51 protein-coding genes (1 of these 51 cut by a window edge) are annotated in these 56,560 nt (G+C 69.5%); 24 read left to right on the forward strand and 27 right to left on the reverse strand.

Annotated features, from left to right (window positions below):
* Nucleotides 1–63 precede the first annotated feature (63 nt).
* The 3 genes from ACWDX6_RS10105 to ACWDX6_RS10115 form a co-directional block, all read right to left on the reverse strand.
* A complete protein-coding gene (locus tag ACWDX6_RS10105; protein WP_451484479.1) occupies nt 64–1,332 on the reverse strand; it encodes an MFS transporter in 1,269 nt (422 codons plus the stop codon).
* 73 nt (nt 1,333–1,405) lie between these two features.
* The gene (locus ACWDX6_RS10110) at nt 1,406–2,488 is read right to left on the reverse strand and encodes an inositol-3-phosphate synthase (RefSeq protein ID WP_451484480.1); all 1,083 of its coding nucleotides are present in this window, start codon (nt 2,486–2,488) and stop codon (nt 1,406–1,408) included.
* 49 nt (nt 2,489–2,537) lie between these two features.
* Nucleotides 2,538–3,218 (reverse strand): helix-turn-helix transcriptional regulator, encoded by a 681-nt coding sequence (locus ACWDX6_RS10115; RefSeq protein ID WP_451484481.1) that lies wholly within the window; start codon nt 3,216–3,218, stop codon nt 2,538–2,540.
* Nucleotides 3,219–3,587: 369 nt separating this feature from the next.
* Here ACWDX6_RS10115 and ACWDX6_RS10120 point away from each other — a divergent pair, with 369 nt between their 5' ends.
* Together ACWDX6_RS10120 and ACWDX6_RS10125 are read left to right on the forward strand one after the other, a co-directional pair.
* On the forward strand, nt 3,588–6,311 hold the full coding sequence (locus ACWDX6_RS10120; protein ID WP_451484482.1) for a transglycosylase domain-containing protein: 2,724 nt from the start codon (nt 3,588–3,590) through the stop codon (nt 6,309–6,311).
* 120 nt (nt 6,312–6,431) lie between these two features.
* Entirely contained in the window at nt 6,432–7,925 is a 1,494-nt protein-coding gene (locus ACWDX6_RS10125) for a glycosyltransferase family 87 protein (RefSeq protein WP_451484483.1), read from the forward strand.
* A gap of 20 nt (nt 7,926–7,945) precedes the next feature.
* Here the strand turns inward: ACWDX6_RS10125 and ACWDX6_RS10130 are convergent, their stop codons facing one another.
* From ACWDX6_RS10130 to ACWDX6_RS10140, 3 genes are all read right to left on the reverse strand, one after another.
* The gene (locus ACWDX6_RS10130) at nt 7,946–8,977 is read right to left on the reverse strand and encodes an alanine racemase (protein WP_403292710.1); all 1,032 of its coding nucleotides are present in this window, start codon (nt 8,975–8,977) and stop codon (nt 7,946–7,948) included.
* A 97-nt stretch (nt 8,978–9,074) separates the two neighbouring features.
* Nucleotides 9,075–10,193: a lipid II:glycine glycyltransferase FemX gene (locus ACWDX6_RS10135; protein ID WP_451484484.1), complete on the reverse strand. Its 1,119-nt coding sequence runs from the start codon at nt 10,191–10,193 to the stop codon at nt 9,075–9,077.
* A 111-nt stretch (nt 10,194–10,304) separates the two neighbouring features.
* The gene (locus tag ACWDX6_RS10140) at nt 10,305–10,619 is read right to left on the reverse strand and encodes a hypothetical protein (RefSeq protein ID WP_451484485.1); all 315 of its coding nucleotides are present in this window, start codon (nt 10,617–10,619) and stop codon (nt 10,305–10,307) included.
* A 284-nt stretch (nt 10,620–10,903) separates the two neighbouring features.
* On the opposite strand from ACWDX6_RS10140, the gene rpsF reads away from it, so the two are divergent.
* The 4 genes from rpsF to rplI all read left to right on the forward strand — a co-directional run bounded on the left by rpsF (nt 10,904) and on the right by rplI (nt 12,592).
* Nucleotides 10,904–11,194, forward strand: a complete 291-nt coding sequence (rpsF, locus tag ACWDX6_RS10145) for a 30S ribosomal protein S6 (RefSeq protein WP_015609864.1) — start codon at nt 10,904–10,906, stop codon at nt 11,192–11,194.
* 74 nt (nt 11,195–11,268) lie between these two features.
* On the forward strand, nt 11,269–11,847 hold the full coding sequence (locus ACWDX6_RS10150; RefSeq protein WP_451484486.1) for a single-stranded DNA-binding protein: 579 nt from the start codon (nt 11,269–11,271) through the stop codon (nt 11,845–11,847).
* Nucleotides 11,848–11,890: 43 nt separating this feature from the next.
* Nucleotides 11,891–12,127: a 30S ribosomal protein S18 gene (gene rpsR / locus ACWDX6_RS10155; RefSeq protein ID WP_005315025.1), complete on the forward strand. Its 237-nt coding sequence runs from the start codon at nt 11,891–11,893 to the stop codon at nt 12,125–12,127.
* An 18-nt stretch (nt 12,128–12,145) separates the two neighbouring features.
* The gene (rplI, locus tag ACWDX6_RS10160) at nt 12,146–12,592 is read left to right on the forward strand and encodes a 50S ribosomal protein L9 (protein WP_451484487.1); all 447 of its coding nucleotides are present in this window, start codon (nt 12,146–12,148) and stop codon (nt 12,590–12,592) included.
* A 164-nt stretch (nt 12,593–12,756) separates the two neighbouring features.
* Here the strand turns inward: rplI and ACWDX6_RS10165 are convergent, their stop codons facing one another.
* Complete coding sequence (locus tag ACWDX6_RS10165) at nt 12,757–14,094, reverse strand: MATE family efflux transporter (protein ID WP_451484488.1); 1,338 nt, start codon at nt 14,092–14,094, stop codon at nt 12,757–12,759.
* A gap of 425 nt (nt 14,095–14,519) precedes the next feature.
* Here ACWDX6_RS10165 and dnaB point away from each other — a divergent pair, with 425 nt between their 5' ends.
* Complete coding sequence (gene dnaB / locus ACWDX6_RS10170; protein ID WP_403292698.1) at nt 14,520–16,007, forward strand: replicative DNA helicase; 1,488 nt, start codon at nt 14,520–14,522, stop codon at nt 16,005–16,007.
* 205 nt (nt 16,008–16,212) lie between these two features.
* On the opposite strand, the gene ACWDX6_RS10175 is transcribed toward dnaB, so the two are convergent.
* The gene (locus tag ACWDX6_RS10175) at nt 16,213–16,779 is read right to left on the reverse strand and encodes a dihydrofolate reductase family protein (protein ID WP_451484489.1); all 567 of its coding nucleotides are present in this window, start codon (nt 16,777–16,779) and stop codon (nt 16,213–16,215) included.
* A 311-nt stretch (nt 16,780–17,090) separates the two neighbouring features.
* Here ACWDX6_RS10175 and ACWDX6_RS10180 point away from each other — a divergent pair, with 311 nt between their 5' ends.
* Nucleotides 17,091–18,485: a serine hydrolase domain-containing protein gene (locus tag ACWDX6_RS10180; protein ID WP_451484490.1), complete on the forward strand. Its 1,395-nt coding sequence runs from the start codon at nt 17,091–17,093 to the stop codon at nt 18,483–18,485.
* Nucleotides 18,486–18,563: 78 nt separating this feature from the next.
* On the opposite strand, the gene ACWDX6_RS10185 is transcribed toward ACWDX6_RS10180, so the two are convergent.
* The 3 genes from ACWDX6_RS10185 to ACWDX6_RS10195 form a co-directional block, all read right to left on the reverse strand.
* Nucleotides 18,564–19,016, reverse strand: a complete 453-nt coding sequence (locus tag ACWDX6_RS10185; protein ID WP_451484491.1) for an N-acetyltransferase family protein — start codon at nt 19,014–19,016, stop codon at nt 18,564–18,566.
* Between the two features lie 30 nt (nt 19,017–19,046).
* Nucleotides 19,047–19,505, reverse strand: coding sequence for a MarR family winged helix-turn-helix transcriptional regulator (locus tag ACWDX6_RS10190; protein ID WP_451484492.1), 459 nt, complete (start codon nt 19,503–19,505; stop codon nt 19,047–19,049).
* Between the two features lie 81 nt (nt 19,506–19,586).
* A complete protein-coding gene (locus ACWDX6_RS10195) occupies nt 19,587–20,450 on the reverse strand; it encodes a GNAT family N-acetyltransferase (RefSeq protein WP_451484493.1) in 864 nt (287 codons plus the stop codon).
* A 201-nt stretch (nt 20,451–20,651) separates the two neighbouring features.
* Between ACWDX6_RS10195 and ACWDX6_RS10200 the strand changes: the two genes are divergently transcribed.
* Nucleotides 20,652–21,290: an HAD family hydrolase gene (locus ACWDX6_RS10200; RefSeq protein WP_451484494.1), complete on the forward strand. Its 639-nt coding sequence runs from the start codon at nt 20,652–20,654 to the stop codon at nt 21,288–21,290.
* A gap of 108 nt (nt 21,291–21,398) precedes the next feature.
* The gene (locus tag ACWDX6_RS10205; RefSeq protein WP_451484495.1) at nt 21,399–22,586 is read left to right on the forward strand and encodes a globin domain-containing protein; all 1,188 of its coding nucleotides are present in this window, start codon (nt 21,399–21,401) and stop codon (nt 22,584–22,586) included.
* 8 nt (nt 22,587–22,594) lie between these two features.
* Here ACWDX6_RS10205 and ACWDX6_RS10210 read toward each other — a convergent pair whose 3' ends face one another.
* The 4 genes from ACWDX6_RS10210 to ACWDX6_RS10225 all read right to left on the reverse strand — a co-directional run bounded on the left by ACWDX6_RS10210 (nt 22,595) and on the right by ACWDX6_RS10225 (nt 25,818).
* A complete protein-coding gene (locus ACWDX6_RS10210) occupies nt 22,595–23,074 on the reverse strand; it encodes an NUDIX domain-containing protein (protein ID WP_451484496.1) in 480 nt (159 codons plus the stop codon).
* Nucleotides 23,075–23,109: 35 nt separating this feature from the next.
* Nucleotides 23,110–24,006, reverse strand: coding sequence for a LysR family transcriptional regulator (locus tag ACWDX6_RS10215; protein ID WP_451484497.1), 897 nt, complete (start codon nt 24,004–24,006; stop codon nt 23,110–23,112).
* Between the two features lie 223 nt (nt 24,007–24,229).
* Nucleotides 24,230–25,381 carry a cystathionine gamma-lyase gene (locus ACWDX6_RS10220; protein ID WP_451484498.1) on the reverse strand — a complete coding sequence of 384 codons (1,152 nt, stop codon included), beginning with the start codon at nt 25,379–25,381 and terminating at the stop codon, nt 24,230–24,232.
* Between the two features lie 59 nt (nt 25,382–25,440).
* Entirely contained in the window at nt 25,441–25,818 is a 378-nt protein-coding gene (locus ACWDX6_RS10225; protein WP_451484499.1) for a phage holin family protein, read from the reverse strand.
* A 51-nt stretch (nt 25,819–25,869) separates the two neighbouring features.
* Here ACWDX6_RS10225 and ACWDX6_RS10230 point away from each other — a divergent pair, with 51 nt between their 5' ends.
* From ACWDX6_RS10230 to ACWDX6_RS10245, 4 genes are all read left to right on the forward strand, one after another.
* Complete coding sequence (locus ACWDX6_RS10230; RefSeq protein ID WP_403292950.1) at nt 25,870–26,187, forward strand: cupin domain-containing protein; 318 nt, start codon at nt 25,870–25,872, stop codon at nt 26,185–26,187.
* A gap of 164 nt (nt 26,188–26,351) precedes the next feature.
* Nucleotides 26,352–26,570, forward strand: a complete 219-nt coding sequence (locus ACWDX6_RS10235) for a DUF5326 family protein (protein WP_451484500.1) — start codon at nt 26,352–26,354, stop codon at nt 26,568–26,570.
* 278 nt (nt 26,571–26,848) lie between these two features.
* Nucleotides 26,849–27,619: an IclR family transcriptional regulator gene (locus tag ACWDX6_RS10240; protein WP_451484501.1), complete on the forward strand. Its 771-nt coding sequence runs from the start codon at nt 26,849–26,851 to the stop codon at nt 27,617–27,619.
* A gap of 137 nt (nt 27,620–27,756) precedes the next feature.
* Nucleotides 27,757–28,191 carry an SsgA family sporulation/cell division regulator gene (locus ACWDX6_RS10245; RefSeq protein WP_451484599.1) on the forward strand — a complete coding sequence of 145 codons (435 nt, stop codon included), beginning with the start codon at nt 27,757–27,759 and terminating at the stop codon, nt 28,189–28,191.
* Between the two features lie 37 nt (nt 28,192–28,228).
* Here ACWDX6_RS10245 and ACWDX6_RS10250 read toward each other — a convergent pair whose 3' ends face one another.
* A complete protein-coding gene (locus ACWDX6_RS10250; protein ID WP_451484502.1) occupies nt 28,229–29,587 on the reverse strand; it encodes a YibE/F family protein in 1,359 nt (452 codons plus the stop codon).
* A gap of 213 nt (nt 29,588–29,800) precedes the next feature.
* On the opposite strand from ACWDX6_RS10250, the gene thiC reads away from it, so the two are divergent.
* The gene (gene thiC, locus ACWDX6_RS10255) at nt 29,801–31,582 is read left to right on the forward strand and encodes a phosphomethylpyrimidine synthase ThiC (RefSeq protein ID WP_451484503.1); all 1,782 of its coding nucleotides are present in this window, start codon (nt 29,801–29,803) and stop codon (nt 31,580–31,582) included.
* Nucleotides 31,583–31,763: 181 nt separating this feature from the next.
* On the opposite strand, the gene ACWDX6_RS10260 is transcribed toward thiC, so the two are convergent.
* The 3 genes from ACWDX6_RS10260 to ACWDX6_RS10270 form a co-directional block, all read right to left on the reverse strand.
* Complete coding sequence (locus ACWDX6_RS10260) at nt 31,764–32,591, reverse strand: hypothetical protein (protein WP_451484504.1); 828 nt, start codon at nt 32,589–32,591, stop codon at nt 31,764–31,766.
* A 159-nt stretch (nt 32,592–32,750) separates the two neighbouring features.
* Nucleotides 32,751–34,076 carry a metallophosphoesterase gene (locus tag ACWDX6_RS10265; RefSeq protein ID WP_451484505.1) on the reverse strand — a complete coding sequence of 442 codons (1,326 nt, stop codon included), beginning with the start codon at nt 34,074–34,076 and terminating at the stop codon, nt 32,751–32,753.
* A gap of 239 nt (nt 34,077–34,315) precedes the next feature.
* Entirely contained in the window at nt 34,316–35,422 is a 1,107-nt protein-coding gene (locus tag ACWDX6_RS10270) for a LacI family DNA-binding transcriptional regulator (RefSeq protein ID WP_451484506.1), read from the reverse strand.
* 379 nt (nt 35,423–35,801) lie between these two features.
* Between ACWDX6_RS10270 and hisC the strand changes: the two genes are divergently transcribed.
* Nucleotides 35,802–36,929, forward strand: a complete 1,128-nt coding sequence (gene hisC, locus ACWDX6_RS10275; protein WP_451484600.1) for a histidinol-phosphate transaminase — start codon at nt 35,802–35,804, stop codon at nt 36,927–36,929.
* A gap of 26 nt (nt 36,930–36,955) precedes the next feature.
* On the opposite strand, the gene ACWDX6_RS10280 is transcribed toward hisC, so the two are convergent.
* On the reverse strand, nt 36,956–37,336 hold the full coding sequence (locus tag ACWDX6_RS10280) for a cyclophilin-like fold protein (RefSeq protein ID WP_451484507.1): 381 nt from the start codon (nt 37,334–37,336) through the stop codon (nt 36,956–36,958).
* A gap of 203 nt (nt 37,337–37,539) precedes the next feature.
* Between ACWDX6_RS10280 and ACWDX6_RS10285 the strand changes: the two genes are divergently transcribed.
* The 4 genes from ACWDX6_RS10285 (at nt 37,540) to ACWDX6_RS10300 (ending at nt 45,531) form a co-directional block, all read left to right on the forward strand.
* The gene (locus tag ACWDX6_RS10285; RefSeq protein WP_451484508.1) at nt 37,540–39,048 is read left to right on the forward strand and encodes a cytochrome ubiquinol oxidase subunit I; all 1,509 of its coding nucleotides are present in this window, start codon (nt 37,540–37,542) and stop codon (nt 39,046–39,048) included.
* 18 nt (nt 39,049–39,066) lie between these two features.
* A complete protein-coding gene (gene cydB / locus ACWDX6_RS10290; RefSeq protein ID WP_451484509.1) occupies nt 39,067–40,071 on the forward strand; it encodes a cytochrome d ubiquinol oxidase subunit II in 1,005 nt (334 codons plus the stop codon).
* Nucleotides 40,072–40,140: 69 nt separating this feature from the next.
* Complete coding sequence (gene cydD, locus ACWDX6_RS10295) at nt 40,141–43,782, forward strand: thiol reductant ABC exporter subunit CydD (RefSeq protein ID WP_451484510.1); 3,642 nt, start codon at nt 40,141–40,143, stop codon at nt 43,780–43,782.
* Nucleotides 43,783–43,803: 21 nt separating this feature from the next.
* Nucleotides 43,804–45,531 (forward strand): sensor histidine kinase, encoded by a 1,728-nt coding sequence (locus ACWDX6_RS10300; RefSeq protein WP_451484511.1) that lies wholly within the window; start codon nt 43,804–43,806, stop codon nt 45,529–45,531.
* A 101-nt stretch (nt 45,532–45,632) separates the two neighbouring features.
* Here ACWDX6_RS10300 and ACWDX6_RS10305 read toward each other — a convergent pair whose 3' ends face one another.
* The 6 genes from ACWDX6_RS10305 to ACWDX6_RS10330 form a co-directional block, all read right to left on the reverse strand.
* On the reverse strand, nt 45,633–46,490 hold the full coding sequence (locus tag ACWDX6_RS10305) for a Cof-type HAD-IIB family hydrolase (RefSeq protein WP_451484512.1): 858 nt from the start codon (nt 46,488–46,490) through the stop codon (nt 45,633–45,635).
* Between the two features lie 83 nt (nt 46,491–46,573).
* Complete coding sequence (locus ACWDX6_RS10310; RefSeq protein ID WP_451484513.1) at nt 46,574–47,476, reverse strand: LLM class flavin-dependent oxidoreductase; 903 nt, start codon at nt 47,474–47,476, stop codon at nt 46,574–46,576.
* A 131-nt stretch (nt 47,477–47,607) separates the two neighbouring features.
* Nucleotides 47,608–48,150 carry an RNA 2'-phosphotransferase gene (locus ACWDX6_RS10315; RefSeq protein WP_451484514.1) on the reverse strand — a complete coding sequence of 181 codons (543 nt, stop codon included), beginning with the start codon at nt 48,148–48,150 and terminating at the stop codon, nt 47,608–47,610.
* A 155-nt stretch (nt 48,151–48,305) separates the two neighbouring features.
* Nucleotides 48,306–49,259: a MerR family transcriptional regulator gene (locus ACWDX6_RS10320; RefSeq protein WP_451484515.1), complete on the reverse strand. Its 954-nt coding sequence runs from the start codon at nt 49,257–49,259 to the stop codon at nt 48,306–48,308.
* 228 nt (nt 49,260–49,487) lie between these two features.
* A complete protein-coding gene (locus tag ACWDX6_RS10325) occupies nt 49,488–51,263 on the reverse strand; it encodes an SDR family oxidoreductase (protein ID WP_451484601.1) in 1,776 nt (591 codons plus the stop codon).
* 2 nt (nt 51,264–51,265) lie between these two features.
* Entirely contained in the window at nt 51,266–52,120 is an 855-nt protein-coding gene (locus tag ACWDX6_RS10330) for a M24 family metallopeptidase (protein ID WP_451484516.1), read from the reverse strand.
* Between the two features lie 249 nt (nt 52,121–52,369).
* Here ACWDX6_RS10330 and ACWDX6_RS10335 point away from each other — a divergent pair, with 249 nt between their 5' ends.
* From ACWDX6_RS10335 to ACWDX6_RS10350, 4 genes are read left to right on the forward strand one after another with little or no spacing between them, the layout of a single operon-like run.
* Nucleotides 52,370–53,338, forward strand: a complete 969-nt coding sequence (locus ACWDX6_RS10335) for an ABC transporter ATP-binding protein (RefSeq protein ID WP_451484602.1) — start codon at nt 52,370–52,372, stop codon at nt 53,336–53,338.
* A complete protein-coding gene (locus tag ACWDX6_RS10340) occupies nt 53,335–54,237 on the forward strand; it encodes an ABC transporter permease (protein ID WP_451484517.1) in 903 nt (300 codons plus the stop codon). Before ACWDX6_RS10335 ends, ACWDX6_RS10340 begins: the two co-directional genes overlap by 4 nt.
* Nucleotides 54,234–55,145 carry an ABC transporter ATP-binding protein gene (locus ACWDX6_RS10345; protein ID WP_451484518.1) on the forward strand — a complete coding sequence of 304 codons (912 nt, stop codon included), beginning with the start codon at nt 54,234–54,236 and terminating at the stop codon, nt 55,143–55,145. The genes ACWDX6_RS10340 and ACWDX6_RS10345 overlap by 4 nt, the downstream gene beginning before the upstream one ends.
* A 14-nt stretch (nt 55,146–55,159) precedes the next feature.
* Nucleotides 55,160–55,879 (forward strand): ABC transporter permease, encoded by a 720-nt coding sequence (locus tag ACWDX6_RS10350; RefSeq protein WP_451484519.1) that lies wholly within the window; start codon nt 55,160–55,162, stop codon nt 55,877–55,879.
* 93 nt (nt 55,880–55,972) lie between these two features.
* On the opposite strand, the gene ACWDX6_RS10355 is transcribed toward ACWDX6_RS10350, so the two are convergent.
* Nucleotides 55,973–56,560, reverse strand: the 3' portion of a protein-coding gene (locus ACWDX6_RS10355; protein WP_451484520.1) for an MFS transporter. It continues 471 nt past the right edge of the window; only the last 588 of its 1,059 coding nucleotides appear in the window; its start codon lies beyond the right edge, outside the window; it ends in the stop codon at nt 55,973–55,975.

Below are 56,560 nucleotides of genomic sequence, written 5' to 3' on the forward strand. Positions count from 1 at the left end.
ATATTTTACACAAAAAACATCGACTGGGCGGGGCCGCCGAGGGGTGATGTTTCACGTGAAACATCACCCCTCGCTCTGTCGGGGGCGCCGCCTCAGCAGGAGGGCCGCAGTCGTGGCGTAGAGCACCGCGACCATGACCACGAGGGGAACGGACCGGCCGTCCGGCGGCAGCATCAGCGCGGCGACTCCGGCGGCACCGACGAAGGCGACGTTGAACAGCACGTCGTAGAGCGAAAAGACGCGCCCCCGGAAGCCGTCGTCCACCGATGTCTGGACCACCGTGTCCGTCGCGATCTTGGTTCCCTGGGTGATGAGTCCGAGAACGAAGGCGGCGACCAGAAGCGGGACCGGCTCGAAGGGAAGTCCCAGCGCCGGTTCCAGCAGTGCGGCCGACCCCGCGCAGACGGCCATCCAGCCGAAGGGGCCGAGCCGTCCGACCGTCCACGGCGAGATGACCGCCGCCGCGAAGAAGCCCGCCCCCGAGATCGCGAGGGCCAGGCCGAGCAGGGCGAGTCCTTCCTGCTCCGTTGAGCTCCAGGCGTACCGGCAGAGCATCAGAACGGTCACGGTCAGCGCGCCGTAGCAGAACCGCATCAGCGTCATGGCGGCCAACGCATGGGCCGCCGGCCGTCGCTCGGACAGATGCCGCAGCCCGCTCTTCAGGCCACGGGCCGTCGAAGCCAGCGCAGCGGAGAGACGTGGCTGCACCAGCTCCGGCTCGGGACCGAGAAGTTCGCGGGACATCCGAAGGGATGCGAGGGCGGCACAGAGATAGAGGAAAGCGCCGAGTGTCACCACAGCGGCGTCCGAGTCGGCGGAGACGAACCGCACGGCGAAGGCCAGACCACCGCCCGCTGTGGCCGCCAGAGTGCCGGCCGTCGGTGAGAGGGAGTTGGCCACCACAAGCCGCTCGTCGTCGACGACTCTCGGCAGCGAGGCGGAGAGGCCCGCCAGGACGAAACGGTTGACAGCAGTCACCGAGAGGGCGGAGGCGTAGAAGAGCCAGTCGGGCACGGAGGCCAGCATGAGTACCGCCGTCATGCAGGCGAGCACCGTCCGCAGCAGATTGCCGTAGAGGAAGACCTGGCGGCGTTGCCAGCGGTCGAGGAGGACCCCGGCGAAGGGGCCGATGAGCGAGTACGGGAGCAGGAGGACGGCCATGGCCGAGGCGATGGCGGTGGGGGAGGTCTGTTTCTCCGGGGAGAAGACGACGTACGTGGCCAGCGCCACCTGGTAGACCCCGTCGGCGCACTGGGAGAGCAGGCGGACGGCCAGCAGGCGGCGGAAGTTCGTCAGGCGCAGGAGTACGCGCAGATCACGTACGACGGACATGGCAGCAAGACTCACATACGAAGAGGGCCCCCGGGCGCATGCCGGGGACCCTCGATCGTCGTGCGGGTGGTGCTTAGCGCTCGACCTCGCCCTTGATGAACTTCTCGACGTTGGCGTAGGCCTCGTCGTCGAAGTACTGAACCGGCGGGGACTTCATGAAGTACGAGGACGCGGAGAGGATCGGGCCGCCGATGCCGCGGTCCTTGGCGATCTTCGCGGCGCGCAGGGCGTCGATGATGACACCCGCCGAGTTCGGGGAGTCCCACACCTCGAGCTTGTACTCCAGGTTCAGCGGAACGTCACCGAAGGCGCGACCCTCGAGGCGGACGTACGCCCACTTGCGGTCGTCCAGCCAGGCCACGTAGTCCGACGGACCGATGTGGACGTTCTTCTCGCCCATCTCGCGGTCGGGGATCTGCGAGGTGACGGCCTGGGTCTTGGAGATCTTCTTGGACTCCAGGCGGTCGCGCTCCAGCATGTTCTTGAAGTCCATGTTGCCGCCGACGTTGAGCTGCATGGTGCGCTCAAGACGGACACCGCGGTCCTCGAACAGCTTCGCCATGACGCGGTGCGTGATGGTGGCGCCGACCTGCGACTTGATGTCGTCACCGACGATCGGGACGCCGGCCTCGGTGAACTTGTCCGCCCACTCCTTGGTGCCGGCGATGAAGACCGGAAGAGCGTTGACGAAGGCGACCTTGGCGTCGATGGCGCACTGGGCGTAGAACTTCGCCGCGTCCTCGGAGCCCACGGGCAGGTAGCAGACGAGGACGTCGACCTGCCTGTCCTTGAGGACCTGGACGATGTCGACCGGCTCCTCGGCGGACTCCTCGATGGTCATGCGGTAGTACTTGCCGAGACCGTCGAGGGTGTGGCCGCGCTGGACCGTGACGCCCTTGTTCGGAACGTCGCAGATCTTGATGGTGTTGTTCTCGCTGGCGCCGATGGCGTCGGAGAGGTCGAGGCCGACCTTCTTGGCGTCGACGTCGAACGCGGCGACGAACTCGACGTCACCGACGTGGTAGTCGCCGAACTGGACGTGCATCAGGCCGGGCACCTTGGCCGCCGGGTCGGCGTCCTTGTAGTACTCGACGCCCTGCACCAGTGAGGCGGCGCAGTTGCCCACGCCAACAATGGCTACGCGAACCGAACCCATTTCCGGTTGCTCCCTGTGTGATCGTGGAAGCCCTGCATGTCGCAGGGCTTCACTTGGTGGTGTCGTCGGACGGGTCCGGCCGGGTACTGCCCCCGTGCCGGGGCAGGCCGCCCGTTTCTCCAGAATCGTTGTCCTGCTGAGCGGGGGCGTCGGGACCGGATCGCTGATCCCGCCCCGCCCGCTCGCTCTCGATGAGCTCGTTCAGCCAGCGCACTTCGCGCTCCACGGACTCCATTCCGTGGCGCTGCAGCTCAAGGGTGTAGTCGTCGAGGCGCTCGCGCGTACGGGCCAGAGAGGCGCGCATCTTCTCCAAGCGCTCCTCCAGCCGACTGCGGCGGCCTTCCAGTACCCGCATCCGTACCTCGCGCTCGGTCTGCCCGAAGAAGGCGAAGCGGGCGGCGAAGTGCTCGTCCTCCCAGGTGTCCGGGCCGGTGTGGGAGAGGAGCTCCTCGAAGTGCTCCTTACCTTCCGCCGTCAACCGGTAGACGATCTTGGCGCGGCGCCCTGCGAGTGAGGCGGCGAGCGCGTCCTCGGGGGCGCTGCCCGGCTCCTCGATCAACCAGCCGTTGGCGACCAGCGTCTTGAGGCAGGGGTAGAGGGTCCCGTAGCTGAAGGCCCGGAAGATCCCCAGCGAGGTATTGAGCCGTTTCCGCAGCTCGTACCCGTGCATGGGTGCCTCGCGGAGCAGGCCGAGGACGGCGAACTCAAGGATTCCTGAGCGCCTGCTCATCCGTCGCCTCCTCCGCCGTTCAGGACTCTTATGCCGTACTGATGTATCGACTCGATACATCCCGACGATAGAACGGCGACCTGGATGCGACAAGGGGGGGTGTGGTGACCGGCGTCACATCGTCAATTCATAGCAATCGACTTGCCTGATTTGGGGTGAACTTCGGCCCTAGGAGGGTTTTGGCCGTGCGTAGTCTGTGCGGCATGCAGACCACCGGGAACCAAGCGACGCCGCGGGGCGTCAGTGCTGCGGGTGACCGGCTGCCGCACGGAGAGGCCTCCCATGGGGCTCGTCCGTGCGTATTTCGGGGGGACCGGAACTCAACTGCCGCTTCCAGGCGTACGCGCCTGCCCGAGGAGTAGTCGTTCGATGAGCGAGCACCGTCGCAAGATGCCGCAGTCGCAGCCGCCGAGTGGCGGCCGCGCGGCGGCCCGACGCGCTGCCCAGCAGCCCATGGGCCGCAGGTCGGCCCAGGCGCGGGATGTCAATATGGGATCCCCTTCGTCCGGGTACGAGGAGGAGCGCCCCTACGGTGGACGGGCCGAGGCCCGTCGCGCCGCGCAGAGAGGGGGCGGCCGTCGGCGCGCCCCCGACGGCGGCGGCGCGGGTGGTCACGGCGGCGGCCGACGCGGCGGTGGGGGCGGCCACGAGAACGGACCGGGCCGGGGTCGCGGTGGCAGGCCCCCGGGCAGGAAAAGACTGATCGACTACCCGCGGTACGGCAAGTACGGGTGGCGGCGCTGGGTGCCCTCCTGGAAGCTCGTGACGGGCCTGTTCCTGGCGTTCCTCGGCAGCCTGATGGGCGCGGCGACGATCGGCTACGCCGTGGTGGGCGTCCCCAACGAGGACCTGGCCGCCAAGGCGCAGAACAACGTCTACTACTGGGCCGACGGCAGCCAGATGGCCGCGACCGGTGGTGAGGTCAACCGCCAGATCATCGGCATCGAACAGATCCCGAAGCATATGCAGAACGCGGTCATCTCGGCCGAGAACAAGACGTTCTGGGATGACTCGGGTATCGACCCGATGGGTATCGGCCGCGCCGTGTGGAACATGGCCAAGGGCGGAGAGACCCAGGGTGGCTCGACGATCACCCAGCAGTATGTGAAGAACAACCGGCTCAACGACCAGTCGCAGACCCTGACCCGAAAGGTCCAGGAGCTGTTCATCTCCATAAAGGTCGGAACCAAGCTGGAGAAGCGGGACATCATGGCGGGGTATCTGAATACCTCGTACTACGGACGGGGTGCCTATGGCATCCAGGCCGCGGCCCGTACGTACTTCGAGAAGGACGCCAAGCAACTCAACCCCAGCGAGTGCGCCTTCCTCGCCTCCCTGCTCAAGGGCGCGACCTACTACGACCCGGCCGGCGCGCCTGAGATCGACCCAAGGGCGAACGCGAAGGACAACACCGACCGCGCCACGAAGCGGTGGCGGTGGATCCTCGACGAAATGGTCAACGACGGCCACCTCTCGCCCGAGGAGCGCGTGAAGTACCCGGACTTCCCGAGGGTGAAGCCGCCCAAGAAGGACGCGGCGCTGACCGGCCAGATCGGCTATCTGGTGAGTACGGCCAAGGCCAACTTCATCAACAGCTACGACGGTGAGATCGACGAGAAGTCCCTCGCCGAGGGCGGCTACGAGATCCACACGACCTTCGACAAGAAGAAGGTCAACGCTCTCGAAGAGTCCGTCAAGAAGATCTACGACGAGTACATCAATCCGGCGAAGCGGCCGAAGACGGACACCCATGTCCAGTTCGGCGGCGCCTCGGTCGACCCCAGGACGGGCAAGATCGTCGCCATCTACGGCGGCACCGACGCCACCAAGCACTTCACCAACAACGCCGACCAGACCGGTGCCCAGGTCGGATCGACGTTCAAGCCGTTCGTGCTGGCCGCGGCGATGGAGCACGGCGTACGGGACCCGAACAAGGGAAAGTTCCAGGACGCCTCCACCCGCACGATCGTCGACCCCGACAAGAGCCGCTACTCCGGCAAGAACAAGCTGCGGATCAGGAACTACGACGGCACGGTCTGGCGCGACGAGAACGGCGAGGAGTGGCTCCAGGTCAATGACGACGACGCGAGCTACCCGGAGATGAGCCTCCGCGAGGCGATGATCCGCTCGGCCAACTCGCCGTACGTCCAGCTCGGCATGGACATCGGCATCGACAAGGTCCGTGAGACGGCGATCAAGGCCGGTCTGCGCGAGAGCTCGCTGGTGAAGGCCGATGTGCCGTCGTTCTCGCTCGGTATCTCCGACCCGAGCGCGATCCGTATGGCCGGCGCCTACGCGACCTTCGCCAACAACGGCGAGCGCAACGACGTCTACTCCGTCACCAAGGTGAAGCGGAAGGGGGAGGTCATCTACGAGCACAAGGCGAAGCCCGAGCGGGCCTTCTCCACGGCCATCGCGAGCAACGTCACCGACGTTCTGCGCGACGTGGTGGAGAACCCGAAGGGCACCGGCCGCAAGGCCGCCATCCCGGGCCGCGAGGTGGCCGGCAAGACGGGTACCACCGACGGCAACAACTCGGCCTGGTTCGTGGGGTACACCCCGCAGCTCTCGACGGCGATCGACATGTACCGGTTCGACGACGACGAGACGAAGGCCGGCCGCAAGTTCGAGTCCATGTTCGGCACCGGTGCCCAGCCCAAGATCCACGGTTCGTCGTTCCCCTCGCGGATCTGGAACGACTACATGACCGACGCCCTGGAGGGCATGGAGCCGGAGTCCTTCCCGGAGCCGGAGAACCTGGAGGACGCCAAGCCGGTCTACGGCGGCGGCCTCACCAGCCCGACTCCGACGCCGTCGGTCACCCCGTCCCAGACCCCGTCGGCCACCCCCTCGTCGACACCGTCCTCCACCCCGAGCAAGACGCCGGACCCGGAGAAGAGCTGCGACGTGTGGGACTGGCCGTGCAACACCGACGGCGGCCAGAACGGCGGCACGACCGAGGGCAACGAGAACGGCGGGACCACCGAGGGCGGCGCGACCGGCGGTACGCCGACGACACCCACGCCCACGGCCACCGACGACACAGGCGGCACCGGCAGACCCAGTGGCGGCACCGGCTGGCTCGGCGGCTGATCCGTCGCGGCGAGCACCGGCAGCGCCCTGAGGGCCGCCGCACCCGATCCGTACCTTCGTACGCGTCCGGGTGCGGCGGCCCTCGCCGTTTCCCCAGGTACGTACGGCAGGATGTCCCCCATGCCGAGCCTCCAGAAGACGAGTCCGCCGCAGGACCGGTCGCGGGACCGGGCAGTGGTGTGCCCCACCCACCGGGACGAAGTGGCCGCGGCGGGCAGCGAACTGATCGGGGGACCGGTCGGCCGCCGGGCCCTGCTCGGCACCAGCGCCCTCACGCCGGTGCGGGTGATCGCACTGGTGGCCATCGGGATGTTTGCGCTCGGCATGGTGCAGAAGATCCCGTGCTACGACTGGGCCTGGTTCCGCGGCTCCACCTCGCAGTACACCCACGCCTGCTACTCCGACATCCCGCATCTCTTCGTCGGCCGGGGCTTCGCCGAGGGCCTCGTCCCGTACTTCGACCGGCTGAGCGGCGACATAGAGTTCCTGGAGTATCCGGTGCTCACCGGGTTGTTCATGGAGGTCGCGGCCTGGCTGACGCCGGACGGCGGCGACATGATGCAGCGCGAGCAGACGTACTGGATGATCAATTCGGCCATGCTGATGGTCTGCGCCGCCGTCATGGCGGTCTGCGTGGCCCGGACCCATCGCCGCCGGCCCTGGGACGGCCTGCTCGTCGCCCTGGCACCCGCGTTCGCGCTCACCGCCACCATCAACTGGGATCTGCTGGCCGTGGCCCTGACGGCCGTCGCCGTCCTGATGTGGTCACGCGGCCGGCCTCTCGCGACCGGCATCCTCATCGGCCTGGCCACGGCGGCGAAGCTGTACCCCGTCTTCCTGCTCGGCGCGCTGCTGCTGCTCTGCTGCCGGGCCGGGAAATGGCGGGAGTTCAGCACCTCCCTGCTCGGCGCGGGCGGCGCCTGGCTGGTGGTGAACCTGCCGGTGATGCTGCTCGCGCCCCAGGGGTGGAAGCAGTTCTACACCTTCAGCAGTGAACGGAACATCGACTTCGGCTCCCTGTGGCTGCTGGTCAGCCAGCGCACCGGTGAACCGATCACGCCCGAGACGGCCAACGTCCTCGCCGCGGTGCTGATGCTGCTCGCGTGCGCCGGCATCGCCGCCCTGGCGCTCACGGCTCCCCGACGGCCCCGCTTCGCGCAGCTCGCCTTCCTCGTCGTGGCCGCGTTCGTCCTGGTCAACAAGGTCTACTCACCGCAGTACGTCCTGTGGCTCATCCCCCTCGCCGCGCTGGCCCGGCCCCGCTGGCGCGATTTCCTGATCTGGCAGGCGTGCGAGGTGATGTACTTCCTGGGCATCTGGATGTACCTGGCCTTCACCACCAGCGGCAACAAGCAGGGCCTGCCGACGGACGGCTACCACTTCGCCGTCATCCTGCATCTGCTCGGCACGCTCTACCTGTGCGCGGTCGTCGTCCGCGACATCCTGGCGCCCGAGCGGGACGTCGTGCGGCAGGACGGCTCCGACGATCCCTCCGGGGGCGTCCTGGACGGCGCCGAGGACGTCTTCGTCATGGGCAGGGCCGCCCACCCGGCCCGGCACGCGGCATCGGCCGTGGAGGGGCCGCGGGTGGAGTGGGGCGCGGCCCGGGAGTAGCCCCCGGGGCCGTCAGCGGCTCAGCGCTCGACGAGTCGGTCGAACTGGGTCGTCGTGTGCCGCAGATGGGCCACCAGCTCGTCACCGACCTTCGGCTCCTGGGCGTCGGACGGGACGAACAGGATCGAGACCTGCATGTGCGGCGGCTCGGCGAACCAGCGCTGCTTGCCGGCCCAGACGAACGGCGAAAGGTTCCGGTTGACGGTCGCCAGACCGGCGCGTGCCACGCCCTTCGCACGGGGCATCACGCCGTGCATCGCCTTGGGGGCCTCCAGGCCCACACCGTGCGACGTGCCGCCCGCGACGACCACCAGCCAGCCGTCGGAGGCCGCCTTCTGCTGGCGGTAGCCGAACCGGTCGCCCTTGGCGACGCGGGTGACGTCGAGGACGGAGCCGCGGTACTCGGTCGCCTCATGGTCGCCCAGCCACAGCCGCGTACCGATCCGCGCCCGGAACCGGGTCTGCGGGAACTGCTGCTGGAGCCGCGCCTGCTCCTCGGCCCGCAGATGGCTCACGAACATAGTGTGCAGGGGCAGCCGGGCGGCCCGCAGCCGGTCCATCCAGCCGATGACCTCCTCGACCGCGTCGGTGCCGTCCGTGCGGTCCAGCGGGAGGTGCAGGGCGAAACCCTCGAGCCGTACGTCCTCGATGGCGGCGTGCAGCTTGCCGAGGTCCTCCTCGCGCACGCCGTGGCGCTTCATCGAGCTCATGCACTCGATGACGACCCGTGCCCCCACCAGGGCGTGCACACCGTCGACGGAGGACACGGAGCGGATCACCCGGTCCGGCAGGGGCACCGGCTCCTCGCCCCGCCGGAACGGGGTGAGCACCAGCAGATCACCGCCGAACCAGTCCTTGATCCTCGCCGCCTCGTACGTGGTGCCGACGGCGAGCATGTCCGAGCCGAACCGGGCGGCCTCGTCGGCCAGCCGCTCATGGCCGAAACCGTAGCCATTGCCCTTGCAGACCGGGACCAGTCCGGGGAACTGGTCGATCACGGTCTTCTGGTGCGCCCGCCAGCGAGCGGTGTCGACGTAGAGGGAGAGCGCCATGGCCGGCCCGGAACCTTTCTGGTGGCTGCGGTGTATCAGAGGTATGTACGACACCGACGAGATTACGTACGAGACTACGCAACCGTCGGCACGGGCGTCAGCGGCGCGACATGTAGATGTCGAGCGCCTTGTGCAGCAGCTTGTTGAGCGGGAAGTCCCATTCCCCGACGTACTCCACGGCCTCGCCGCCGGTGCCCACCTTGAACTGGATCAGGCCGAAGAGGTGGTCGGTCTCGTCGAGCGAGTCCGAGATGCCGCGCAGGTCGTAGACGGTCGCGCCCATCGCGTAGGCGTCGCGCAGCATCCGCCACTGCATCGCGTTCGAGGGCCGGACCTCGCGGCCGATGTTGTCGGAGGCTCCGTAGGAGTACCAGACGTGTCCGCCGACCACGAGCATGGTGGCGGCGGAGAGGTTCACCCCGTTGTGGCGGGCGAAGTACAGCCGCATGCGGTTGGGGTCCTCGTTGTTGAGGACGGTCCACATGCGCTGGAAGTACGAGAGCGGGCGCGGCCGGAAGTGGTCGCGGACGGCAGTGATCTCGTACAGCCGCTGCCACTCGGCGAGGTCGTCGTAGCCGCCCTGGACGACCTCGACACCGGCCTTCTCGGCCTTCTTGATGTTGCGGCGCCACAGCTGGTTGAAGCCCTTGAGGACATCGTCCAGTGAGCGGTTGGCCAGCGGTACCTGGAAGACGTAGCGGGGCTGCACGTCGCCGAAGCCGGCGCCGCCGTCCTCGCCCTGCTGCCATCCCATCTTCCGCAGCCGGTCGGCCACTTCGAAGGCGCGCGGCTCGATGTGCGTGGCCTCGACGTCCTTCAGGCGCTTCACGTCCGGGTCCTGGATGCCGGACTTGATGGCGGCCGAGTCCCACCGGCGGATGACGACGGGCGGCCCCATCTTCACGGAGAAGGCACCCTGCTGCTTGAGATGCGCCAGCATCGGCTGGAGCCAGTCGTCGAGGTTGGGGGCGTACCAGTTGATGACCGGGCCCTCGGGCAGGTACGCGAGGTATCGCTTGATCTTGGGGAGCTGGCGGTAGAGCACCAGGCCCGCGCCGACGAGCTCGCCGGACTTGTCGAACCAACCCAGGTTCTCCGAGCGCCACTCGGTCTTCACATCAGCCCACGCCGGAACCTGGCAGTGGCTCGCCGAAGGCCGGCTCTGGATGAATGCCAGATGCTGCTCACGGCTGATGGTCCGAAGGGTCAGGCTCATGCGGGGCGCTCCTCGGCAGGTGTGTCCCCATCGGTACAGGGGCTCCGGCTCTCGCGCCGAAGCCTACTGCGGCCGGGGAGCACCCCGATTCCTGTGGTGGCCGCCCGGTGGTCAGCCCAGTAGGCCGCCGAAGAGACCACCGTGGGCCATGCCGAGGAAGAAGCCCACGCCGGCGGCGCCGAGCCCGACGATCAGCGCGAAGCGTTCCCTCGTCGTGACGGAGATGAACTGTCCGTACGCGCCCGTGATGATCCCGATCAGTCCTGCCCAGGAGCTGATCAGGTGCAGGTCATGGAACATCGCGGTGACGAAGGCCAGCGCGCCCAGGACGAGCGTCACCCCGACCAGGGTGTCCTGGAGCGGGTGCGGCTTGCCGTCGGTGGCGAGAAGGGAATGTCCGGGGTCGGGTCGCATTGCCTGTGCCATGGGGCACCTCCTGGCGTGGCTGCCGGAAGGCGGCGCATCCGAGGCGCCGCCGACATCCGTTGTGTACAGATTGCGTCCCCCCGTCACCGGATTTCAACCGGAAGCCGGTGTGCGGGTACTCTGTACGGTCTGCGCCGGTGTCTGCCCAGGCCCGTCCGGGTCCCGACAGCACTCCTCACTCGCTGAGGGGATTGTCAGAGGTGGCCGATACCGTCGCTCACGCATCACGACCCTCCTGCCACGGAACGACCGTGGCCGCTGAGTCCAAAGGAGGTGGGTTCCACATGCGTCACTACGAGGTGATGGTCATCCTCGACCCCGATCTCGAGGAGCGCGCTGTCTCCCCGCTGATCGAGAACTTCCTCTCCGTCGTCCGTGAGGGCAACGGAAAGGTCGAGAAGGTCGACACCTGGGGCCGTCGTCGTCTCGCCTACGAGATCAAGAAGAAGCCCGAGGGCATCTACTCGGTCATCGACCTGCAGGCCGAGCCTGCGGTCGTCAAGGAGCTCGACCGACAGATGAACCTGAACGAGTCGGTCCTCCGGACCAAGGTCCTCCGTCCCGAGATCCACTGAGCTTCTAGCTCAGAGGTCATCGGGTCCGAGTAGCAGTAAGCAGCCAGAAGCAATCCCGCCGAGAGGTTCACCCAATGGCAGGCGAGACCGTCATCACGGTCGTCGGCAATCTTGTCGACGACCCCGAGCTGCGCTTCACCCCGTCCGGTGCGGCGGTCGCGAAGTTCCGTATCGCGTCCACCCCCCGCACCTTCGACCGTCAGACCAACGAGTGGAAGGACGGCGAGAGCCTCTTCCTCACCTGCTCGGTCTGGCGTCAGGCGGCGGAGAACGTCGCCGAGTCGCTCCAGCGAGGCATGCGCGTCGTCGTGCAGGGCCGGCTGAAGCAGCGGTCCTATGAGGACCGTGAGGGCGTCAAGCGCACGGTCTACGAGCTGGACGTCGAGGAAGTCGGCCCCAGTCTCAAGAACGCCACGGCCAAGGTCACGAAGACCACCGGTCGTGGTGGCCAGGGTGGCTACGGCGGGGGACAGCCGCAGGGCGGCGGCGACTGGGGCGGAAGCTCCGGTGGTGGCCAGCAGGGTGGTGGCGGTGCTCCCGCCAGCGACCCGTGGGCGACCAGCGCGCCGGCCGGCGGTCAGCCGCAGGGCGGCGGAGCCGGCTGGGGTGGAAACTCCAGCGGCGGCGGCTACTCGGACGAGCCTCCCTTCTAGGGCAGCTCGTACCCCCACTTCTTGATCACACAGGAGAAACACCATGGCGAAGCCGCCTGTGCGCAAGCCTAAGAAGAAGGTCTGCGCGTTCTGCAAGGACAAGACCGCGTACGTGGACTACAAGGACACGAACATGCTGCGGAAGTTCATTTCCGACCGCGGCAAGATCCGTGCCCGCCGCGTGACCGGCAACTGCACGCAGCACCAGCGTGACGTCGCCACGGCCGTCAAGAACAGCCGTGAGATGGCGCTGCTGCCCTACACGTCCACCGCGCGATAAGGGAAGGGTGACCGAAAAATGAAGATCATCCTCACCCACGAGGTCTCTGGCCTCGGTGCCGCCGGCGATGTCGTCGACGTCAAGGACGGTTACGCTCGCAACTACCTGGTCCCGCGTGGTTTCGCGATCCGCTGGACCAAGGGTGGCGAGAAGGACGTGGCGCAGATCCGCCGCGCCCGCAAGATCCACGAGATCGCGACCATCGAGCAGGCCAACGAGATCAAGGTCCAGCTCGAGGGCGTGAAGGTGCGTCTGGCTGTTCGCTCCGGCGACGCCGGCCGCCTCTTCGGCTCCGTGACCCCGGCCGACATCGCCACGGCGATCAAGTCCGCGGGTGGCCCCGACGTCGACAAGCGTCGCGTCGAGCTCGGCTCGCCGATCAAGACCCTGGGCTCGCACCAGGTGTCCGTGCGTCTGCACCCCGAGGTTGCCGCGAAGCTCGGCGTCGAGGTCGTCGCCGCGTAACGCTGCTCTCAGCAGTACGGAAGGGCCGCACCTCTGGGTGCGGCCCTTCCGCTGTTTCACGTGAAACATCGCGCTTTGCGTGAAACGCGCCGATGGCTCAGGGGGCGGCACTGATCAGCGGGTGGCCCTGCTCGGCGGATTGCACTGCTCAGTGGATGGCACGCTCAGCGGGTGGCACCTGTGACGATCCAGCGGCCGGACCGGGAGCGCAGCCAGAGCGTCAGCAGGCGAACGGTCATCATCAGCGTCATCGCACACCAGAGCGCGGTCAGCCCGCCGCCGAGAACGGGGACCAGGAGCGCGACCGGGGCGAACACCGCGAGAGTCAGCAGCATGGCCCAGGCCAGGTAGGGGCCGTCGCCCGCGCCCATCAGAACGCCGTCGAGAACGAACACCACTCCAGAGATCGGCTGGGAGAGCGCGACGACCAGCAAGGCCGGCAGCAGGGTGTTCTGGACCGTGGTGTCACTGGTGAAGAGCGGGATGAACAGGGGGCGGGAGACCACGATGAGCGCCCCGAGGACCAGGCCGGAGACGACACCCCACTGCACCATCCGACGGCAGACCTGGCGGGCGCCCTCGGGGTCCTCGGCGCCGAGATAGCGGCCGATGATGGCCTGACCGGCGATGGCGATGGCGTCGAGTGCGAAGGCCATCAGGCTCCACAGGGACAGGATGATCTGATGGGCGGCCACTTCGGCGTCGCCGAGCCGGGCCGCGACGACCGTGGCGATCATCAGTACCGCGCGCAGGGAGAGCGTACGGACGAGGAGGGGGACGCCCGCCTGGGCACTGGAGCGGATGCCCGCCGCGTCCGGGCGCAGGGAGGCGCCGTGGCGTCGGGCGCCCCGGACGACCACGACGAGGTAGGCGGCGGCCATGCCGCACTGGGCGATCACGGTGCCCCAGGCAGATCCGGCGATGCCCATGCCGGCGCCGTAGACCAGCCCCACGTTCAGCAGGGCGTTGGCCGTGAAGCCGGCGATGGCGACATACAGGGGAGTGCGGGTGTCCTGGAGTCCTCGTAGGACTCCGGTGGCGGCCAGGACGACCAGCATCGCCGGGATGCCGAGGCTGGAGATCCGGAGATAGGTGACCGCGTAGGGGGAAGCGGTGTCGGAGGCCCCGAACATGTCGACCAGCCACGGAGCGGTGGGGAGCGTGACGGCGACGACGGCGGCGCCCAGCAGGAGTGCGAGCCAGATACCGTCCATGCCCTGGCGGATCGCCGCCTGGAGATCACCGGCCCCGACCCGGCGGGCGACGGCTGCCGTGGTGGCGTAGGAGAGGAAGACGAAGACGCTCACGGCTGTGGACAGCAGGGCCGCCGCGATGGCGAGACCGGCGAGCTGGGGAGTGCCGAGGTGGCCGACAACGGCGCTGTCGACCATGAGGAAGAGCGGCTCGGCGACGAGGGCGCCGAAGGCCGGGAGGGCGAGCGAGATGATCTCTCGGTCATGCCGTCGTCGGGCGGCCTTGGTCGCCGAGGGGGCCTGGGTCATGAGCTCCAATCTAATCTTCCACAGGTAAGAGACGCAATGCGCTCGGAGTCCTTACCTGTGAGGGGTTCAGGGCTTCGGGTGTGCGCCGTTTGTTCTGATCTTGGACTGCGGGGAAAAGTTTTTCTCCCCCACAGCCGGTGGATGGAAAAAGCCCAGGTCAGAGCCGTGACCCGGGGTTGTCTATGAGTTTGTCCACATGACTGTCCCCCGGTCCGTGCACAGGTTCCGGCGGGTTCTCCACAGCATCTTGTCGTTCACCCACAGGCCCTGTGGATAACCAGATTGGCTGACGCTGCCGTCGGGCCTACCGTGGTCCGGCGCACGACGCGCCAGAAGCGGAGTCAAAGCCTCTTGTTTGTCCGAGCCGTGGCGTAAGACAGAGTGGCACGGTGAGGTCCGCGGAGCGGACGGGAGGAGGTGGCTTGGTGACTATTCCCGAGCCCTTGGACGACCCCTGGGCCGACACCGGACCCAGTGACCGGTTGCCCGTCGCCCGCCCTCGCGGCGAGGGGCGCGGACGCGGACGGGGCCGTGAGGACCAGCATGACCGTGGCAGCGACAGCGGTCCCTGGGACAGCGGTCTCTCGGGCTTCGAGCGGGTGCCCCCGCAGGACCTCGACGCGGAGCAGTCCGTCCTCGGCGGCATGCTCCTGTCCAAGGACGCCATCGCGGACGTCGTGGAGATCATCAAGGGCCATGACTTCTACAAGCCGGCCCACGAGACGGTGTACGCCGCGATCCTCGACCTGTACGCCAAGGGTGAGCCGGCCGACCCGATCACCGTCGGGGCCGAGCTCACCAAGCGCGGCGAGATCACCCGCGTGGGCGGTGCCTCGTATCTGCACACCCTCGTCCAGTCGGTGCCGACCGCGGCGAACGCCGCGTACTACGCCGAGATCGTTCATGAGCGGGCCGTGCTGCGGCGCCTGGTCGAGGCCGGCACCAAGATCACCCAGATGGGATACGCCGCCGACGGCGATGTCGACGAGATCGTGAACTCGGCCCAGGCCGAGATCTACGCCGTCACCGAACAGCGCACCACCGAGGACTATCTGCCGCTCGGCGACATCATGGAGGGTGCCCTCGACGAGATCGAGGCGATCGGCTCTCGTAGCGGCGAGATGACGGGCGTGCCCACCGGATTCACCGACCTCGACCAGCTCACCAACGGACTGCACCCCGGCCAGATGATCATCATCGCGGCCCGTCCCGCCATGGGTAAGTCGACGCTCGCCCTCGACTTCGCCCGTGCCTGTTCCATCAAGCACAACCTGCCCAGCGTGATCTTCTCCCTCGAAATGGGGCGCAACGAGATCGCGATGCGCCTCCTCTCGGCGGAGGCCCGCGTCGCGCTGCACCACATGCGCTCCGGCACCATGACCGACGAGGACTGGACCCGGCTGGCCCGCCGGATGCCCGACGTCTCGCAGGCCCCGCTGTACATCGACGACTCCCCGAACCTGTCGATGATGGAGATCCGCGCCAAGTGCCGCCGGCTCAAGCAGCGCGCCGGGCTCAAGCTCGTCGTCATCGACTACCTGCAGCTCATGCAGTCGGGCGGGTCCAAGCGGGCGGAGAGCCGTCAGCAGGAAGTCTCCGACATGTCGCGAAACCTCAAGCTTCTGGCCAAGGAGCTGGAGCTGCCGGTGATCGCGCTCTCGCAGTTGAACCGTGGCCCCGAGCAGCGCACGGACAAGAAGCCGATGGTCTCGGACCTGCGTGAGTCCGGCTCCATCGAGCAGGACGCGGACATGGTGATCCTGCTGCACCGCGAGGACGCGTACGAGAAGGAGTCGCCGCGCGCCGGCGAGGCGGACATCATCGTCGGCAAGCACCGTAACGGCCCGACGGCGACGATCACCGTCGCCTTCCAGGGCCACTACTCCCGCTTCGTGGACATGGCCCAGACCTGATCTTCGCGTGTGTAGGCCACGCGGCGGAGTCAGCCACCAGACCGCCCTGTGCGCCGCTGACGAAGCCGAGGCTCTTTCCTCCAGCCTCCGCGAAGCTTTCACCGGCCGAACGAGTCGCCGCAGCCGCCCAGAAGATCCCGGCTGAGGACATGCCACGACGGTGAGAAGCAACACCCGGCCAAGCCGTGAGGCGGCGGGAAGCTGCTCAGCGCCTCGTCTCGTACCTGGTCAGGACCACGCCGCCGGGAAACGTCCGCGTCTCCACCAGATTCAGGTTCACCCAGCTGTCCAGCGCGGTGAAGAACGGCGTGCCGCCGCCCACCAGGACCGGGTAGGCGGCGATCACGTACTCGTCGATCAGCCCGGCGCGCATGGCCGCCCCGGCGAGCGTTGCGCCGCCGATGTTCATCGGGCCGCCGTCCTCGGCCTTGAGCCGGGTGATCTCGGCGATCGCGTCGCCGGTGACCAGGCGGGTGTTCCAGTCGACCGTGTCGATCGTCGAGGAGAACACCACCTTCGGCGTGTCCCGCCAGTTCCGCGCGAACTCGATCTCCGCCGGGGTGGCGTTGGGCTGCTGGTCGCCGGTGGGCCAGTAGGAACTCATCGTCTCCCATAGCTTGCGCCCATACAGCGACAGGCCACTCGCCTTCTCGTGGTCGAGCCACCACTGGAACAGCTCGTGGCTCGGCGGTCCGCTCCAGCCGATGTCGTCGCCGGGCGCGGCGATGTAACCGTCAAGGGTCAGGTTCATGCCGTAGATCAGTTTCCGCATGGCCCAGCCTTCCGTCCGTGGGTGTCCGGCCTATAGACCAGCGCGGCGCGGGAAACTCATCGGTGCGCGATCTGGGCTCGCCGGGAGTCCTCGTGCTCGGGGCTCAGCGTGGTGTACTCGGCCGACACGGGCGAGCCGCCAATAGCGGGCCGGGCGGTCGTGGTCAGCGCCTGCCCGGACCCGATCGGGTGGGAAGGGCCAGCGGGTTGCCCGCATCGGAGTCGACTCGGCAGCCCCCTCGCGGGAATCTCGGCAACCCGCCGCGCGGGAATGGGGTCGACCGACCGGGCCCCGCGGCGTTTGATCTCCTCATGACGTCATCTTTCGAAGCTCTGCTTCCCAGCACCGAGCGTGCCTTGTCGCACCGTGTCGCCGTGGCTCAGGCGGAGGGCCGCTCCCCCTCCTTCGTCGGCGCCGTGGCCCGGGGTGGGGGCATGGTCTGGAGCGGATCGCGCAGCTGCGTCGACGGGCATGCCCCGGACGCCGACACGCAGTACCGGATCGGCTCGCTCACCAAGGTGTTCACCGCCGTCCTGGTGATGCGGCTGCGGGACGAGGGGCTCGTGGATCTGAGCGATCCCCTCGACAAGCACCTCGTCCACGCCGACCTGGTCGACGGTGTCGGCGAGGTGACCATCGCCCAGCTCCTGGGGCACAGTGCTGGTCTCGGCGCGGAGGCACCCGCGCCGTGGTGGGAGCGCACGCCCGGGACGGTACGGCCGAAACTGGCCGACGTCCTCGGCGACCAACCGCTCCTTCACCCCGCGGGGCGGCGCCATCACTACTCCAACCCCGGCTACACGCTGCTGGGTGCGCTGATCGAGGCGGTCCGAGGAGTGTCCTGGGAAGAGGCGCTGCGTACGGAGGTCCTGCAGCCACTGGGGCTGACCCGGACGAGCACCCAGCCGGTCGCTCCCCATGCCGGCGGCTGGGCGGTGCATCCGTGGGCCGATGTGATGCTCCCGGAACCGTCCGAGGACCTGGGGCTGATGGCACCTGCCGGCCAGCTCTGGTCGACGGCGGAAGACCTCTGCCGCTTCGCGGTGTTCCTCGCCCACGGGGACGACCGGGTTCTGAGCGCGGCCTCGGTCGAGGAGATGCGTACACCGGCAGCGCCGCCTGGCGCCGAGGACTGGGAAGGCGGTTACGGCCTCGGCCTGCAACTGCTTCGCAAGGACGGCCGGACCCTGATCGGTCACACCGGATCGCTGCCCGGCTTCGTCGCCTGTCTCTGGGCGAGTGTGGACGACGATGTGGCGGCGGTCGCGCTCGCCAATGCCACCTCAGGCCCGCTCACCGCGGTGGTCGCCGCCGATCTCGTACGGATCGTGGCGGAGGCCGAGCCGAGGTTCCCCGAGCCCTGGCGGCCGCTTCCCGAGGACCAGGTCGACCGGGAGCTGCTGGAGCTGACCGGTCCCTGGTTCTGGGGAACATATGCCTACACGCTGAGGCTGGGGCCGGAGCGTAGCGTGGTCCTGGAGCCACTGCGCGGGGTGGGACGACGAGCAGCCTTCCGGTCCCTGCCGGACGGCGGATGGATCGGGCTGGACGGCTATTACGCGGGGGAGACCCTGCGGGCGGTACGGCGGGCGGACGGCTCGGTGAGCCATCTCGATCTGGCGTCCTTCGTCTTCACGCGCGAGCCGTACGAGCAGGGCGACGCGGTCCCCGGTGGTGTGGACGAGGCGGGTTGGCGGGGCGTCTGAGGTGATGCCATGGCGCCGATGTTTCACGTGAAACAGGATGCCGAGGGCTCGCCTCGGCATCCTGTGCTGCTCCGAGACTCACAGGCTCATCTTGAAACCCAGATGGGAGGCTTCGAAGCCGAGCCGCTCGTAGAAGCGGTGGGCGTCCGTACGCGTGGCGTCCGAGGTCAACTGGACCAGTTGGCAGCCCTGGCGCCGGGATTCTTCGACGGCCCACTCGATGAGGAGGGACCCGAGGCCGCTGCCGCGCTCCTCCGAGTGGATGCGGACACCCTCGATGATCGACCTGGTTGCCCCGCGGCGGGAGAGCCCGGGGATGACCGTGAGCTGAAGCGTGCCGACCCTTCGTCCGCCGTGCACGGCCACGACGAGGTGTTGATTCGGGTCGCGGGCCAGCCGCTCGAAGGCGGCGGTGTACGGAGTGAGGTCGCCCGGGGACTCCCGCTGGGCGCCCAGGGGATCGTCGGCGAGCATCGCGACGATGTCGGGGAGGTCTTCCGCCGTGGCGGGCCGTATCTCAAGATCGCTCATGGAGCGCAGGCTACGCCCGGGGCAGGCCGGTCAGGCGGGAACACTCAGCCCTTCGACGACACGGACCAGCGGAGCCAGCTCCGGATTCTCCGCAGCCTGGTCGAGCGCTTCACGCAGAGCACGGTCGTTGGTGGGCCGGGCCTCCTCGAGGAGCTTCAGGCCGGCTTCGGTCACATCGGTGTAGATGCCACGCCGGTCGGTGGCGCAGAGATACCGGGTGAGCAGCCCTCGGTCCTCCAGCCGGGTCACCAGCCGCGTGGTGGCGCTCTGGCTGAGTACGACGGCGTCCGCGACCTGCTTCATCTGAAGATGGCCCCCGGGGCCGCTGTGCTGGCGGCTGAGGACGTCGAGGAGTGAGTACTCGCGCATGCTCAGGCCGTGCTTGGCCTCCAGCTCCCGCTCGATGTGCGACTCGATCCTGCCGTGCAGCAGGGAGAGGGCGCACCAGCCCTGGGACAGGGCGGTGAGTGCGGGGTCGGTCGCGGTCATGGTCTCTCCTCGGTCCCGGAGCGGCTTCTCCCAGAGTAGACGATGAACGCAATATCCCGCGTATGCAATTAACTCGGAGGGCTATCCCGCCGCCACGGTCAAGGGAGCGAACCTGCGGCTCCAGTCGCCCGGAAGGTCGGGCAGGGAATGTGTCATGACCGCGTTGAAGGCGATCGGAGCGAGGCCGTTCGCCTTCACCCAGCGCAGGAGGGACTCGTGCCGGACGTCGATGTCCGTACGGAGCGGGCGATCCGTGAGGGCGGCCAGGGAGGCGATGAGGGACTGCGCGGTCGCGGAGTCCCGGGCGATCAGAGGCCCGATGACATGGGTCTCCATATTCGGCCAGGCCGCGGCGAAGCCGGTGATCCGGCCGCCCTCCTCGGCGACACGGAGGTGGTCGGCGAAGGCTGGGAGGCGCGTGATCATATGCGTGCGGTCGAGCCCGAAGATCTCGGCGTCCAGACGCAGAATGGCCTGGAGATCCTCCGCAGTGGCCGGCCGGGTCGGAATGCCAGGAGCCGGTTCCACGGGCGTGAAGCGGCCTCGGACCATCTCCGCGCGGCCGGTGACGATGAAGCCCAGCTCTTCGTAGAGAGGCTGTCCGTTCGGAGTGGCGTGGAGAGTGAACGGGGTGTCGCCCGTCTCGGCCATGACATGCCGCATCAGTCGGCGCCCGACGCCTCGGCGGGCGTGCCGTTCGGCGACAAGAACCATCCCGATGGCGGCAAGCCCCGGGCCGTACGACGTCACGACGGACACCGCGATCAGTCCCTTGCCGCCGGGGTCGTCGATGCCGTAACCGGTCCCCGCGGTGAGCAGCAGGCTCCACTTGTGCTCCTCGCGCGGCCATCCCCGGTCTTCCGAGAGGTCGGCGCACGCCAGAAGGTCACCGGTGGTAAGACGTCGGATGGGGAGCTGGTCGAGCGGGGTGAGCGATGTCGGCATGGCGTTCAGGCTGTCGGACGCACTGATCATCCGTCCACCGCTTTAGGGGAACTGGCCGATACCGGCAGGTGACGCGCCTCCGTCGAGCGGACGCCGCCGTGTTTCACGTGAAACACCGTGTCTTCGCCCCGCTCCCTCCGGCCCTGCCGGAGGGAGTCACCGCGCGTACTAACCTCGGCGCACATGACGACTCCTCGGGGCATGAGACGCAGGCTTCACCTCTTCGATCTCGACGGCACCCTGATCCGTGGGTCAGCCGCCGCCGTGGAAATCTCGCGCCAGCTCGGACTGGCCGAAGAGATCGCCGCGCTGGAAGAGGGTTTCCTGCTGCGAGGACTGACACCCGACGAGTTCGCGGTCCAGGCCCGGGAGCTGTGGTCCGAACTCACGACGGAGCAAGTCACAGCCGCTTTCGAGGGAGCGCCATGGCTGGCCGGCATCCGAGAGGTCTGGGCCGACATCCGGGCCCACGGAGGACGCTGCGCCGTGATCTCGCTCTCGCCCGACTTCTTCGTCGAGCGCCTGCTGGACTGGGGGGCTGATGCCGCCCATGGGTCCCGCTGGCCGTCGGTTCCTTTCACCGCGCCGATCCATCGCCCAGGGATTCTCAATGCAGCGGCGAAGGTGAGCATCGCGCGGGAGTTGTGCGCGGAGTTCGGCGTCAGCTTCGAGGAGTGCGTCGCCTATGGCGATTCGATGTCCGACGCGGCGCTCTTCGCGGCGGTTCCCGAGACCGTGGCAGTGAACGCGGACCACCATCTGGTCGGGCTCTCCCGCCACAGCTACACGGGAGCCGATCTGCGAGAGGCGTACGAACTGGTGCGAAAAAGCGCAGCCTAGCCGGAACCCGGGTGCCAATGCCCGAGAACTCCACTTTCTGTCCGGACCCGGGGCGGACATTGCCATGCTGCGGCGACACCAGCCGGTTGCGCGAGGGCGAGGCACACGATGAACGCTCCGACCACCACGTCGGCCGCTGAGAAGGACACCGCGGACGACGCGCCGCCCCGAATACCTTCGGAGCCGTCGCCCGATGCCCTTCTCGTCCGCCGCACCCTGGCGGAGATCGCACCTGTCGCCTCCAAGGTGACCTCGTACTTCTACGCGCTGCTCTTCATCCGACGGCCCGAACTCCGGCCGATGTTCCCCGTGGCGATGGACACCCAGCGCGACCGCCTCCTCAGAGCGCTGCTGACGGCCGCCGAGCACATGGACGACACCCCGGTGCTCACCGCATACCTCCAGAACCTGGGGCGCGGGCACCGCAAGTACGGCACTCATCCCTCCCACTACCCGGCGGTCGGAGAAGCCCTCATCGGGGCGCTCATCCGGTACGCCACCACGACGTGGGACGAGGAGACGGAAGCCGCCTGGGTCCGTACGTACGCCACGATCTCGCAGGTCATGATCGATGCGGTGACCGAGGACGAGCAGCATGCGCCGGCCTGGTGGTACGCCGAGGTCGTCTCACACGACCTGCGGACCCCGGACGTCGCGGTGATCACCTTGAGGCCCGACCAGCCGTACCCCTTCCTCGCCGGTCAGTACACGACGCTGGAGACGCCCTGGTGGCCGCGCGTGTGGCGGCACTACTCCCTCGCCTCGGCGCCCAGGCGCGACGGACTACTCTCGCTGCACGTCAAGGCGGTTCCGGCGGGGTGGGTGTCCCGGGCGCTGGTCCACCGCGCGCGCCCCGGTGACGTGCTGCGGCTCGGGCCGCCGTCGGGGTCCATGACCGTCGACCACTCCACCGACAACGGCATGCTCTGCCTGGGCGGAGGGACCGGGATCGCGCCCATCAAGGCGCTGGTGGAGGACGTCGCCGAGCACGGGACCCGCCGCCCCGTCGAGGTGTTCTACGGAGCGCGCAGCGACCACGACCTCTATGACATCGACACGATGATGCGGCTCCAGCAGACCTTCCCCTGGCTGTCCGTGCGGCCGGTCACCGACGACCAGGGGCGCCTGCCGGACGCCGTGCGCCGATACGGCCCCTGGGACGAGTACGACGCCTACCTCTCAGGACCGCTCGGCATGATCCGCAGCGGGGTCGACGCCCTCCAGGGCGCAGGCATTCCCGCCGAGCGTATCCGCCACGACTCCCTCGAGGACCTGGCGGCGGTCGGCGGCTCCTAGGTGCCTGATCAGCCCAGGTCAGGCGCGTGCATCGCGCGGACACCCTCGATGTTGCCGTCCAGGTAATGCCGGAGAGACAGGGGTACGAGGTGGACTGCGGCGATTCCGACCCGGCTGAACGGCACCCGGACGATCTCGTACTCGCCGCTCGGCTCCTCGATCTCGGGGCCGTGGCGCAGGGAGGTGTCCATGGACTCCAGTCGGCAGACGAAGAAGTGCTGGACCTTCACGCCGGAGACTCCGCCGTCGACGATGTGCTCGACGGTGTCGACGAAGCAGGGGACCACATCGGTGATCTTGGCGCCGAGTTCTTCGTGCACCTCACGGTGGAGGGCCTCGACGACGGTGCTGTCCGAAGGTTCGACCCCGCCCCCGGGTGTCAGCCAGTAGGGGTCCATCCCCGGCTTCGTGCGCTTGATGAGGATGAGGTCGTTTCCATCGAGCAGGATGGCGCGTGCGGTGCGCTTGACCACTGGACGTTCGGTCATGGGAAGAAAATGGCCCGCCACAGGTGTCCTGAAACTCACCACTCGCCGGCAGCTCTCAAGAGGCACTCGTGTGCCCGCGCGATCGGGGGCAGCGCGAGGGTGCCGGTGCGCACGATCAGGAAGTACGTCCGCAGAGGAGGCACCGGTGGATCGAGCAGCGCCACCAGCCGGCCCTGCTCCAGGGCGTCCTCGCACAGGTACCGGGGCAGCACCGCCAGCCCGGCGCCGGAGGCCGCGGACTCCAGGACGGCCCGCAGGTCGGGCGCGATGACGGTGCCGGCGGCCGCCGGCTTGGTCTCGAAGACGGCGGCCCAATAGCGGGAGACGAACGGCAACGACTCGTGCACCTCCACCACCGGCAGCTGCTCCAGGACCACCGCTCCCTTGCGCAGCAGCGTCTCGGGGCCCAGCCGAGCGGCCCAGCGTGGTGCGGCGACCAGGACGTGCTCCTCGTCGCAGAGCGGCGTGGAGGTGAACAGACCGCCCCGCGGACGAGCGGTGGCGATGGCCAGATCGTGATGGCCGGCGGCGAGCCCGTCGAGGACCTCCTCGGCGCTGCCGAGAAAGGAGGCCCGGACGGCGAGGCCCTTGGAGACCAGAGGCGTGAGGGCCGGCAGGGCACGCGCTGAGGTGAACTCCGGGGGCCCGGCGAGATGGAGGGTGCGGACGCCGTTCTCCTCGTCCAGATCGCTCGCGGCGATCTCCACCAAGGCGTCCAGATGAGGGGCGGCCCGGTGGGCGAGCTCGTCCCCGATGGTGGTGGGGGTGACCCCACGGGCCTGTCTGAGGAAGAGGGGGCGGCCCAGCTGCCGCTCCAGGGTGCGGATCTGGCTGGTGACGGCCGGTTGGGAGAGCCCGAGAAGCGCCGCCGCGCGGGTGAAGGAGCCGGCCCGGTGCACGGTGACGAACGTGCGCAGCAGGGCCAAGTCCATGCCTGCCCCCTCCCGGCCGTGCGGCCGTTCGACTCAGGCGTCGGCTGATGGCGCCTCAAGACCGTCCAACTATAAATAAGTCGATAGGCCTCTGTCGCTACCGTGATTGGACACTGACGCAGAGTCAACTAGCCTTGGGAAAGCGGTATCTCCGCGCGTGGATCCGGGGTGCTCCGAGCCATGAGGGGGGAGGCTCGGAGCACCCCGTTCCATGGACGACGTGTCAGCCGGCCTGCTCGGCCAGGTCGAGGGCGCGGAGCACATCCGCGATCAGGTCCTCGGGATCCTCCGCACCGACGGAGAAGCGGATGAAACCCTCGGGGACGGCGTCGCCGCCCCACCGGCCGCGCCGCTCCGCGGTCGAGCGCACGCCGCCGAAGCTGGTGGCGTCGTCCACGAGACGGAGTTCGTCGAGGAACCGCTCGGCCCACTCCCGGTCCGGGAGGACGAACGACACCACGGGACCGAACCGCCGCATCTGCGAAGCCGCCACCGCGTGCGACGGGTCGTCGGGAAGCCCGGGATAGCGCAGCCCGGTCACCTCCCCGCGCGTGCGGAGCGTCCGCGCGAGGGCGAGGGCCGAGGAACACTGCCGGTCGGCGCGCAGCTGGAGCGTGGCCAGCGAACGATGGGCGAGCCAGGCCTCCATGGGGCCCGGGATCGCCCCGACGACCTTGCGCCAACGTCGTACCTCCGCGGCCCGCCGGGGATCGCGGCAGCTGACATGGCCCAGCAGGATGTCACCGTGCCCGGTCATGCCCTTGGTGTCGCTGGCGACGGAGAAGTCCGCCCCCAGCTCCAGCGGGCGCTGCCCGAGCGGGGTGGCCAGGGTGTTGTCGACGGCGACCAGCGCTCCCGTCTGGTGCGCCGCCCGCACCAGGCGGCGGATGTCGCAGACATCGAGCCCCGGATTGGAGGGCGTCTCGATCCACAGCAGCCGCGCCCCGTCCAGTACGGAGAGCTGGGCGTCGCCGCCGGTCGGCGCGGTACGGACCTCGATCCCGTACGCCCTCAGCTGCTCGTGGAGGAGCGGCAGCGCCTGATAGCCGTCGTCCGGTACGACGACCGCGTCGCCGGACTTGAGCTGGGAGAAGAGGACGGCGGAGATCGCCGCCATGCCGGAGGCGAAGACCAGCGTCTCTATGCCAGGCTCCCCGGGGGCCTCCAGTTCACCGATGGCGCGTTCCAGATGGGTCCAGGTGGGGTTCTCGTCCCGGCCGTAGGTGTAGGGGCCGGTGGCATCACCCGGCAGATGGAAGTGGGCGGCGAAGACCGGTCCCGGCAGGGTCGGTTCGTACTTGACCGGTTCGGGCAGCCCGGCCCGGACCGCCCGCGTTCCGTCACCGAGTTCTTCGTCCCGTGTGTCCGTGTTCATGCCGCCGGTTCCTCCACACTCTCGCGCACCGCCCGCGGGCGGTACGTCATCGTTCGTACTCAGTCGCCGTCGGGCAGCACGACGTTGAGCGCCCACGAGACGACGGAGATGATCAGGCCGCCGAGGACGGCGGTCCAGAATCCCTCGACATGGAAGCTGAGGTCGAGCTGGTCGGCCAGCCAGGACGTCAGCAGCAGCATCAGGGCGTTGACCACCAGGGTGATCAGCCCGAGCGTGAGGATGAACAGCGGAAGGGTGAGCAGCTTCACGACGGGCTTGACCAAGAAGTTCACCAGCCCGAAAACCAGGGCGACGAGGATGAGCGTCAAGGCCTTCTTGCCGGTGCTGTCACCGGTGAGCGTGATGTTCTGGAGGAGCCAGATGGCCACCGCCAGGGCGCCCGCGTTGGCGAGCGTCTTGACTACGAAATTCATCATGTGTCTGATCGTGGCAGACATGATCGGGCCAAGTGCAGGGGCGGACGGATGATGAAGGCATTCCGGTTGGACGAACTGGAGGCGGAGCGCGCTGCCAACGAGGGCGCGTACCTCCAGTTCCTGCGCGAGCGGAACATGTCGGTCGGCCTGTACGCGCTGGACGCGGGCGCGCTCGACCCCCAGCAGCCGCACGGCCAGGACGAGGTGTACTTCGTGGTCAGCGGCCGGGCCTCGATCACGGTGGGGACGGAGACGACGCAGGTGGCCCGTGGCAGTGTGGTCTACGTGCCGGCCGGGGTGGCCCACAAGTTCCACCACATCACCGAGGATCTGCGGGTCATGGTGGTCTTCTCGCCTCCGGAGAGCTGAGCCGACCCGGAGTCGAAAGCCCGACGAGGCCGCGCTCCCCTAGGGGGCGGATCAGGGGAGAGCAAGGGCCGCGAGGCCCCCGCGAGCACCCCCGCCGGCCCTAGCATCGAAAGCGTTCGGCGCAGAGCGCGCGGAACGGACTCTTCGGAGATGGGGTAAGGACAATGGCGGTACGGGAGATTCTCGCGGGCATGCCCTGGTGGGTGAAGTGGGTGGCCATACCCGTCATCGCCCTGTTCGTCTTCGGCGGGCTGATCACCAGCGTCGCGACCTTTGTGATCGGTCTGCTCTTCAAGGTGCTGGTCTTCGTGGCGCTGGTGGCCGGGCTCGTCTACGTGGTGCGGAAGTTCATGTCGTCGTCGACCTCGCGCGAGAACTGGTAACGCCGACTACTCGCTGGTATGAACCGGTTTCCGGGTATTAGCCCGGGCGAGGGAACCCGACGGTCGAAACCGCGTGGGTGCCCATGGGGTGCCATTAGAGTGGCAAAGCTCTGCCGCCCCGGGGAAACAGTGCGCTGATCCCACCTCGACCAGCGAGTTCCTTTCTGTCCCGGGCGGGTCCACCCATGGACCCCACGGATCCCAGGCCGCGGCGGGCGCGCGGGGGCGGCCCCCGCGGGCGGGTGCAGGGCGCCCGTCGAAACGCCTGGGGGTGACCTTTGGCCACGGCTTCGCAATCGGCTGTCCCTACCCTGATCGGCTCCGTGCAGCGGGCGCTGAGACTTCTGGAAGCCGTGGGCTCCCACGAGGACGGCGCTCCGGCCAAGCAACTCGCGCGCGAGGCGGGACTCCCGCTTCCGACCGCGTACCACCTGCTCCGCACCCTGACGCACGAGGGCTATCTCCGCCGCGAGAAGGGTGTGTTCGTCTTCGGCGACGCCGCCGGCCGTCTGGCCGGTGGCGGAGTTCTGCAGAATCGTCGCACCAAGATCGAAGACTCCCTCGCCCACTGGCGCGACGAGATCGGCGTCCCCGTCTACTTCGCGATCTACCGCGAGGGTGAGATCGAGCTCGTCGCCGTGGCCGACACCCCCTCAGCCCCCGCTGTGGACGAGTGGGCCGACTTCCGCGAGACCGGTCATGCCCACGCGATCGGGCAGTGTCTGCTCAGTCAACTGGATCTGAGGAGGCGTCAAGACCACCTCGACCGCCATCCGGTGGATGCCATCACTCCGTATACGGTGCGTAACCGTCGTGCCCTCTTGGAACGTTTGGGCGGCATGGGGCGCATGGAGCCCCTGGTGGAGCGTCAGGAGTACGCGCTGGGCACGGTGTGTGCCGCCGTCCCCATCACAGCGGGCTCCACCGCGGCCGCCATGGCCATTTCCCTCCCTCTCCACCAGGAGGAACGGTTGCTGCCCGCAGTGGACCGGCTACGCAGTGAGATCGGAAAGCTCTTCAGTTCGCTTGCTTTCTCTATCAGTATCTGAAAAATCACTCCTTGTGATCTGCTAGCGCTTCCAGCACGATGGCGTCAAGAGGGCCATGGGGATCATTCCCGGCCGTTTGGATCACAGCTTTCAGCAGCTGTCGTTACGCAACTGCTTCATCTACTGCGGGGTACATGATGCGAGAGTCGGTTCAGGCCGAAGTCCTGATGAGCTTCCTCGTCTCCGAGGAGCTCTCCTTCAGAATCCCCGTGGAACTGCGCTACGAGACCCCGGATCCCTACGCGGTGCGGATGACCTTCCATCTCCCCGGGGACGCGCCCGTGACCTGGGCCTTCGGGCGGGAGCTGTTGCTCGACGGGATCAACGGGCCGAGCGGGGACGGCGATGTGCACATCGCACCGACCGGCACCGAGGCGCTCTCGGACGTCTCGATCCGCCTCCAGGTGGGCAGTGATCGCGCCCTGTTCCGGGTCAGCGCTCCGCCGCTGGTCGCCTTCCTCGACCGAACGGACAAAATGGTTCCTCTCGGTCAGGAATGGACATTCGGCGACTTCGAAGACAACCTGGAGGCAGCGCTCGGCCGGATCCTGGCGGAGGAGAACGCCGGCTGAGCGGAGTGGAACACCGGCTGACCAGGCGGCCGTCCGGTCACTTCGCCCGGCGGCGCCGTCCACCCTTGGCCGGTCGGCTCGCCGAGGGCCCCGGCCGGTCGGCGGAGACCACCAGCGCCGCGAGGGCGGTGGTGACCGGCACCGAGGCGACGAGGCCGATCGACCCCACCAGCGTCCGGACGATCTCCTCCGCGACCAGCTCACTGTTGGCCACTGTCCCCACGCTGCTCTGAGCGATGGAGAAGAGCAGCAGCAGGGGCAGGGCCGCACCCGCGTACGCGAGCACCAGGGTGTTCACCACCGAGGCGATGTGGTCGCGCCCGATCCGGATTCCGGCCCGGTAGAGCGCGCGCGGCCCCATCCGCGGATCCGCCTGGTGCAGCTCCCACACCGCCGAGGTCTGGGTCACCGTCACATCGTCGAGCACGCCGAGCGAACCGATGATGACGCCCGCGAGCAGCAGACCGGACATGTCGATGTCCGGATAGAGGCCGTGGATCAGGCCGGTGTTGTCGTCCGTGTTGCCCGTGAGCGAGGCCCAGCCGATGAAGAGCGAGCCCAGCAGTCCGATCAGCAGCAGCGAGATCAGGGTGCCGAGCACCGCGACCGAGGTACGGGCTGACAGGCCGTGGCACATGTAGAGCGCGATCAGCATGATCGCGCTCGAGCCGACCACCGCCACGACCAGCGGATTCGATCCCTGCAGAATCGCCGGCAGGATGAAGAAGGTCAGCACCAGGAAGCTCACGGAGAGCGCGATCAGGGCCATCAGCCCGCGCAACCGGCCGACGAGCACGACCGCGAGCGCGAAGATCCCGGCGAGCAGCACCATCGGGAGCTTGCGGTTCACATCGGTCACCGAATACTGGAGGTCACGCGGGGCGTCGGGGGCGTACGCCACCACCACACCCTGCCCCTCGCTCAGCTGCCGCGGAGCGTCCGGCTGCACGATCTCGACGAAGGTGCGGCCCTTGTCGCCGCCCGTGGTGACCTCGATCGTCGCCTTCGCGCACTGCCCCTGCTGGGCGTTGACCGCCTCCCGCCCCTGAGGCGTGGTCGTGTCACCGGTCGGCGGCACCTGAGCGGCGTTCACGTCCTTGCAGTCGACGTACTCGACCGAGACGACCTTGCCCTGCTCGGTCTGCCGGTCGAAGCCGACGCCGGTGCGCTCGTGCGCCGGGGCGCCGCCGGGCCACAGGACCGCGAGCCCGACCAGAACGGCGGTGGCGAACGGGATGAGGACCGCGGCGATGACCTTGCGCAGATGCAGGGAGACGGGCGCGGCCGGCCCATGGCTGTGCGTATGGCCGTGCGCCATATGGCCGCCATGGCCGTCACCGTGCCCGTCGCCACTGCCTTCGCCGTACGGTTCGGGGGTCTGCTGCGAGGAAGTCACCGACCGATCATCGCAAGAACGGCGGGGGCCCACTGTTCAGCACGCCCGGGTTGACGCTAGCGTGGTGGCACCTTTGCACACGCGGGAGCTCGGAGCACCGGGCTGAGAGGGCGCTGATCACCGTACGCGCGCGTACTGACGCACGTACGGGAAGAGGCTGCGCCGACCGCCGAACCTGTTACCGGGTAATGCCGGCGTAGGGAGATCGGTCTCATGACCATTCAGGATGCACGCACGCCTGCCACCAGCCAGGACGGCCAGGCCGAGCGCACGCCGGGCTGGCACAAGGGGTACATCGAGGGCTCCCGCCCCGACCTCCGCGTGCCGGTCCGTCAGGTGCACCTCACCAACGGCAAGGACGTGACGCTGTACGACACGTCCGGTCCGTACACCGACCCCACCATCGACACCGACGTACGGCGGGGCCTCCCGCCGCTGCGCGAGAACTGGATCATCAGCCGCGGCGACACCGAGGAGTACGCGGGCCGCCCGGTCCGCCCCGAGGACGACGGGATCAAGCACACCTCGCCGCGCGGGGGGCTCAAGAACCTCGACGCCGTCTTCCCCGGCCGCCCGCGCCAGCCCCGCCGGGGCCGCGGCGGGCAGGCGGTGACCCAGCTCGCGTACGCCCGCCGGGGTGAGATCACCCCGGAGATGGAGTACGTCGCCATCCGGGAGAACGTCTCCCCCGAGGTCGTACGGGAGGAGATCGCCGCGGGTCGCGCGGTGCTCCCGGCGAACGTCAACCATCCGGAGATCGAGCCGATGATCATCGGCAAGCGGTTCCTGGTGAAGGTCAACGCCAACATCGGCAACTCCGCCGTCACCTCCTCCATCGAGGAGGAGGTGGAGAAGATGACGTGGGCGACCAAGTGGGGCGCGGACACGGTCATGGACCTGTCCACCGGCCGCAACATCCACACCACCCGCGAGTGGGTGCTGCGCAACTCCCCCGTGCCGATCGGCACCGTGCCGCTCTACCAGGCCCTGGAGAAGGTCGACGGCAAGGCCGAGGAGCTGACCTGGGAGATCTACAAGGACACGGTCATCGAGCAGGCCGAACAGGGCGTCGACTACATGACCGTCCACGCCGGCGTACTGCTGCCGTACGTGCCGCTGACCGCTCGCCGCAAGACCGGCATCGTCTCGCGTGGCGGTTCGATCATGGCCGCCTGGTGCCTGGCGCACCACAAGGAGAACTTCCTCTACACGAACTTCGAGGAGCTCTGCGAGATCCTGGCGACGTACGACGTCACGTACTCGCTGGGCGACGGCCTGCGCCCCGGCTCGATCGCGGACGCCAACGACGACGCGCAGTTCGCGGAGCTGCGGACGCTCGGCGAGCTCAACACGATCGCCAAGCGCCACAACGTGCAGACGATGATCGAGGGCCCGGGCCATGTCCCGATGCACAAGATCAAGGAGAACATCGACCTCCAGCAGGAGATCTGCGAGGAGGCGCCGTTCTACACCCTCGGCCCGCTCACCACCGACGTCGCTCCCGCCTACGACCACATCACGTCGGGCATCGGCGCCGCGATGATCGCCTGGTGGGGCACGGCGATGCTCTGCTACGTCACGCCCAAGGAGCACCTGGGCCTGCCCAACCGCGACGACGTGAAGACCGGCGTCATCACGTACAAGATCGCGGCGCACGCGGCCGACCTGGCCAAGGGGCACCCGGGGGCGCAGGAGTGGGACGACGCGCTGTCGGACGCGCGGTTCGAGTTCCGCTGGGAGGACCAGTTCAACCTGGCCCTCGACCCGGATACGGCGCGTGAGTTCCATGACGAGACGCTGCCCGCCGAGCCGGCCAAGACCGCGCACTTCTGCTCGATGTGCGGTCCGAAGTTCTGCTCGATGAAGATCTCGCAGGACATCCGGCGCGAGCACGGCGGCGACCTCGGGTCGGACGAGATCCAGGCCGGTATGGAGGAGAAGTCCAAGGAGTTCGCCGCCTCCGGCAACCGGGTCTACCTCCCGTTGGCGGACTGACCCGAAGAACACCGGACTGACCCGAAGAACATCGGGCGGACCCGCGGCTCCGGGGGAGTCGCGGGTCCGCCCGGTCCGTCCGTCCCGGCGCCCGCTCCCCCGCCGTTCCTCCAGCGTTCGGTCAGAGGGGCCGTCCTTCCGGGGGCGACGGCCGCACGGGCGCGGCTGGTTCTCCGGCGGTTCACTCCGGGCGGTTCTCCGGCGGGCCGAAGTCGGGGCTGCTGAAGTCCGGGCTGCTGAACGTCGGACGGGTGCCCGACGCGCCCTCGCCGGGGCTGGAGAACTGCGGGCCGCTGTAGCCGATCTTCGGTATGCGGGAGGTCGGCAGGGGGCGCGGTGGCGAGGCCGGCCGGGGCACGCCGGGATCGGCCAGCGCGTCGCGCAGGAACGGCACGATTCCCTGTTCCAGCAGCGCTCGGCGCCAGGCCTCCCTGGCCCGGGACAGCTCGTCGTCCGCTCCGGGGGCGGTTCCCGCCGCGGCGACCTCCGTGGCGGTGTTGCGCAGCGCGGTGATGAGGAGTCCGGCGGCCGCGCAGAGCAGCCCGGCCGCCGCGACGGCCCCGAAGAACCAGCCCGCCGTCCACAGGGTCTCGGCGAACACCAGTGTCGGGGCCAGTGTCTTCAGTACGGCTCCGACCAGCAGGAAGATCACCGCGGCCGTGCCGGCGAGCACGGGCGCGAGGACCGTGACGATCGCGACGACACCGGCGCCGGGGCCACCGCTCGCGCCGTCGCCGTCCGCCCCGAGGACGGCGCCCATGACGCTCGTACCGCTCGGTGAGCGTCCCTCTTCGCGGATCTTCACGTAGTGGTCGTACTCGGTCGCCGCCGCGGTGGTGATCAGCGCCGTCGCGTTCAGCGCCATCGTGCGCAGCTGTTCGGCCGTGAGCCGTTTCCCGACCTCGGCGAGTTCCGGACGTGTGTGCGCGTTACGCAGTGCGTCGTCGAGGATGCGCTCGTACTCGGCGCGGTCCTCGGTCAGCAGGTGCGGAGCCACGTTCATGTGCATCCCCCGATGCTCCGTAGGGCCGGGCCACCCGCGGTTCACGGGCAGTTGGGCGGAAACGGAGGAGAGCCTGCTACGGATGAGCCGATGGTATTGCGGTTACGGGACAGGGTGACAGGGGGTTTCCCGAAATCGCCCTTCCCGGATGCGCAGGGTTATGCCTCAGCCGCCCAGGGGGAGTTGGACCACCAGGAGCTTTCCGGCCATGGTCACACCGCCGTCCATGGCGATCGCCAGACCGTCGGCGTACACGTGCGGGCCGTCGACGACCGGCTCCGACGGGCCGTCGCCGTCCTCCGTGCCGACCTGGCCGAGGAGGTACGGGATGGGGCTGTGACCGTGCACGACACGGCGGCCGCCGTAGGTGCCGAGCAGCTCCCGGACCGCCTGGGGGCCGGTGTCGTCACGGAAGGCGAAGCGCTTGGTGAACTTCCGGAACAGGTCCCAGACCTCGTCGGCGTCGTTCCGGTTGATGATCTCGTGGACCGTTTCGTTGACGTCCTCGATGGTGCTGCCGTACTCGAGGTACGCGGTGGTGTCGGAGTGCATGAGGAGGTGCCCGTCCTCCTCCACCACGGCGTCCAGTCGGGACATCCACTGGAGATGGACGTCCTGGAGCCGGTCCATGTCGTACTTCTGGCCGCCGTTGAGCAGCCAGGCGGCCTGGAACGTGGCGGTGCCGGCGCCGGAGTTCACGGGGGTGTCGGCGAACCGTTTGGCGCCGATCAGCAGCAGCTCGTGATTGCCCATCAGGGCCTTGCAGTAGCCGCCGGCGGCGGCGGCCTCCGCCGAGAGGCGCATGACGAGGTCGATGACGCCGATGCCGTCGGGGCCGCGGTCGGTGAAGTCGCCCAGGAACCACAGGCGGGCGTTTCCGGCGGCCCAGGCGCCGTTCTCGTCGATGAGGCCCTGCTCGCGCAGGGCGTCGAGGAGTTCGTCGAGATAGCCGTGGACGTCGCCGACGACGTAGAGGGGGCCGGGGCCCTCGCCCACCGCCGGGGCCGGCGCGGGGACAGGGTCCTGGTCGACCCGGACCTGGACGGTGTCGCCGCGGTTGATGATCGGGAGGTCGCGCTCGGTGGGGGTGTAGCCCTCGGGGAGGTCGTCCTCCGGGAAGGCGTTGCCGGGGTGGCCGGTGGCGACGGCGACGATCGAGGAGCCGGACCCCTCCTGGCCGCCCTGGGGCCGGCCCACCAGGGCATGGCCGAGGTGGAGCGTCGGGTCGGGCGGTACGCCAGGGACGCCGGGTGCGGCGGGGGAGCCGGTCGGTGCGGCGGGTGCGGTGGGGGAGCCCGGTGCGCCGGGTTCTCCGGGTGCGGCGGGGGAGCCGTTCGGTGCGGTGGCTTCGGCGGCTCCCGGGAAGCCCGGGGCTCCGGTGGGCGGTTCGACGGCGTGGCCCTGCACGGGCACCCGGGCGTACGGCGGTACGCGGAAGTCCCGCAATGTCGCCGTGCGCACCACGGGTTCCTGCCCGGCCCCCTGAGTCATCGACCCCTCCACCACCGTCGCGATGCCCTGCACATCGCGGACCGGCCTGGTCGGGGTGGTCCGCGGTGTCGTGCGCCCATCATAGGAATGAGGGTCCTCCTGTGTGACGCACCAGGGGTGGTGAATCCGGGTCCACTCCGGGTTCACCGGTTGTTTCGCCCGAATTGAGAAGGTCCAGGCCAGGGTGAGAGCCGGGTCGACCCATGGTTTGGGCCGAACCACGGCAGGTACAGATTCTCTCAGTCGGTCGAGGGGGAGCGGGGCGGACTGACGGTCGTCCGCGGTGGACGCCTCTGGGAGGACGTACGGACGATGAGTTCGGTGGGTATGACCTGTTCGACCGGTCGGTCGGTCTCGGTCCCCTCGATGGCGTCGATGAGGAGCTGGACGACGGCCGTGCCGATCCGGCGTGGCTTGAGCGAGAGCGTCGTGACGGGCGGGTCGGTGTTGGCGTAGACGGTCGACTCGCTGCAGCAGACCAGCAGGAGGTCGTCCGGTACGCGCAGTCCGTAGCGGCGGGCGGCCGCCAGCAGGTCGGTCCCGTTGGGATCGAAGAGTCCGTACACGGCGTCGGGCCGATCGGGGCGGGCGAGCAGCCGGTCGGCCGCGACAGCGCCCGCGCACGGATCGTGCGCCGGGTAGGCCTCGTAGACGGGGTCCTGTCCGACCCGCTGGCACCAGTCGAGGTACGCGGTGGTGGACAGACGGGTGTAGGTGTCGGTGCTGGTGCCGGTGAGCAGGCCGATCCGACGGGCGCCGGCGGCGGCGAGGTGGTCGAGGAGTTCGAGGACGGCGGCTTCGTGGTCGTTGTCGACCCAGGCGGTGACCGGGAGGGTGCCGGCGGGGCGCCCGTCGGAGACGACCGGGAGGCCCTGGCGGACGAGCTCGGCGACGACCGGGTCGTGGTCGGAGGGGTCGATGACGATGGTCCCGTCGAGGGCGACGTTCGACCAGACGTCGTGGCGGGAGGTGGCGGGCAGGATGACCAGGGCATAGCCGCGAGCGAGCGCGGCCGAGGTGGCGGCTCTGGCCATCTCCGCGAAGTAGGCGAATTCGGTGAAGGTGAAAGGTTCATCCCCGTACGTCGTCACGGTCAGACCGATGAGGCCCGACTTGCCGGTACGGAGGGTGCGAGCAGCCGCGGACGGGCGGTAGCCCAGCCGGTCTGCGACCTCGCGAACGTGGCGGCGGGTGGCGTCCGGGAGCCGGCCCTTTCCATTGAGTGCGTCGGAGACAGTCGTGATGGAGACCCCGGCGGCGGCGGCCACATCCCGGATGCCCGCTCTGCCCTGCCGGCTTCCCCGGGTCTGTGCCCGGCTCACCTGGTGCTTCCCTGCTGCTGTCATGGCGAGCCGATAGTAGGGCGAGGTCCGGTGGTTGGGCCGGTCGCATATGCACTCGTTGACAGGCACGTTTCTGCATGATCAATAAGCAGTAACCACCTTGCAAACCAAGGCACTTAGGGGTGCTCTGGTTTGATCCATGGTTGTCGACGCGCATGGGCCTGCCAAGGGGGTCATGTCTCGAAGAGGTCTCAACTCACCTCTACGGGGGACGCGCGCCACGGCGCACGCCACCGGCGCACGCCACCCGTCCCCGCGCTCTGTTCCGTTTTCCACAGTCGTCGGCGTTCGTTGTCCACAGCCCATTCGCAGCGGAGGCGAATCCTCATAAGGTGAGGAGCATTGGTGGTACGTACGGTCGAGGAGGACCACAGTGAGCGCAGTGAGCGAGACCGGCGCGGCCGGCGAGGCGGCCGGCGGAGCCGGCGGGACGAGCGCGGGCGGCCCGAAGCTGCGCGCCGTACTGGACGGCATTCCCACCTACAAGCCGGGCAAGCCGGCCGCCGCGGGTGGCCCGGTCGCCTTCAAGCTGTCCTCCAACGAGAACCCGTATCCGCCGCTGCCCGGAGTGATGGAGAGCGCGCTGGCCGCGGCCGCGAACTTCAACCGCTACCCCGACATGGCCTGCACCGCTCTGATGGAGGAGCTCGCCGACCGCTTCGGCGTCCCCCTCTCGCACCTGGCCACCGGCACCGGCTCGGTGGGCATCGCCCAGTCGCTGATCCAGTCGACGGCCGGCCCGGGTGACGAGGTCATCTACGCCTGGCGGTCCTTCGAGGCGTACCCGATCATCACGCTGATCAGCGGGGCGACCCCGGTGCAGGTGCCGCTGACCGACGGCGAGGTGCACGACCTCGACGCGATGGCGGAGGCGATCACCGACCGGACCCGGCTGATCTTCGTCTGCAACCCGAACAACCCCACGGGCACGGCCGTGCGCCGGGCCGAGCTGGAGCGCTTCCTGGACCGGGTGCCCTCCGACGTCCTGGTGGTGCTCGACGAGGCGTACCGGGAGTTCGTCCGCGACGCCGACATCCCGGACGGCATCGAGCTCTACCGCGACCGCCCGAACGTGGCCGTGCTGCGGACGTTCTCCAAGGCGTACGGCCTGGCAGGGCTGCGCGTGGGTTTCGCGATCGCCCACGAACCCGTGGCGGCGGCGCTGCGCAAGACGGCGGTGCCCTTCGGGGTGAGCCAGGTGGCGCAGGACGCGGCGGTGGCGTCGCTGCGTGCGGAGGACGAACTGCTCGGACGAGTCGGCTCGTTGGTGGCCGAGCGCGAGCGGGTCCACGCGGGGCTCGTGGCCCAGGGCTGGACCGTGCCGGACACCCAGGCGAACTTCGTCTGGCTGCGGCTCGGTGAGCGGACGGTGGACTTCGCGGCGGAGTGCGAGCGGCACGGCGTGGTGGTGCGGCCGTTCGCGGGTGAGGGCGTGCGCGTCACGATCGGTGAGTGCGAGGCGAACGACCTGTTCCTGAAGACGGCGGAGAGCTTCCGGAAGGACCGCTAGGAGGCCCTGACCCGGCGGACGGGCCCCTACTCCGTCACCAGCTCCACGCGGATCGGGTCGCCGTCCCTGACGGTGGCCAGCACGCTCGGGTCGCCGTCCAGTGCGCCCAGGAGGTTGCACGGGCTGGCGAGCCGGCACTCGGCGCCCCGGGATATCGGGGTGGGGCCGTAGGGGAGCGCGAGCGCGTCGCCCTCGGTCCAGAAGGCGACGGTGCCCGGCTCGACCACCTGCCGCGCGTCCGCTTCGACCGCAGCCGAGACAGGTGTGTCGAAATACACTTCCTCCCCCCAGGTCCGGGCGGTGGAGCAGATCGGAAGAGCCCCCACGAGCGCTTTGCTCGTGGGGGTTTCGTCGAGAGTGGCCGTGGTGTGCCCGGCCGGCCAGGAAATACGGATCTGAAGGTCCATGCCCCCGATTCAACAATATGTTGAAGGTCTGGGGAAGGGGTGACCATCGAGTAGGGGGCCCCCGGTCTTACGTACGGATTTCGCATGAGTCATAATTGCTTGTGAATGTGAACGCTTTCACAAGCGTGAGGGTTCATCCCGGGATGGGTGGGATTGAGGAGCGCCCGCTCCCTGTGACCACGGCGATGTAAGGAGAAGACGACGTGGACCTCGCTCTGGCGCCAGAGACTCTGGCGCGATGGCAGTTCGGCATCACCACCGTCTACCACTTTCTCTTCGTCCCTCTGACGATCTCCCTCGCCGCGCTCACCGCCGGTCTCCAGACCGCCTGGGTACGGACGGAGAAGGAGAAGTACCTCAGGGCGACGAAGTTCTGGGGCAAGCTGTTTCTGATCAACATCGCCATGGGTGTGGTCACCGGCATCGTCCAGGAGTTCCAGTTCGGCATGAACTGGTCCGACTACTCGCGCTTCGTCGGTGACGTCTTCGGCGCGCCCCTCGCCTTCGAGGCGCTGATCGCCTTCTTCTTCGAGTCGACCTTCATCGGCCTGTGGATCTTCGGCTGGGACAAGCTGCCCAAGAAGATCCACCTCGGCTGCATATGGATGGTGTCGATCGGCACCATCCTCTCCGCGTACTTCATCCTGGCGGCCAACTCCTGGATGCAGCACCCGGTCGGCTACCGCATCAACGAGGAGCGCGGCCGGGCCGAGCTCACGGACTTCTGGCTCGTGCTCACCCAGAACACCGCCCTCACCCAGTTCTTCCACACCATGACGGCCGCCTTCCTGGTCGGCGGCGGGTTCATGGTCGGTATCGCCGCCTTCCACCTGGCGCGCAGGAAGCACGTTCCGGTGATGCGGACCTCGCTCCGGCTCGGTCTGATCACGCTGATCATCGCCGGACTCGGCACGGCCGTCAGCGGTGATCTGCTCGCCAAGGTCATGTTCAAGCAGCAGCCCATGAAGATGGCCGCCGCCGAGGCGCTCTGGGACGGCGAGGCACCCGCACCCTTCTCGATCTTCGCCTACGGCGATGTCGAGAAGGGCCACAACAAGGTCGCCATCGAGGTCCCGGGTCTGCTGTCCTTCCTCGCCAACGGCGACATGACCTCGCATGTCCCCGGCATCAACGATGTCAACAAGGCCGAGCAGGAGAAGTACGGCCCCGGTGACTACCGGCCGAACATTCCGGTCACCTACTGGGGCTTCCGTTGGATGATCGGCTTCGGCATGGCCTCGCTGACCATCGGCATGATCGGTCTCTGGCTGACCCGTAAGAAGTTCATGCTCTCGCCGGGCATGCGGACCGGTGAGGACGAGGTGCCGAACCTCGTCCTGTTCAAGGGGAAGGCGCTCGGCCCGCGCCTGACCAACTGGTACTGGATCGTCGCCCTGTGGACCATGGCCTTCCCTCTGATCGCCAACTCCTGGGGCTGGATCTTCACCGAGATGGGCCGGCAGCCCTGGGTGGTGTACGGCGTCCTGCGCACCAGGGACGCCGTCTCCCCCGGCGTCTCGCAGGGCGAGGTGCTCACGTCGATGGTCGTCTTCACCCTCCTCTACGCCGTGCTCGCCGTGATCGAGGTCAGGCTGCTGGTGAAGTACGTCAAGGCCGGACCGCCCGAGCTCACGGAGGCCGACCTCAACCCGCCCACCAAGATCGGCGGGGACGACCGCGACCCCGACCGGCCCATGGCCTTCTCGTACTGAGGCTCAGGAGACCGAGGCATGGAACTTCACAACGTCTGGTTCGTACTCATCGCCGTCCTCTGGATCGGCTACTTCTTCCTCGAAGGCTTCGACTTCGGCATCGGAGTCCTGACCAAGCTGCTCGCCCGCGACCGCTCCGAGAAGCGGGTGCTGATCAACACGATCGGTCCTGTCTGGGACGGCAACGAGGTATGGCTGCTCACCGCCGCCGGCGCCACCTTCGCGGCCTTCCCCGAGTGGTACGCCACGCTCTTCTCCGGCTTCTACCTGCCGCTGCTGATCATCCTGGTCTGCCTGATCGTGCGCGGTGTCGCCTTCGAGTACCGGGCGAAGCGGCCCGAGGAGAACTGGCAGCGCAACTGGGAACAGGCCATCTTCTGGACCTCCCTGATCCCCGCCGTGCTGTGGGGCGTCGCCTTCGGCAACATCGTGCGCGGAGTGAAGATCGACGAGCACAAGGAGTACGTCGGCACCCTGTTCGATCTGCTCAACCCGTACGCCATCCTCGGCGGCCTGGTCACGCTCGGCCTCTTCACCTTCCACGGGGCGGTCTTCGCCGCGCTCAAGACGGTCGGGGACATCCGGGTACGGGCGCGGGCGCTCGCCTTGAAGCTGGGGCTCGCCACCGCCGTACTCTCGCTCGGATTCCTGCTCTGGACGCAGGCCGACCGGGGCGACACCGGGAGCCTGGTCGCCATGGCCGTGACCGTGGCGGCGCTGGTCGGTGCGATCGGCGCCATCAAGGCGGGGCGTGAGGGCTGGTCGTTCGCGCTGTCGGGCGTCACCATCGCGGCGACGTTCGCGATGCTGTTCCTGACGCTCTTCCCGAACGTCATGCCTTCTTCGCTCGACCCGGCGTGGAGCCTCACCGTCACGAACGCGTCGTCGAGCCCGTACACGCTCAAGATCATGACCTGGTGTGCGGCGATCGCGACCCCGCTGGTGCTGCTGTACCAGGGCTGGACCTACTGGGTGTTCCGCAAGCGGATCGGCACGCAGCACATCGCCGACGCCGCCCACTAGAACCGCCCATCGAACCGTCCATGAGCGCCGCCGTACAGGAGTGCAGTGCATGAGTAGGGGATGTTTCACGTGAAACCGATCGATCCGCGTCTGCTCCGGTACGCCCAAGCCACCCGTCTCTTCCTCGCGGCGGTGGTGGTTCTCGGCCTGGCCGGGGCGGCGCTGGTCGTCGCCCAGGCGATGCTCATCGCCGAGGTGGTGGTGGGAGCCTTCCAGAAGGGGCTGTCGGGCACCGCGCTGAGCACCCCGCTGCTGCTCCTCGCCGGGGTCGCGGGCGGACGGGCGCTGGTCTCCTGGCTGACCGAGCTGGCCGCCCATCGGGCCGGGGCGGCGGTCAAGTCGGAGCTGCGCGGGCGGCTGCTCCAGCAGGCGGCAGTGCTGGGACCGGGGTGGCTCAGCGGCCAGAAGGCCGGCTCGCTGGTCGCGCTGGCGACCCGGGGAGTGGACGCGCTCGACGACTACTTCTCGCGGTACCTGCCGCAGCTGGGGCTCGCGGTCGTGGTCCCGGTGGCGGTCCTGGCGAGAATCGTCACCGAGGACTGGGTCTCGGCGGCGGTCATCGTCGTCACCCTGCCCCTCATCCCCCTCTTCATGATCCTCATCGGCTGGTACACCCAGGCCCGGATGGACCGGCAGTGGAAGCTGCTGTCACGGCTCTCGGGGCACTTCCTCGATGTGGTGGCCGGGCTCCCGACGCTCAAGGTCTTCGGGCGGGCGAAGGTCCAGGCCGAATCGATCCGCGCCATCACGTCCGAGTACCGGCGGGCCACGATGAAGACCCTGCGGATCGCGTTTCTGTCGTCCTTCGCCCTGGAACTGCTGTCGACCCTCTCGGTGGCGCTGGTCGCGGTCGGTATCGGCATGCGGCTGGTCCACGGCGATCTGGACCTCTACACGGGTCTGGTCATCCTCATCCTGGCGCCCGAGGCGTATCTGCCGATCCGGCAGGTCGGGGCGCAGTACCACGCGGCGGCGGAGGGGCTCGCCGCCGCGGAGGAGATCTTCGACGTACTGGAGACGCCGGTGCGGCAGGGCGGCGCCGCGTCGGTGCCCCCGTCGTCCCCGCGCCTTGTGCTGGAGAAGGTGACCGTCCGTCATGCGGGGCGTACCGAGCCGTCGCTCGACGCGGCCTCGCTGGTGGTGGAGCCCGGCGAGACGGTGGCGCTGGTGGGCCCGAGCGGCGTCGGCAAGTCGACACTGCTCGATGTGGTGCTGGGGTTCGCCGTGCCCGAGCAAGGCGGCACGGTACGGGTCGGTGGCCGTGAGCTCGGATCGCTGGACCTGGCGGAGTGGCGGTCTCGGATCGCCTGGGTGCCGCAGCGGCCGTATCTCTTCGCGGGCACGATCGCGGAGAACGTCCGCCTGGCCCGGCCGGACGCCTCCGACGCGGCGGTTCGACAGGCCCTGCGGGACGCCGGTGCGGACGGTTTCGTCGACGGACTCCCGGACGGCGTGGAGACGGTCCTGGGCGAGGACGGAGCGGGGCTCTCGGCGGGGCAGCGTCAACGCCTCGCCCTCGCCCGGGCGTTTCTGGCCGACCGGCCCGTGCTGCTCCTGGACGAGCCGACGGCCGCGCTCGACGGTGAGACGGAAGCGGCCGTCGTCGACGCGGTGCACCGCCTCGCGGTGGGCCGCACGGTGCTCCTGGTCGTCCACCGTCCGGCGCTGCTCGCGGTCGCCGACCGTGTGGTGGAGCTGACCCCGCAGATGGCGACAGCCGCGGGGCCGGCTCGCGTCGACGGTGCCGATCTCGCTGGGGAGGTGTGGGGGGCGGCCGGCCGGTCCGCCGACGGCGGCGCGATCGCCGAGGGCGTCGAGGCGGTCGGCCGCGAAGGTCGCGGCGGTTCCGCCGGTCAGGATGGGCGCGGTGGCGGCACCGGCCCCGCCGGTCAGAAGGGTCGCGGTCTCTTCGGGCGCGTGCGTGCCATGGCCGGGGAGCTCAAGGGACGGATGGGGCTCGCCCTGCTTCTCGGGAGCCTGGCGCTCGGATCGGCCGTCGGCCTGATGGCGGTGTCCGGATGGCTCATCTCCCGCGCCTCCGAACAGCCGCCGGTGCTCTATCTGATGATGGCCGTCACCGCCACCCGCGCGTTCGGCATCGGTCGAGCCGTCTTCCGTTACGCCGAGCGCATCGTCTCCCACGACGCCGTGCTGCGGATGCTCGCGGAACTGCGGGTCTCCGTCTACCGGCGCCTGGAGCGCATCGCCCCCGCCGGACTGCGCCGCACCCGGCGCGGCGACCTCCTCTCCCGGCTCGTCCAGGACGTCGACACCCTTCAGGACTACTGGCTGCGCTGGCTGCTCCCCGTCGGCGCCGCGCTCATCGTGGGCGCCGGTTCCGTCGGGTTCACCACCTGGCTCCTGCCGGAGGCCGGGGCGGTCCTTGCCGCCGGCCTGCTGGCCGCGGGCGTTGCGGTCCCCGCGCTGAGCGGTGTCCTCGCCCGCCGGGCCGAGCGGCAGCTCGCCCCCGCACGCGGAGCCCTGGCCACCACGGTCGTCGACCTCCTGCGGGGCTGCGCGGAACTGACGGTCGCCGGTGCGCTGCGCCACCGCCTCGACAAGGCCAGGGCCGCCGACCGCACCCTCACCGCCATCGCTTCCCGGCAGGCAGCCGCGACGGCGCTCGGCGCCGGTCTGTCCGCGCTCGCCTGCGGTCTGACGGTCGCCGCCGCCGCGCTCGTCGGTGTCCAGGCCGTTCGCGACGGTCGCCTGGACGGCGTGAACCTCGCGGTCGTCGTCCTCACCCCGCTCGCCGCGTTCGAAGCCGTCATCGGCCTCCCGCTGGCCGTCCAGTACCGCCAGCGCGTCAAGCGGAGCGCCGAGCGGGTGTACGAGGTGCTCGACGCGCCCCTCCCCGTACACGAGCCGGAGCACCCCGCCGCGCCGCCGCGGAGCCCCTTCCCGCTGGAGGTCGCCGGTCTCTCCGCCCGGCACGCCGGGCAGGAGCGGGACGCGCTCTCCGGTTTCGCGCTCACCCTGGAGGCCGGCAGGCGGGTCGCCGTCGTCGGCACCTCCGGGTCGGGGAAGACCACTCTCGCCCAGGTGCTGCTGCGCTTCCTCGACGCCGGCGCGGGAACCTACCGCCTCGGCGGGGTGGACGCGGCGGCGCTCGACGGCGACGACGTCCGCCGCTTCGTCGGGCTCTGCGCCCAGGACGCGCACACCTTCGACAGCTCCCTGCGCGAGAACCTGCGCCTGGCCCGTACCGACGCGAGCGACGACGACCTGCGCGCCGCTCTCGGCCGGGCCCGGCTCCTCGACTGGGTGAGCGGGCTGCCCGACGGCCTCGACACCATGGTGGGCGAACACGGATCGAAGCTCTCCGGCGGTCAGCGGCAGCGCCTCGCGCTGGCCCGGGCACTCCTCGCCGACTTCCCCGTCCTCGTCCTCGACGAGCCGGCCGAGCACCTCGACCTCGCCACGGCGGACGCGCTCACCGACGATCTGCTGCGGGCCACCGAGGGCCGTACCACCGTTCTGATCACCCACCGGCTGCGCGGTCTGGACGCCGTGGACGAGGTGGTGGTCCTGGACGAGGGCCGGACCGTGCAGCGCGGTCCGTACGCGGAGCTGACCGGGATCGACGGTCCTCTGCGCCGGATGCTGGAGCGGGAACGGGCGAGCGACCTGTCGCTCGCCGCCGGAGAGCGCACGTCCGAGCGACAGACCGGCGACCGTTACGTCCGAGCAGCCGACTTTCCTCGCCAATGAGGACTTACTAGGCTCAAGGTCATGACCGCCGCCGTGCCCGATGGCCCGGAGCCACAGGAAGCCGGCCCCCTCGAAGCCGCGACCCGGGCCACCCGCGGCCTGCAGGGCCTGTCCACGGAGCTCACCGCCCGGGTGCCGCAGCTCCTGGAGGCCATGCGCTCGGTCGGCACGGGCCTCGAACTGCACTCGACCCTCGACCGCATCTGCCAGACCGCCGCCGAACTCGCCGACGCGCGCTACGCGGCCATCGGGGTCGTCGACGAGGAGGGAGAGGGCCTCTCCGACTTCCTCACCCACGGCGTCGGCGAGGACGTGGCCCGCCGGATCGGGCGGCTCCCCGACGGCCGGACCGGGCTCCTCGGGGCGCTGATCCGGAGCTCCGGGACCATCCGGCTCACCGATCTGTCCTCCGACGCCCGCTCGGCCGGCTTCCCACCGGGCCACCCGCCGATGAGGAGCTTCCTCGGGGTTCCCCTCCGCGTCCAGGGCGAGAACTTCGGCAACCTCTATCTCGCCGAGAAGAACGGCGGGGGCGAGTTCGACGACCACGACGTCCACATGGTCCGGGTCCTCGCCACCGAGGCCGGGATCGCGATCGGCAACGCCCGCCTGTACGAGGCCGCCCGGCAGCGGGAGCGCTGGATCGACGGCTCGGTCGCCGTCACCACCGCCCTGCTCTCCGGCGGCGACGCCGACGACGCACTGACGGTCGTGGCCGAACAGGCCCGCCGGCTCGCCGGCGCCGCGGCCGGGATCGTGCTGCTGCCCGCCGAGGAGGGCGGCCTGGAGATCGTCGCCGTGTCCTCCGCCACGCCCAGCGAGTCCCTGGGCGTGGTGATCCCGCCGGAGAGCGCGGTGGTGGAGCGTCTTCTCGACGGCGAGGCGGTGTTCGTGGACGACGTCTCGACCGATCCCCGCATGCTCAGCCGGGTGGCGGCCGAGTACGGACCCGGCATGCTGCTGCCGCTGCACAGCGGAGGCAGGGTGCTCGGCGCTCTCGCGACCCCCCGCGCGCGGGGCGCCCTGCCCTTCACCGAGGCCGAGCGGACGCTGGCCACGCAGTTCGCCTCCCAGGCGGCGCTGGCCCTGATGATGGCCGACGCGCAGCGCGACCGGGAGCGGCTCGCCGTGTACGAGGACCGTGACCGGATCGCCCGTGATCTGCACGACCTCGTCATCCAGCGGCTGTTCGCCACCGGGATGATGCTGGAGAGCGCGCAGCGCAGGTCGGTCGTGCCCGCCGTGCGGGAGGGTGTCGGCAAGGCCGTGGACGAACTGGATGTGACGATCCAGGAGATCCGTACGGCCATCTTCGCGCTCCAGCAGGGCCCGGCCGAGGCTCCTTCGAGTCTGCGGACCCGTGTACTGAGGGAGATCAACATGGCCGCCGTGCCGCTCGGCTTCAAGCCCGCGCACCGCTTTCTCGGCCCGGTCGACTCCGCCGTCGGCGACCCCACCGGCAAGAACCTCATCGCCGCCCTCCGAGAGGCGCTTTCCAACGCCTTCCGGCACGCGGAGGCAACCCGCATCGAGGTCGTCGTCGACGCGGACGCCGAGCTGCCCGACGGCAGCGCCGGGGTGCGGCTCTCGGTCGCCGACGACGGCGTCGGCATCCCCGAGGGCGGGCGGCGCAGCGGTCTGCGCAACCTGGCGCGGCGCGCCGAATCGCTGGGCGGATCGAGCTGGAGCGGACCGGGCCTCGGCGAGAACGGCGGCGGTACGACGGTGGTGTGGGAGGCCCCGTTGTAGCGGGCCCGCGGCCGAGGCGGACCCCACCTTCCCGGGTCTCCTCACCGCCCCGCGGCCGAGGCGGGCCCCGCCTGCCGGCGTCCGTGACCGGCGCGGACGTGTCAGTCGTCGAGGGTGCCCGCGAGGATGCGTTCGATGATCACGGCCACTCCGTCGTCGTTGTTGGCGACGGTACGGCCGGAGGCGGCGGCGATCACGTCCGGGTGGGCGTTGCCCATCGCGTACGAGCGGCCCGCCCAGCTGAGCATCTCGATGTCGTTGGGCATGTCGCCGAAGGCGACGACCTCGTCCGCCGAGATGCCCCGCTCGGCGCAGCACAGGGCCAGGGTGGAGGCCTTGGAGACGCCGAGCCCGCTGATCTCCAGCAGGGCGGTCGGGCTGGACCGGGTGAACGAGGCCAGGTCGCCGGCGGCCGCCCGGGCCACGGTCAGGAAGCCGTCCGGATCGAGCTCCGAGTGCTGCGCGAGCAGCTTCAGTACAGGGGCGGCCGCGCCCGGCTCCTCCTCGAACAGCAACTTCTCCGCGGTCGCCACGGTCGCGCCCGGGTCGAGGAAGAAGGGCGGGTACTCCGGCTCGTAGTGGATGCCGGTGGTGAGCTCCACCGCGAAGGAGGCGCCGGGGGCCGCGTCGCGCAGGGTCCGTACCACCTCCAGGGCGACCGACCGGTCCAGCGGCCGCACCTCGAGGAACGTGCCACCGGCGTGCAGATCGACGACCGCCGCGCCGTTGGCGCAGATCGCCAGGCCGTGGCCGTGGACGTGGTCGCTGACCACGTCCATCCAGCGGGCCGGGCGGCCGGTGACGAAGAAGACCTCGACACCCGCCCGCTCCGCGGCGGCGAGCGCGGCGACCGTACGCTCCGAGACGGATTTGTCGTCGCGCAGCAGGGTGCCGTCGAGGTCGGTGGCGATCAGCCGGGGGGCTGGGGCGGCGGGGCGCGCGAGGTGAGGTGAGGTCACCGATCCATTCTTCCGTACAAGATGCACGGTCGTGCGAGAGGGCGCACATCTGAGTGCGGAACGGTGACCTCCCGTGCGTGTGGTCAGCCGAGCCGGGCCACGGCCTCCGTCGCGATCCGCTCGAAGACCGCCTGGTCGGCGGTGAAGTCGGAGTCCGGGATCGGCCAGTGGATCACGATCTCGGTGAAGCCCAGCTCCCGGTGGCGGCCGGCGAAGTCGACGAAGGCCTCCAGCGACTCCAGGGGGCGCCCGCGGTCCGGGGTGAAACCGGTGAGCATGATCTTGTCGAGCTGGGCCACGTCCCGGCCGGTCTCGGCGCAGGCCTTGCCGAGCTTCTCCATCTGGCCGCGCAGGGCTTCCACCGACTGCTGCGGTGTCCCGTCCTCGAAGAGCTTCGGGTCGCCGGTCGTCACCCACGCCTGCCCGTACCGCGCGGCGAGCTTCAGCCCGCGAGGCCCGGTCGCGGCGACCGCCAAGGGCAGCCGGGGGCGCTGGCGACAGCCGGGGATGTTGCGGGCCTCCACGGCGGAGTAGTGGGTGCCGTGCTGGGTGACCGCGTCCTCGGTGAGCAGACGGTCGAGGAGGGGCAGGAACTCCCCGAACCGATCCGCCCGCTCGCGCGGGCTCCATGCCTCCTGGCCGAGGGTGGTGGCGTCGAAGCCGTTGCTGCCGGCCCCGATGCCGAGGGTGACGCGGCCGCCCGAGATGTCGTCGAGGGAGATGAGCTCCTTGGCGAGCGGCACGGGATGACGGAAGTTCGGTGACGTGACCAACGTCCCCAGGCGCAGGCGTTCCGTGGCGGTCGCGGCGGCTGTCAGCGTCGGCAGGGCGCCGAACCACGGGCCGTCGCGGAAGGTCCGCCAGGACAGGTGGTCGTAGGTGTACGCGGCGTGGAAGCCCAGCTCCTCGGCGCGCACCCAGCGGTCGCGGCCGCCCTCGTGCCAGCGGTGGACGGGCAGGATCACGGTGCTCAGGCGCAAGGTCATGCCCACGAGCCTACGACCGTCACGATTCACCCGTGGCCGGGGCGACTCCCGCTCCCCGCTGTCCCGGTCGGCTCCAGCGCGGAACAGGTGCGGCTCTCAGCGCACCTCAGACCGGGAACTCTCAGCGCACCTCAGCCAGGGAAGCGGAGGAACTCCGGAGGGACCGCGTCGGTCAGCCAGACGCCGTTGGCGCTGACGTGGAAGACATGGCCGGCCCGGTGCATCGCGCCGGCGTCCACGCTCAGGACCACCGGGCGGCCCCGTCGTGCGCCGACGCGGGCCGCGGTTTCTCGGTCGGGGGAGAGGTGGACATGGTGGCGGGCCATGGGGCGCAGACCCTCCACGCGGATCGCGTCCAGGCGGGCGGCGACCGTGCCGTGGTAGAGGTAGGCGGGCGGTTCGGCGGCCGGAAGGTCGAGGTCCACCTCGACCGTATGGCCCTGGCTGGCGCGGATCCGGGTTCCTTCGATCGCGAAGCGCTTCTTGTCGTTGCTCGCGACGACGTGGTCCAGTTCGTCACGGGTGATCGGGAAGCCATGGGCCGCCGCCGCCCGCAGCAGGGCGTCGATCTCGGTCCAGCCGTTCGCGTCGAGGACCAGTCCGATCCGTTCCGGCTGGTGACGCAGGTGCTTGCTGAGGTACTTCGACACCTTCACGGTGCGTCTCTCGTCCATGGGTCCGTCCATGGCGCCAGGATGCCGAAGAGCGTTTCAGGCCACCATTCGATTTCGGGAGAGCGGATGTTTGGTCCACAAGCAACTCGACTTATCCACAGGTGAATTGGCGATTCTGTGGACAACGATCGGGGAATTGAAGCGGATTGGTCTATTCAGCTACTTTCGCGGGGGTTTGAGGCAAGGGCGTCCAATGTCCTTGTCTGCACCTCGCGTTCCGCTGCCGCGGCGATGAAGGCGGTGACGTGTTCCGGTCCAACAAGCCTCTGTACGGCCCGAATCGTTCCCGAGGGAAGTGCCACCGGCCGGGGCTCGTCGTCCCGCAGCGGGACGGGGTCGGCCGAAAGGTGGTGCTGAAGGTGGCGGGTGGCGAACAACCGCATCGCCCGGGCGAGTTCGGCGTCCACCGTCTGCTGGGCGAGCGGCCGCAATTTCCGCACCAGCGTCGCCGCCTCGGCGGCGTCCGCGTCGGTGGGCGGCCGGTGTTCCAGATAGCGTGCGAAGACATGCTCGGTCGTGAACTCCAGGAAACGGGACGCTATGTGCTCAACCTGCACCCGAAGCTCCCTCAGATGTCCCGCGATTGCCGAGAGCGGAACACCCGCCGCGTACAACTCGGCTGCGACAGCGAGCTCTTGGGGGCTGGGCACCAGGAATTCGTCCTCGCGGTCCGGAATCCGCTCCAGGACACCCAGCTCGATCGCCTCGCGGACCGCCTCCTCGTCGGGCTTACCGCCGAACGTGGCGTCCAGCTCCTCGCGGGAGATCCGGTCGGCCTCCTCGTCCGTCCAGGGGCCGTCGACCTCCGCGACGAGACCCAGCACCCCGCCGAGCCCCCGCCCCGCGTCCCAGGCCTCCAGGAGCTCCTTGATGGAGGCCAGGGTGTAACCCCGGTCCAGCAGATCCGCGATCTGCCGCAGCCGGGCCAGATGCGTGTCCCCGTACACGTTGGACCGGCCCCGACGCTCGGGACGGGGCAGCAGGCCACGGTCCTGGTAGGCGCGTATCGTCCGGACCGTGGCGCCGCTGTGGTGGGCCAGATCCTCGATCCGGTACTCGGGCGGGGACGGCTGCCCGCCGCCGGCCGCCCGTGCTGACTGCTCCGACACACCCGCTCCCACCGCTTGCTCCGCCCGCCTACACCGGCACGGCGCGGCCCGCCGCACCGGCCGCGGCCCTCGCCACCGGGGAGGCCGCGAGGCACTCCGCGGCCTTGCGCGGGGACCCCTTCTGTGAGGGATGGTACGACCGCCGGGGGAAGCGGCGCGCCGCTCCCCCGCCGCGCGCCACCGGCACCTGCCGCGGACGGCGGCCCGGTGCCCCGCCCCCGCTAACACTCATGCCGGTGGTTCCAGCCGGGCTATCGCCCGCAGCGCCCTGGGGGCGAACCGGGACAGGAAGCGGGCTCCGCGCGCCTCCGGGGTGACCGGTACGACGGCTTCGTTGCGCAGGACCGCGCGCAGGATCGCGTCCGCGACCTTCTCCGGCGGATAGTTGCGCATCCCGTACAGGCGGGAGACCTGCTTCTGCCGGCGCTTCTGCTCCTCGTCGCCGGCGCCGGCGAACCGGGCCGTCGCGGTGATGCTGGTGTTCACGATGCCGGGGCATATCGCCGTGACGCCGATGCCCTGCCCCGCCAGCTCGGCCCGCAGGCACTCGCTCAGCATCAGCACGGCCGCCTTGGAGGTGCTGTACGCGGGCAGGGCGCGGGACGGCTGGAAGGCGGCGGCGGAGGCGGTGTTGACGATGTGGCCGCCCTGGCCGCGCTCGGCCATCTGCCCGCCGAAGATCCGGCAGCCGTGGATCACGCCCCACAGATTGACGTCGAGGACCTTCTTCCACTCCTCGCTGGTCGTGTCGAAGAACGAACCGGTCAGTCCGATGCCGGCGTTGTTGAACAGGACATCGACGACGCCGTGGTCGCTCGCCACCTTCGCGGCCAGCTTCTCCATGGCCAGCTCGTCGCTCACGTCGACGGTCTCCGCCCACGCCTCGGGGGCGCCGATCAGCCGGGACATCTCCGCCGTCCGGGCCGCGCCCTCGCCGTCCAGGTCGACGGCGACGACGCGGGCACCGGCCTCGGCGAACGCGAAGGCGGTGGCCCGCCCGATGCCACTGGCGGCGCCGGTCACCAGGACCAGTTGCCCGCCGAAACGCTCGGCGTACTCGGGCCTCACCGCGCTCCTCGTCGCCGTCCTCGGCGCCTTGGTGGCCGGTTCCTCGTTGCTCTCGACGAACTCGGTGATCCAGGCGGCCAACTGGTCGGGCCGGGTACGGGGGACCCAGTGCTTGGCGGGCAGGGAGCGCCGGGTCAGGTCCGGCACCCAGGAGCCCAGTTCGTCGTAGAGCCGCTCGGAGAGGAACACGTCACCGGTCGGGGTGATCAGCTGCACGGGCGCGTGGGCGTACGCGTCGGCGCGCGGCCGGCGCAGCCGTGCGCGGACGTTGTCGCGGTACAGCCAGGCGCCGTGCGCCGCGTCGGAGGGCAGGGAGGGCGTCGGATAGTCCCCGGCCGGTACCTTCTCGATCCGCTGGAGGATCTTGGGCCACTGCTTGCCGAGCGGCCCCCGCCAGGCCAGCTCCGGCAGCACGGGCGTGTGCAGAAGGTACACGTACCAGGATTTGGCGCCCTGGCCGAGGAGCTGGCCGACCCTGCGTGGGGTGGGCCGGGCGATCCGCTGTTTGATCCAGTGGCCGAAGTGGTCCAGGGACGGGCCGGACATCGAGGTGAAGGAGGCGATCCGTCCCTCGGTGCGTGCCACGGTCACGAACTCCCAGGACTGCACCGACCCCCAGTCGTGCCCGACCAGGTGGACGGGCCGGTCCGGGCTGACCGCGTCGGCCACGGCCAGGAAGTCGTCCGTCAGCTTCTCCAGCGTGAACCCGCCGCGCAGCGGGGCCGGCGCCGTGGACCGGCCGTGTCCACGGACGTCGTACAGCACCACGTGGAAGCGCTCGGCGAGCCGGTGCGCGACCTCCGACCAGACCTCCTTGGAATCCGGGTAGCCGTGCACCAACAGGACGGTCGGCCGGCGCTCGTCGCCCAGCTCGGCGACGCACAGCTCGATCCCGCCCGTACGGATCCAGCGCTCACGCGCCCCCTCGAGACCCACGTTCACGCCGCCGCCCTCTCGTTCTCGTTCCAGCGCCGCACATGCGGCAGGTCGTCGTCCAGCCAGAACGCGCTCTGCTCGGGATCCTTCGAGTCGGTGACGACGAGGATCTCCTCGAACTTCGCGCCGGTCCCCCGGAATCCGAGGTGCGGCTCGACCGCCCACAGCCCAGGACGGGGCGGGTGGTCGGAGAACCTGTAGGGCGACCAGAGCGGCGACCAGCCGTCCCGGTGGCCGTGGATCGCGTCGCTCGCGAGGCCCTTGAGCGCCTGGGTGCCGAAGCCGAAGAGCGTGGGCGACCAGCGGCGCTCCCTCACCCGGTCGATCTTGTGGGCGATGACGCCGAAGGGGTACGCGCGGTGGCGGTTGGCGTAGCCCTGGCGGACCATGAGCCGGTCCACGTCCTCATAGATCTCCCGCAGCGAGCGCCGCTCGCGCACCTCGGTCAGGATTAGCTCCCGGTGGGCCCGCAGATCGGCGAGCAGCTTGTCGTGCACGGGGTTGAGCCCCAGACAGCCGGAATAGCCGATGTCGGAGGTGTAGCCCTTGTACACCGGGGCCATGTCCAGGATGAAGGGCATGCCGGCTTCGAGGCGCCGGCCGGTGGGGAAGAACTGGAGGGGGATCTTGAAGTCGACGAAGGCGGTCCGGTCGCCGAACCAGGCGAAGGGCCGGTGGAACCAGTCGCGTACGCCCCGCTCGTGCAGCCAGTCCCGCTGCATCTTCGCGGCCTCGCGCTCACTCACCCCCGGCTTGAGCTGCGCCGCGACGGCCTCCGCGCATGCGTACGCGAGGCGTTGCACCTCCCTGAACCCCCGCAGCTCCGCGGTCGGTTCACCTGTCACTGCTGAGGTCATGCCGATCGCCCGTCCCGTGTGAGCGTATGCGTGCGCTACGCGGCCGTAACTTGACACTGATGAATGTGACAATGCCCGGCGGCTGCGTCAAGGGTCCTGCGCGAGGGCTGTGGAAAACCTCGGGCGAGGGCGCGACGAACGACTTTGGTCTCGACTCCCCTACGGGTCCGTACACCTGGAGTCTGATAGAGATCGAGCCGTTGGGTTGACGACCGGTGTGGTGTGCGCCACTACCGTCGAAGCGTGACTGTGATCGCCACCGAAAGCCTCAGCAAGCGGTTCCCCCGGGTGACCGCTCTCGACCGGCTCTCCCTGGACATCGGGCCCGGTGTGACCGGACTGGTGGGTGCCAACGGAGCCGGCAAGTCCACGATGATCAAGATTCTGCTCGGGCTGTCCCCCGCCACGGAGGGCCGTGCCGCCGTGCTCGGCCTGGACGTCGCCACTTCCGGCGCCCAGATCCGTGAGCGTGTGGGGTACATGCCGGAGCACGACTGCCTGCCCCCCGACGTCTCGGCCACCGAGTTCGTCGTCCACATGGCGCGGATGTCGGGCCTGCCCGCCACCGCCGCCCGCGAGCGGACGGCCGACACCCTGCGCCACGTCGGCCTGTACGAGGAGCGGTACCGCCCCATCGGCGGATACTCGACCGGTATGAAGCAGCGGGTGAAGCTGGCCCAGGCCCTGGTCCACGACCCGCAGCTGGTCCTGCTCGACGAGCCGACCAACGGCCTCGACCCCGTCGGCCGCGACGAGATGCTCGGCCTGATCCGACGGGTCTGGACCGACTTCGGCATCTCCGTCCTCGTCACCTCCCACCTCCTGGGAGAGCTGGAGCGCACCTGCGACCACGTCGTCGTCATCGACGGCGGGCGACTGCTGCGTTCCAGCTCCACCAGCGACTTCACCCAGACCACCACGACCCTCGCGGTCGAGGTCACCGACTCCGACACCCACGCCGACGGCACGGCGGCCCTGCGCACGGCGCTCGCCGGCGCGGGCGTCACCCTGCACGAAGGGGTGGAGGACGGACTCCCGGGCGCCGGCCACATCCTCCTCGTCGAGGCCGCGGGCGAGGAGACGTACGACCTGGTCCGTGACACCGTCGCCGACCTCGGCCTCGGTCTCGTCCGTATGGAGCAGCGACGGCACCACATCGCCGAGGTCTTCCGTCCCGAGGGCTCCCAGGAACAGCAGCAGGAGGTGCCGGCGCGATGAGCACCCAGGCCCAGACCCCCGAGACCACCCAGATCCACAACATCGGCTACCGCACCTACGACGGGGAGCGCCTCGGCCGGGCGTACGCGCGCCGGGCGCTGTTCTCGCAGTCGCTGCGCGGCGCGTACGGCCTCGGCCGCAGCGCCAAGTCCAAGGTGCTGCCGATGATCCTCTTCGCCGTGATGTGCGTTCCCGCGCTGATCATCGTGGCCGTCGCCGTCGCCACCAAGCTGAAGGACCTGCCGCTGGACTACACGCGGTACGCGATCTTCACCCAGGCCGTCATCGGGCTGTACCTCGCCTCCCAGGCGCCCCAGTCCGTCTCCCGGGACCTGCGGTTCAGGACCGTTCCGCTGTACTTCTCGCGCCCCATCGAGCGCGTCGACTACGTCCTCGCCAAGTACGGGGCGATGGCCTCGGCGCTCTTCATCCTGACCGCCTCCCCTCTGGCGATCCTCTACATCGGCTCGCTGCTCGCCAAGATGGACTTCGCCGACCAGACCAAGGGGTTCGGCCAGGGCCTGGTGTCCGTGACACTGCTGTCGCTGCTGTTCGGCGGCATCGGGCTGGTCATGGCCGCGCTCACGCCGCGCCGCGGCTTCGGAGTGGCGGCCGTCATCGCCACCCTGGTGATCTCCTACGGCGCGGTCTCCACGCTGCAGGGCATCGCGTACGGCACGGACAACCTCGACGCCATCAAGTGGATGGGCCTGTTCTCCCCGATCACCGTGATCGACGGAGTGCAGACCGCCTTCCTCGGTGCCACCACCTCCTTCCCCGGAGGGGAAGGAGCAGGGCCGGGTGCCGGAGCGGGTGCGGTCTATCTGCTCGTCGTCCTCGCGCTGATCGCCGGCTCGTACGCCGTCCTGATGCGCCGCTACCGAAAGGTCGGGCTGTGACCACGATCAACATCGACCACGCCTCGCGGTGGTTCGGCAACGTCGTGGCCGTCAACGACGTCACCATGACGATCGGCCCGGGCGTCACCGGTCTCCTCGGTCCCAACGGCGCCGGGAAGTCCACCCTCATCAACATGATGGGCGGCTTCCTCGCCCCCTCGACCGGCACCGTCACCCTCGACGGACAGCCGATCTGGCGCAACGAGTCCGTCTACCGGCAGATCGGCGTCGTGCCGGAGCGGGAGGCGATGTACGACTTCCTCACCGGTCGCGAATTCGTCGTCGCCAACGCCGAGTTGCACGGCCTGGGCGCCGACGACGCCCAGCGCGCGCTCGCCACGGTCGAGATGGAGTACGCGCAGGACCGCAAGATCGCCACGTACAGCAAGGGCATGCGGCAGCGCGTGAAGATGGCCTCGGCCCTCGTCCACGATCCCGCGGTGCTCCTGCTCGACGAGCCGTTCAACGGCATGGACCCGCGCCAGCGCATGCAGTTGATGGACCTGCTGCGGCGCATGGGCGCCCAGGGCCGCACGGTGCTGTTCTCTTCCCACATCCTGGAGGAGGTCGAACAGCTCGCCTCGCACATCGAGGTGATCGTGGCCGGACGGCACGCCGCCTCCGGCGACTTCCGCAAGATCCGCCGGCTCATGACCGACCGGCCGCACCGCTATCTCGTACGGTCCAGCGACGACCGGGCGCTCGCCGCAGCGCTGATCGCCGACCCGTCCACGGCCGGTATCGAGGTCGACCTGGCGGAGGGCGCCCTGCGCGTCCAGGCGGTGGACTTCGGCCGCTTCACGGAGCTGCTGCCCCGCGTCGCCCGGAGCCAGGGGATCCGGCTCCTGACGGTGTCGCCGTCGGACGAGTCTCTCGAATCGGTCTTCTCGTACCTCGTAGCGGCCTGAAAGGAGCCTGACCGATGTACAACCCCACAGTCGCCCGGCTCACCTACCGGGCCCTGCTCGGCCGCCGGCGGGCGCTGATCCTCTTCGCGCTGCCCGCGCTCCTGATCGTGATCGCCACGGCGGTACGCGTCTTCAACGGCGCCGACGACCAGATCGCCGCCGACGTCCTGGGCGGCTTCGCCCTCGCCACCATGGTCCCGCTGATCGGCGTCATCGCCGGAACGGGCGCGATCGGACCCGAGATCGACGACGGCTCGATCGTCTACCTGCTCTCCAAGCCGGTGAAGCGGCCCACGATCATCTTCACCAAGCTGATCGTGGCGATCGCCGTCACGATGGTCTTCTCCGCCGTCCCCACCTTCATCGCGGGCATGATCCTCAACGGGAACGGGCAGCAGGTCGCGGTGGCTTACACCGTCGCCGCCCTGGTCGCCTCGATCGCGTACAGCGCCCTCTTCCTGCTGCTCGGCACGGTCAGCCGCCACGCCGTGGTCATCGGACTGGTCTATGCCCTGGTCTGGGAGGCACTCTTCGGCTCCCTGATCTCGGGGGCGAAGACCCTCAGCGTCCAGCAGTGGGCGCTGGCGGTGGCCCAGAAGGTCAGCGGCGAGGGCCTGGTCACCTCGGACGTGGGGCTTCCGGCCGCCGTGGCACTCCTGGTCGGCGTGACGGTCCTGGCGACCTGGTACGCCGGCCAGAAGCTGCGGACGCTGAAGCTGGCGGGCGAGGAGTAGCCCGACCGCCGCGCGGGGCGCCCCCAACGTCCAAAGCCTCGCGCCCGCCACCCGGTGGCAAAGCCCCCTGCGGCTCGCGGGGGACCGGTGGTCTCAGACCTTCCGGTCCCTCGCCGCGAGCAGCCCCACGCCCAGGGCCGCCGCACAGACGCACAGCACCAGCGCGATCGGCACGGTCCAGGAGCCGGTCGTCTGGTGCACCGCCCCGGCGGCCAGCGGGCCCGCCGCGGCGAGCAGATAGCCGACGGTCTGGGCCATCCCGGAGAGCCGTGAGGCGGTCACCGCGTCGCCGGAGCGCAGGACGATCAGCGTGAGGGCCAGGCCCACCGCCCCGCCCTGTCCGACGCCGAGGACGGCGGACCACAGCCACGCCCCCTGGACCGGGGCGACCATCAGCCCCGCGTAACCCGCCGCGACCAGCGTCGTGACCAGCACGACCAGCGGACGCTGGCTCCGCATCCGCCCCGCGAGGAGCGGGACGGCGAAGGCGCCCGCCACCTGGATCAGATTGTTGAAGGCGAAGACCACGCCCGCCGTCCCCCGGCTCATCCCGTGGTCCGTGAAGATCGTCGGCATCCAGGCGATCAGAACGTACGACCACAGCGACTGCAGCCCCATGAAGAGGGTCACCTGCCACGCGAGCGCCGAGCGCCAGACGCTCCGGGCGGGCGCCGCCGGACC

This window comes from Streptomyces sp. NPDC003027, from assembly GCF_053591435.1.

Coding starts and splice junctions, on each gene's coding strand:
- ACWDX6_RS10105 (WP_451484479.1), bottom strand. CDS start 1,332: ATGTCCGTCGTACGTGATCTGCGCGTACTCCTGCGCCTGACGAACTTC.
- ACWDX6_RS10110 (WP_451484480.1), bottom strand. CDS start 2,488: ATGGGTTCGGTTCGCGTAGCCATTGTTGGCGTGGGCAACTGCGCCGCC.
- ACWDX6_RS10115 (WP_451484481.1), bottom strand. CDS start 3,218: ATGAGCAGGCGCTCAGGAATCCTTGAGTTCGCCGTCCTCGGCCTGCTC.
- ACWDX6_RS10120 (WP_451484482.1), top strand. CDS start 3,588: ATGAGCGAGCACCGTCGCAAGATGCCGCAGTCGCAGCCGCCGAGTGGC.
- ACWDX6_RS10125 (WP_451484483.1), top strand. CDS start 6,432: ATGCCGAGCCTCCAGAAGACGAGTCCGCCGCAGGACCGGTCGCGGGAC.
- ACWDX6_RS10130 (WP_403292710.1), bottom strand. CDS start 8,977: ATGGCGCTCTCCCTCTACGTCGACACCGCTCGCTGGCGGGCGCACCAG.
- ACWDX6_RS10135 (WP_451484484.1), bottom strand. CDS start 10,193: ATGAGCCTGACCCTTCGGACCATCAGCCGTGAGCAGCATCTGGCATTC.
- ACWDX6_RS10140 (WP_451484485.1), bottom strand. CDS start 10,619: ATGGCACAGGCAATGCGACCCGACCCCGGACATTCCCTTCTCGCCACC.
- rpsF (WP_015609864.1), top strand. CDS start 10,904: ATGCGTCACTACGAGGTGATGGTCATCCTCGACCCCGATCTCGAGGAG.
- ACWDX6_RS10150 (WP_451484486.1), top strand. CDS start 11,269: ATGGCAGGCGAGACCGTCATCACGGTCGTCGGCAATCTTGTCGACGAC.
- rpsR (WP_005315025.1), top strand. CDS start 11,891: ATGGCGAAGCCGCCTGTGCGCAAGCCTAAGAAGAAGGTCTGCGCGTTC.
- rplI (WP_451484487.1), top strand. CDS start 12,146: ATGAAGATCATCCTCACCCACGAGGTCTCTGGCCTCGGTGCCGCCGGC.
- ACWDX6_RS10165 (WP_451484488.1), bottom strand. CDS start 14,094: ATGACCCAGGCCCCCTCGGCGACCAAGGCCGCCCGACGACGGCATGAC.
- ACWDX6_RS10175 (WP_451484489.1), bottom strand. CDS start 16,779: ATGCGGAAACTGATCTACGGCATGAACCTGACCCTTGACGGTTACATC.
- ACWDX6_RS10180 (WP_451484490.1), top strand. CDS start 17,091: ATGACGTCATCTTTCGAAGCTCTGCTTCCCAGCACCGAGCGTGCCTTG.
- ACWDX6_RS10185 (WP_451484491.1), bottom strand. CDS start 19,016: ATGAGCGATCTTGAGATACGGCCCGCCACGGCGGAAGACCTCCCCGAC.
- ACWDX6_RS10190 (WP_451484492.1), bottom strand. CDS start 19,505: ATGACCGCGACCGACCCCGCACTCACCGCCCTGTCCCAGGGCTGGTGC.
- ACWDX6_RS10195 (WP_451484493.1), bottom strand. CDS start 20,450: ATGCCGACATCGCTCACCCCGCTCGACCAGCTCCCCATCCGACGTCTT.
- ACWDX6_RS10200 (WP_451484494.1), top strand. CDS start 20,652: ATGAGACGCAGGCTTCACCTCTTCGATCTCGACGGCACCCTGATCCGT.
- ACWDX6_RS10205 (WP_451484495.1), top strand. CDS start 21,399: ATGAACGCTCCGACCACCACGTCGGCCGCTGAGAAGGACACCGCGGAC.
- ACWDX6_RS10210 (WP_451484496.1), bottom strand. CDS start 23,074: ATGACCGAACGTCCAGTGGTCAAGCGCACCGCACGCGCCATCCTGCTC.
- ACWDX6_RS10215 (WP_451484497.1), bottom strand. CDS start 24,006: ATGGACTTGGCCCTGCTGCGCACGTTCGTCACCGTGCACCGGGCCGGC.
- ACWDX6_RS10220 (WP_451484498.1), bottom strand. CDS start 25,381: ATGAACACGGACACACGGGACGAAGAACTCGGTGACGGAACGCGGGCG.
- ACWDX6_RS10225 (WP_451484499.1), bottom strand. CDS start 25,818: ATGATGAATTTCGTAGTCAAGACGCTCGCCAACGCGGGCGCCCTGGCG.
- ACWDX6_RS10230 (WP_403292950.1), top strand. CDS start 25,870: ATGAAGGCATTCCGGTTGGACGAACTGGAGGCGGAGCGCGCTGCCAAC.
- ACWDX6_RS10235 (WP_451484500.1), top strand. CDS start 26,352: ATGGCGGTACGGGAGATTCTCGCGGGCATGCCCTGGTGGGTGAAGTGG.
- ACWDX6_RS10245 (WP_451484599.1), top strand. CDS start 27,757: ATGCGAGAGTCGGTTCAGGCCGAAGTCCTGATGAGCTTCCTCGTCTCC.
- thiC (WP_451484503.1), top strand. CDS start 29,801: ATGACCATTCAGGATGCACGCACGCCTGCCACCAGCCAGGACGGCCAG.
- ACWDX6_RS10260 (WP_451484504.1), bottom strand. CDS start 32,591: ATGCACATGAACGTGGCTCCGCACCTGCTGACCGAGGACCGCGCCGAG.
- ACWDX6_RS10265 (WP_451484505.1), bottom strand. CDS start 34,076: ATGACTCAGGGGGCCGGGCAGGAACCCGTGGTGCGCACGGCGACATTG.
- ACWDX6_RS10270 (WP_451484506.1), bottom strand. CDS start 35,422: ATGACAGCAGCAGGGAAGCACCAGGTGAGCCGGGCACAGACCCGGGGA.
- ACWDX6_RS10280 (WP_451484507.1), bottom strand. CDS start 37,336: ATGGACCTTCAGATCCGTATTTCCTGGCCGGCCGGGCACACCACGGCC.
- cydB (WP_451484509.1), top strand. CDS start 39,067: ATGGAACTTCACAACGTCTGGTTCGTACTCATCGCCGTCCTCTGGATC.
- ACWDX6_RS10300 (WP_451484511.1), top strand. CDS start 43,804: ATGACCGCCGCCGTGCCCGATGGCCCGGAGCCACAGGAAGCCGGCCCC.
- ACWDX6_RS10310 (WP_451484513.1), bottom strand. CDS start 47,476: ATGACCTTGCGCCTGAGCACCGTGATCCTGCCCGTCCACCGCTGGCAC.
- ACWDX6_RS10315 (WP_451484514.1), bottom strand. CDS start 48,150: ATGGACGAGAGACGCACCGTGAAGGTGTCGAAGTACCTCAGCAAGCAC.
- ACWDX6_RS10330 (WP_451484516.1), bottom strand. CDS start 52,120: ATGACCTCAGCAGTGACAGGTGAACCGACCGCGGAGCTGCGGGGGTTC.
- ACWDX6_RS10340 (WP_451484517.1), top strand. CDS start 53,335: ATGAGCACCCAGGCCCAGACCCCCGAGACCACCCAGATCCACAACATC.
- ACWDX6_RS10350 (WP_451484519.1), top strand. CDS start 55,160: ATGTACAACCCCACAGTCGCCCGGCTCACCTACCGGGCCCTGCTCGGC.